The following is a 57,671-nucleotide window of genomic DNA, read 5'->3' on the forward strand; positions in this document are numbered from 1 at the left end:
ACTTACCACTTTTTCATGCCTTTTTCATATCGTTGCAACAAAGCCATTGATAATTGATAATTGGATTGTCAGCTAATTACCATGCCGCAAGTTGAACATATTATTGGGTAGATCGTTTTTTTAATAAAAACATCTACCCTTTTATTATGACTAAAAAGCCCATTTATAAAATTCGTAATACTGCGATCTATAACTTTCTTAAGTTACAGCAAGACCCTATAGCCTTTTTTGATCAACTGACTAAGGAAAGCCGTTATCAAGTCTGTACGTTTAAAGGACTGAAAGGAAACTTGTATATGGTATCAGATCCTGAGTTGATACGCAAGATTCTCTTGAAGTCAGGGAAAGAGTTTTTAAAAGAACCCGATGCCAATAAAGCGCTCGCCAGGGTAGGAGGGTACAGTATACTGAACAGCGAAGGAGAACAGTGGAAACGAAACCGAAAGATCTTACAACCTGCCTTTCATTGGAAATACCTGGAAAAGTTATTTGATAATTTGTATGCTGTAGCGGAAGAAGGGGTAGCGCATTTATTACAGCAAAAAGGAAAACGTATCAACATTGCGACAGAGATGACTGCCATTACATTCAAGGCGGTACTGAGGGTGTTGTATTCTACCGATATTCATATGTCAGCGAAAGAGCTTCAACAGGTATTTGCTACTTCTTTGGAGCAAGTGACCAAGATATTGTTTAATCCATTTTATGACCTGACAGGTTTCTTTACGGGAGATCATCAGAAGCTACAGAAAAGCAATAAAACCATACATACATTAGTCGATCAACTGATACAAGAACGGATGGCATATGAGGGAGATCCTAAGTATGATTTACTGGAGATGATGATGAACTCTCGCTATGAGGATAATGGAGAGAAGATGAGTCGTGAGCAATTGAGAAATGAAACCATTACGATGTTTTTTGCAGGCCACGATACTACTGCCAATACCCTTTCCTGGGCATTTTATTACTTGGGAAAACACCCGGATGTTTATCAACAAATTAAGGAGGAAGTGAGAAAGGTATGGGGAGAGGAGCCTCCTAGTTTTGAGAAAGTACGTCAGTTGACCTATACACAACAGGTAGTAGAAGAAACAATGCGTTTAAGTAGTGCCGTTCCGTTTATCAATCGACTGTCTCAAGGTGCAGAGGTGGAAGGGTATCACTTTCCAAAAGGAGAGCGGGTGTTATTGTCTATTTATCATATGCATCGGAATCCGGAAATATGGGAAGACCCAGAGGTATTTAACCCAGAGCGATTTTCTCCAGAAAAGGTGAAAGAACGTCCAGTATCACACTTTATGCCTTTTGGCGCAGGACCAAGGATGTGTATAGGGAATCATTTTGCAATGCTGGAGGCAGTGTTGTTGTTAGGGATGCTTGCGAGAACATTCGATTTTGAGTTGCTATCAGAGAAGGTGGGATCCGAACTGATTGTTACGCACAAGCCTAAGGGAGGTGTTTGGGTAAAATTATACTGAGTTGTTCATATTGTTTCGTTGAGCCTTGCTCGTTCATGATGTTTAGTTGTTTTCCTATCAAATCCATGAAATGGATTTCAAAACTTCAACTAAACATCATGAACGAGCAAGGCTCAATTAAACATCATGAACATTATTTGATTCTAAGGCGAGTGCCTGTCGCAATAGAGTTACTGCCTTCGGACATTCCGTTCAGAGACCTCAGTTTATCAATATTGACATTGAATTTCTTGGAGATTCCAAACAAGGAGTCTCCCTTTCTAATAATATGATATTGAGGCACCACATTAGGGTGTTTAGGATCTCTTAGTTTGATTGTTTCTCCTACGGCAATGGTTTCCTTATCCTTGATGTTATTCCATTGGATAAGATCTTGCATCGGGATATTATATTGCTTGGAGATATTCAAAAGATAATCACCCGGTTTCATGACGTGCTGTGTATTAGCCTGTAAAAGCTCCCAAGCTTTTCCCTCATCAATTTGCTCAATCTTATAAGCATCAATTTTATTCACTTCTTTAGGCTGTATAGCCATTTGATGATATTCTTCTGCGGCTTTTTCTGCTTTTGTCGTAGCAGGTTCATCCCATGTTGCTTGGGTATTGGCAACTTTTTGAGTTACCCCTCTGCTGTTAGCTTTGGTCATACTTTCTACAACTAAAGTGGGCTGCTCTTCTTTCTTTTGCTGGGCAGGTAGCTCAGCAACCTGCTGAGTATTCTCAGGAGTGGCCTTACTTCTTACCTGAATTTCCTGACCTGCTACAACACCCCATGCAGGGTCAAGATTATTTACATTAATCAATTCTGCAGATGACATTTGATACTTAAAAGCGATCGATTCTATGGAATCATCTAGCTTTACAGTATACTTCTCGTAATTCACATTTTCCTGCGATGCTGTTTGAGCTGGCATTGCCTGAGCGGTTTGATGTATGGCAGGTGTATTGAATGCTACTTCTGCTGGAGTATTGGTAGCGGGCTTTTGGTAGCCTGAATCTTCCAATAATGGAGGATCTACATAAATAGTGGTTCCAAAGTTTAGGTCACGACCTTTCTGAAAACCATTCCATTCTTTAAGTTGCTTTACGTCAATATTATATTTATTGGCAATTGCCCATAAGGACTCTCCCTTTTGTACCAAGTGAGTACGTCTCGTCAATGTAGGGCGTTTCACGACCATTTTACTTTCAGCTTTTTCAACAGGAGTACTTTCAGGTTGAACGGCTGCAGTCTGATGCATATTAGATGGAGTGGTCGATTGAGCAACGGGTTGTGCAACTTTTTCGGCCCCTGATGGAATGTATTTCAGCTCTTCGATTCCAGTGAGGTCTATAGATGAAAGGTTGTTCCATTTTTTTAGGTCCAAAACACTGACATTGAGTTTGCTTGCAATAGACACAATTTGATCCCCTTCTTGTACTGCATAGAAATCAAAGCTAGCTGCTCCACGTGTATTGGCTACATATACAGGAATAATAGGAGAAGCGTTTTCGGAGACTTGCTCTTGTACCATAGTACTGCTATCATTTCCTCTTGTAGCGACCATCATGGCAGCAGCAGAGATAGAGATTTCTTGCCCTTCCTCTACCTTAGAGGCACTAAGGTTGTTCCATGAAACGAGGTCAGCGACTTGTACATTATATTCTCTAGCGATGTCATAGATATCCTCTCCCTTTTGGACTTTATGTTTGTTGGTTCCAGGAATAAGGTGAGGATGGGGATTGCCAAGGTTATTTTGAAGCTCCAATGATTCTGGCTCTCTATTGTCAGAAGCACCACGCGTATTTTCAACGATAGCAATTTCAGGCATCTTATTTTGTTCAGCATCTCGTATCTCTTCGATGATCACGATAGGTTGATTCTTAGGCATTTTTTCTTGTAGCCATAGTTTCCTTCCTGCCTGTATTGTCACATCTTTATCTTCTATACGGTTGTATTTGGCGATGCGGTCTAGTCTAACCCCATAGCGTTGAGAGATTTCCCATAGTGTTTCTCCTCCTTTTGAAATATGAAACTCTGTGGGTGCTTTCTTTTCCTTGGACTTTAAATAATATACCTGTAGTGGTTGCAGCTCATCATAAATATCCATGTCATTATATTTAATGACTTTTTTGATACTGATGTCAAGGGCTTGCGATATACTTAGTAAGGTTTGTCGTCGGGTAGGAATAAAGGCTGGAATGCCATTAGCGTTCACTTTAGTGATCTTCATTCCATTGATGCTGACTTCTTCCTGCTCGGTGATAATTGGGTAAGGGTTTTCCAAATTAGTGATTACCTTGGCGGTATCTTGCAGGGTCTGCTGATAACTGGTAAACTCCTCTAGTGCAGCTTGTACAGAGGAGGCCATACCCATGGCACATAGGATTAGCAGAAATTGTTTCATTTTGGTATTGGTTTTAGAAATATGTTTGTAGGTCTTTGACTATTACCTATGAAGGCAATCTTAGTTTAAGACATTTCGATTACAACAAAAATACAATTTTTAAGATAAGAGGGAGTATAAAAGGGATAAGAAGTTCACCTATGCCCCCTTATCCCTCTTAACGATTGTATTAAATTCTTGTTATTTTTTCTCCGCAATTAATAAGCCATCTCTTAAAGGAAGAATAAAGTTTTCTACTCTAGGGTCCTGTTTTACCTTCTCGTTGTATTCACGGATAGCTACTGTATCCTTGTCATTCTTGGTAGGGTCAGCCACTTTTCCTTTCCACAAGACGTTGTCTGCAATGATATATCCTCCCTTTCTTACTTTATCAAAGACCAAGTCATAATAGTGAATGTAATTACGCTTGTCTGCATCAATAAAGATCATATCATAGGTATCCTCTAATGTAGGGATGATTTCCATTGCATTACCAAAACGAAGGTCTAGCTTATCCCTAAGGCCGGCCTTGGTAAAGTACTTATCAATGATTTCTTCTAGTTCGTCATTGATTTCCAGGCAAGTGATTTTCCCTCCTTCAGGAAGCCCTTTGGCCAGGCATATTCCTGAGTATCCTGTGAAAGTACCGATTTCAAGAATACGCATTGGACGAAGCATTCGAGTGAGACTCGTTAGATATAGGCCTTGTACATGGCCTGAAATCATATTAGGTAAGGCTACTTTTAAATGTGTTTCCCTATCTAATTCCTGAAGGATAGCATCTTCCTCAGATGCATTCAAATCGATATATTCGTCTACAGACGGTTCCGTTACGTGCATGGTCTTAAAATATTATTATGGATACCCATAGGGGGGTGATACAGCCCTGTAAATGATTTAAACAAGGGGCACCCCTACTTTCCTTCGGCAAAGATACTACTTTTATCTTCTTCTTTACTGCTGTCAAATACTCGTATACCAATTACTTCAGCTTCAGCTGTTTTATTTTCCCCTGACCATACCTCACATTGAATAACGGTCTTTCTACCTTTCACTTCTGTAACCCAGGCGATCAACTTAACAGGTTGGTTATTGGGAGTAGGTAGTAAATACTTGATATTCATGGTGCCTGTAGCATAGCGATAAGCAGGGAGACTGTCGAGTTCTCGTCCTTCTCTTTTGTAGGCATCAGCCATAGCAAATCCCATACAATGGCAATCTATGATAGTGGCAATGATACCACCAGCCATAAGGTTGGCCCATCCGTGATACTTTTTTTCTGATTCCCAGATACAAATGGCCCGATCTCCTTCCCAATAGCTTTTAATTTGTAATCCTTCGGGGTTCTCTGTACCACACCCGAAGCACACGTTTCCGTGCATGTAGTCCTGAAAGTATTGCATTGAATTGATTGGTTTTTTAATCATAAGGGCGCGATTCATCGCGCCCCGTGATTTATTTTTTAAGTTCTAGTTGCTGCTTAAGAAGCGCTATAATTTGATCTTTATCGGCTAGCTGCTGCTTGAGTAAGGCAATTTGCTCTTGCAAGAGTGCTAGCTCTTTCTCTGTATTTTTTTGAGGTGTTCCCTCAGCGTTATCAGACAGATCTTCAATTTCTACCTCTACTGTTTCCTCCGTTTTACCTGATTTGATGTCTTTGGCAAAGGACTCAAAGTTTCGGAATACTTGCTCGAAATTAGAAGTTTTGTTGTCCTTGACGTGTAGTAATCCTTCTTTGATGAGTTCACGAATAGCATCTCCGAAGATATCTTCGAATCCGCTTTTGTTTTTGTTATCCATGTTTGATGTTTTTGTTGTTAAATACAGGTTATCGCCAATACAATTTTCCTTACGTTCTTGTTGCTAGTACAGTCTTTTCGTAGGTCTTAAAGGTGTATAGCAATGGGAAGAAAACAAGGGAGGTCTTTATATTCGCGCAATAACAAGTATTATGTAATGAACACTAGAATTATGAAAAATGATGACTATAAAGCATAGTTTTTGCTTTGAGTCTGTTGTAATAAGGACGAAGAAAATTGTACTTTCGTTACACTTATTGAACGATTTAAATAAATAAAATTTTTTATTAACAATTAAAAAAGATGAAGAAGATTAGTTTTCTGTTGATGCTTGGATTTTTTCTTTTGTCAGGAACCCTTTATGCAGGAGAAGGTAATGGAGAGGGGAACGGAAATGGAATTTATTCAACCCAAGCGAGAAGAACAGTTGCGGGAGCAGGGTTATTAAACATTGGCGCAGGATTGGGATATTATTCAGGTATTCCGTTGAGCCTGGATTATGAGTTTGGCGTAAGCAGAGATATTACGATTGCACCAACATTAGGACTTGGATTAGGTTATGGAGGATTCTCAGTAGGAGCGAAAGGACGTTTTTACTTTGATGATATTTTTCAGATGGATAGAGCTTTTGACCTTTATGGTGGTGTTTCTTTGGGAGTAGTGCCAGGACAGGAATACTATGGAGGAGAGACAGCAAGAAGAGGGTATTTTTATACTGATTTGCATGTAGGTGCTCGTTATCATCTTACACCTCGTTTTGGAATGTTTTTAGACGTAGCCTTGAGTTCTGCATCTTTGGGTGCTAGTATTCGTTTCTAAGTTGTTTATCGCTTATTGTTATTAAGGTTGAATAAATAACCGACACAATAGTTATCTCCATCCCCGCCTAGGGTTAAACCCCAGGCTCTTTTAGAAATACAGCTTTGCGGTTATCAATTCAATCTTTTTGTGAGAGATACGTTAGAATAGATCGCCACGAAGTGGTACTTCTTGAAGAGCCTGGGGCTTTAGCCCTAGGCGGAGTTGAGGGAAGCATTTATGACGATTATTTATTCAAACTTAATTACAATAACCGATAAGCGATAAACCAGCTTTTTGTCCTAAATGGTTGCGGGATTAAACTTCAATGCGGTACTTTCCTTCATCCTTCATCCTTCATCCTTCATCCTTCATCCTTCATCCTAATTCAAGTGAACCTGCTTAATCACCTCATCTCTTTTCATGAGCTTTAGTTCAAACTGGCAATGACTCTTGGTTTTTTCTTTTTTCAGGTCATCTGCCATTTCATTGAACCAGTCTTCTGCTTTAGTCACTTTTCCATCCACAACAAATCGTTTGATTTCAATAACAGGATATTTAAAAGAAACTTCATCGGTTTTGGTGACCTCAATTTCATAGGGTTGATGGCCTAGCAGTTTTTGGAAAATGCTTTTCATAAGGGTTAGAGTTAGGGTTAGTATGAACTTATTTATAACCTAAGTTTTGAGAAGTTTTATTTCAAAAGGCATGGTTCTATCTAAACAAGCTCTTAGTTGCTATAGGTTGTGTATCCTAAGAAAAGTAAACCAAAACAATCAGATTGCCAATTCCTTGTAAGAGTCATGTAGTAAAAGAGGTACTAATTTTCTTAGGGTTTTATGGCAACGCATATACGGTCTTTTCCTTGCATATCTTTATGAATGCCAACTTCCTGAAACCCTTTTTGTTCTAGCATCTCCTTAGTTTCTTTGCCAAACTGTTCGTTGATCTCGAAAAATAGCATTCCTCCGGTACGTAATTGCTTTATGGCAAGTTCAGCGATGCGTTCATAAAACAATAAAGGGGTATGGTTAGGAACGAAGAGGGCTAAGTGAGGCTCGTGCTTTAAAACATTGTCGAGCATCTGTTCTTTTTCAGCCTCTGTAACATAAGGGGGATTGCTGACAATGATATCTAGTGGAGGTAATTCATCCAACTCTTCGGCTAAGATATCTTTATGTATAAAGGTGACTTTGGCCTGGAGTTTTGTTGCATTTTGGGAAGCAGTTGTAATCGCTGCTGTACTGATATCAATGGCAAAAGTATTTGGTTGAGGTCCCTCTAAATATAGGGTGATCGGAATGCAGCCAGAACCAGTTCCAATGTCTAGTAAATTGCTATTGGGGCGAAGGTAAGGAAGGATCTTATGGACTAACTCCTCGGTCTCAGGACGTGGGATAAGTACATTGGGATTTACGGCAAAGTCTCTTCCATAGAAGTGTGCCTGCCCTAAGGCATATTGCAAGGGAATTCCTTTCAGGATTTTCTGGAGAGGAGTCTCTAAGCTTGAAAGATCAGCTTCTACCGTTTGATTGCTAAGTACCTGAATACGGGAAATGTGCAAAAGATCTTCCATAAGAATGAAGGCCATGGGGGAGGCTTCTTCTTTTCCTACAACAGGGATGAGCTGCTCAACCAGAGAGTCAAAAATATTTTTTGCTTTTTTTAAGTCTTCCATTGGAATGATTTATTGATACGGCTACAAAATTAGAGTATATTGCGCCTTCTTTGTATTTTTCTGATCTCAAAATTAAAGAAACAAATATAAGTGATTGAATTCCTTAGAGTTGATGAGTATAGTAATATTTGTCCTTGAAATCAGAATATATTAGAAAATATCAGTTACCTTAGAGTGTAATTGGAATGTCGAAATAGAGGTTCCAAGTACATTCTTGAGAAGGGGTTCCCAAAAGTTCAATAATTTTTTAGCTAGTACTACAATGGGCAAGATTATCGCAATAGCCAACCAGAAAGGTGGAGTAGGAAAAACCACAACAGCAGTCAATCTCGCAGCCAGTTTTGCGGCCTTAGAGTTTAATACTCTTGTCGTAGATGCCGATCCACAGGCTAACTCTACTTCAGGGTTAGGTTTTGATCCCAAAGAGGCCAGAGATAATATTTATAACTGTCTTGTAGGTGATGTAGAAATTGAGGATATCATAGAGGCGTCAGAATATGATTACCTGGATATCATTCCTTCCCATATTGATTTGGTAGGGGCAGAAGTAGAAATGATAGACGTAGAGGATCGTGAGGTACGTATGCTTCGCGTGTTGGAAAAAATCAAGGATCGTTATGATTTCATCATCATTGATTGTTCTCCTTCTCTTGGGTTGATTACAGTGAACGCATTGACCGCAGCAGATTCTGTATTGGTTCCGGTACAGTGTGAGTTCTTTGCCCTGGAAGGATTAGGCAAACTATTGAGCACTATCAAGATTATTCAGTCTCGCCTGAATCCTGAGCTGGTGATTGAAGGGATTTTATTGACTATGTATGATGTGCGCCTTCGTCTATCCAATCAAGTGGTAGAAGATGTAAGAGAACATTTTGGTGATTTGGTATTTGAGGCAATCATTCCTCGTAATATTAAATTGAGTGAAGCACCAAGTTTTGGAGTTCCTGTGATTGCACATGATGCTTTGAGTAAGGGAGCAGTAAGCTACCTGAACCTGGCACAAGAGATCATCGACAAAAACCCCACACTGAAAGCGTAACCTCTGAAAAGGAAAATGGCTTTGTTGTGCGGATAAAGCATTTTATTCTTTCTTCGCATTTTGGGCAGGATGATCAGGCGTTATTCCTTGTTCTATAAGTAAGGAAAGAGGAATAAGGACAGTACTGTACAAACTGTTCATTCTCCATTATATCACCCTATTTATTTGTGAGTATATTATGTCAGACAAGAAAACACTTAAAAAACGAACTTCTTTAGGGAAAGGCTTAGGGGCTTTACTTGGGGATACACCTCCTCAAGGTGCGTCAACAGCAGGAAGTACATCCCGTAAAGAGGAAACTTTGAATGAAATTCTGGTAAGTGCAGTAGAGACAAACCCCTACCAACCTCGTTTGGAGTTTGATCAGGAGGCACTGAAGGAGTTGTCTGACTCTATTAGGGTACAAGGGATTATTCAGCCTATTACGGTGCGTAAGATGGCAGATAACCATTATCAGTTGATCTCAGGGGAACGTCGTTTGCAAGCCTCTAAGTTGGCAGGCCTGGAGCGTATTCCTGCATATATACGTACAGCTACGGATGTGCAAATGCTTGAAATGGCATTGATTGAGAACATCCAAAGGGAAGACCTAAATCCTGTAGAGGTAGCACTCAGTTATCAGCGATTGATTTCAGAATGCGAACTTAAACAAGAGGAACTAGGAGATCGTGTAGGTAAAAAGCGTTCAACGGTTACCAACTATCTTCGTTTGTTAAAACTCCCTCCTCAAATACAAGACGGATTAAAGCATAAGGAAATCTCTATGGGACATGCGAGAGCCCTGGTGAATGTAGAGAATATTGACGTGCAGTTGGCTATTTTCGAGAAGATCGTCAAGGATCAATTATCTGTTCGAAAGACAGAAGCGATGGTCAGAGATATCATTCAAGGAAAAGGAGTGGCGACGGAAAAGAAAGAGGCTTCGGAGAAGCGAAAGGCCTTGAGCTATGAGTTGAGCAAGCTGCAACATAGTCTCTCGTCTCATTTTGGAGCCCAAGTAAAAATCAATTCAGCAGATGATGATAAGGGAGAAATCAAGATTCCTTTCCACTCAGTAGAAGATTTGAACCGTATTTTGGAGCTTCTGAAATACGAATAAGCGAGTGAATTGTACAACCTACCTACTCCCAAGATACTGTAGCAATTTATGATAAAAAAAAATGGGTCATACAGTAAGTACTTATTGCTGTTTTCAGTACTCTTGCTTTCATTAGCCTTTACGTCTACACTTTATGCGCAAGAAGAAACTTATGAGTTAAAGCGCACAAAAGTCGGTAAGACTAAATTCAAGAAGAAAAAAATGGAGAAGCCCCAAAAAGAACGTTTTTTGGAGCCAACCCGTAGGGCTTTTGCCTCGGCAATATTGCCGGGATTAGGCCAAATACAGAATCGTAAATACTGGAAGGTCCCAATTATTTATGGTGGATTTTCTGTGTTTAGTTATTTGATCAGGGAGAACCATGTGCGTTATATAGAATTTCGTAACTATGCCCTTTATTCCGGTGACAATAACCCTCATAATGATGCCCTTATTCCAGAGGACTTTCAATCCGTAAGTAATAGTAATTTCAATCGATTTAAGGACAATTATCGTAGAGATCGAGATTTTATGATTATCCTAACGATTGCCTGGTATGGATTGAACTGTGTGGATGCCGCAGTAGATGCTCATATGAAGGCTTTTGATGTCTCTGAAGACCTTTCGGGAGTGATAAAACCTAAGTTATTACAAACAGATCGAATGAGAAGCCCGGTACTAGGACTATCATTAGCATTGAACTTGAAGAAATAAAGGAGACTTGTTGTATTTTAAGTATAAAGCGCTTTCTGCGTTATAATTATTGAATGGTTTGGGGATGGCTCCAAACCTTTTTTATTTTACCTTTCAAAATAAAAAGTTATACCCCAAACTGATAAAACAATGAAAGTATTATTGATAGGCTATGGCAAAATGGGAAGAACCATTGAGCAAATCTTGTTGGACAGAGGACATACGATCGCTGGTATAGTAGATCAAAGTACCAAAGATAAGATTACAGATTTTACGGCAGAACATGTGGATGTAGCCATAGAGTTTACTCAGCCTACAGCTGCTTATGAGAATATTACCACAGCATTAAAGCAAGGCCTTCGTGTCGTGAGTGGAACAACAGGTTGGTTAGATCGAAGAGCTGAAGTAGAAGCCTTGGCTTCTGAAGGTGAAGCTGCATTCTTTTATGCTTCTAACTTTAGTTTAGGGGTGAATATCTTCTTTGCGCTTAATAAAAAATTAGCGGCTATGATGAATCCGCATCCACAGTATACCGTAAGTATGGAAGAAATTCACCATACAGAAAAACTGGATGAGCCTAGTGGCACGGCGATTACGCTGGCAGAAGGAGTGATCGAAGAAATGAATAATATCAAGGGGTGGTACCTTTCCGGAGGAGAAGGTAAAAAAGGAGAGTATGTTCCCATCAAGGCCTTAAGAGAACCTGAAGTACCGGGCACGCATTCGATTACTTATGAGTCTGAAATGGATAGTATTGAGATCAAGCATACGGCACATACTCGTAAGTCTTTTGCCTTAGGAGCTGTAGTGGCGGCAGAGTGGTTGAATGGTAAGCGTGGGGTTTACGGTATGCAGGATATGCTGGAGCTTTAATTTTTAATGAAGAATGAAGAATGAAAAATTAGGAATATATGAGGTAGAACTTGAATCATGTAAATAAGACGACTAATTTCATTCTTCATTCTTCATTCTTCATTCTTCATTCTTCATTCTTCATTCTTCATTCTTCATTCTTCACTCAAACGAGCTTGTACGTATCCAACAGCTCCTGAAATCGTTCAAAGTACAATCCCACATGATAGCCATCGGCCAAGCTGTGGTGTATCTCTACAGAAAGAGGCATTTTGAGACGATCCCCTTCCTTAAAATACTTTCCAAAAACGATCTTGGGTACAGAGTCTCCTATCTTATAGGCACGGGCATGGTTAAATCCTGTAAAAGAAATCCACGGAATCGTAGAGTAGTGTAAACACGGATTGATGCCGTCTTGTGTTAGACCTTCTGTAGGGAGGAGCTCGTTGATTTGACTATATTTTTCAATAGAAGCTTTGCCTTCCCTTTCAAAATCCAAGTAGTTATCCCTCAAATAGAAGTAGGCAAAACGAAAGGTGTTGTCTTCTGCAAGAATAGTACTGCCTCCAAAAGTTTCCTCTACCTCATACACTTCATCATCTTTGATTCGGTAACGGAATTCTTTGATTTCATTGGCCGCCTTTAAGGAAAGGTATAGAGAGGCTAGAAAAAAAGAGTGTTGATGCTCTTTGGTTTGCTGAACCAGATGAGTCACATCCACATTTGCCGTAATCCCAAAAAAAGGGTTGTCACATCCTTTGAAAAACTCGTAATGCATGCGACGCTCCCATCGCTGCATGTCGATTTTTGTTGCTTTCATTTTACTATAGCTGCTTGATTAATGTCTGCCCAAAGGTAATGAAATTGTTTATGATGTTTAATAGAGCTTCGCTCGTTCATGATGTTTAGTTGTTGAATCGTTGATTCGAGTTGATAAGCTGTATGAATATGAATGTATATAATTAAGTTTGAATAAATAACCGTCATATTACTAAACAAGCGGCGTAAGTCGCCTCAACTGTTGATTGATGTATATTGATACTCATACAACACCTCAATTCGAATCAATGAGTAGCCTAAGCTGTTTCAGTAGTTCAACATCTAAACATCATGAACGAGCGAAGCTCACCTAAACATTATGAACAACTATCTTCTGACTACCTTTCTTGCTTGAACGCTTTTTTGATGATGCTTGTGTTGATATTCGGCAATCCATACAAGTCCTACCAATAAGATCATTTGTATAGGTAAGGCTGATAGGGCAGGTTGCAGGTAGATCCATGTTTGGTGTGACATGTCACTGTAATGTTGCCAGTTCCACCAGGCACCACGGAACTCGGAGCCTACAAACCATACAGGAATGTAGAGCATAGTTGATAATAGTACCCATGTTGTTTTGCCGGGTTTTACGGCTAATGGAATGAAGTTGAGTTGCATGGCTAGTAATATCGTACTTCCGGCAGCCATAAAGTTGATGATATTGTAGATCCATCGAAAATCAATGCCGTATTTAGGCCAATAGCTTTTTGTGAGTTGGTAAAACTCAGGGAAGTGCATCACTGACATCTTACTGTAGATCGTAAGGAAGAGTACAAAAAGTAATGCATAAGAAAAAGCTTGCAAGAATAGCGGTTGCTGAAACAGTCGTTTAAGAGGGGCTGTTTTTCCTGGGGTAGTGCGGAATAGCTTTCGTGTTTGCTTTTTTACCTTAAACTTCAGGGAAGTGTCTTCTTGATAAGCGGGGATGTTAGACAGTTGGTTTTGCTTTCTTTCACCGATTGCATGCGGCCATACTTCGTAGTAGGCGTTGTTGTGTCCATCGGTCGTCCATACATATTTAGCCAAGGTGGCTGAAGCATAAGAGAATCCTTGCTCAATAGCCTCCTCAAATACCTGAGCTGAGACTCCTTGTTTTTTGCATTCCACAATAATAAAAGGAGATTGACAGGCATCATCTGAGTAGACCACAATATCCGCTTCTTTACTGGCAGAGCCCATTTTAACCAGCTGGCATACTTTAATACGTTCTACAGGATAATTATAATCATAAATCAAGGACAAAAAAGTATTCAACTGTACCCTTTCCTCTGGATTGTTAAGGGATCGGGTTTTCTGAGCATCCAGATAGGTGATGCTGTTTTCCCTGCGGTTAAGGTAGATAATACGGTCTTTGATGGCCTTTTGTTGATATCCCATGATTCAAGCTTCTTTGGTAGATTGTTTATCTAATAGACATTGAAGGGTTAAAAATAATAGTTTTTGATCAAAAAAAAGACGAAAAGTCAATATAATGAAGAATGAATAATCAAGAATTATTAATAAGGAATGTATAATTATTAGTCGAGTGGTTTTTCATTATTAAAGCCAAGATGTAATTTCATTCTTCATTCTTCATTCTTCATTAAAAACTCTCAATGTTCATGCTGTCTCCCCACTTCAAAACTGACGGAGTCCATTAAAGCCTCTAAGGTGCTTGCTGGATGGATTACCAAGGGAGTGAGTGAGGGACTTCCTGCATTGACCCAACAGGTATACCAAAGACTGCTGATACATTGCACAGCACAACGTAGTCTTCGACTGACTTGCCCCTGTAGTAGCTGATGATATTGGGCCGCATACTTTTTGGAATACCCATGAGTGTTGATGCCATTTCTATTATAAAAGCCATACTTCCGATGTTCACCTATTTCTTTGGTAGCTTCTTTTTCTAATTGAAATACGGAGTCCAGGCATTGGTGTGATTCGATAATGGTATTCCAAGCAAGACTGTCAATATCATTAACGTAGTAAGCCTGTGGTAGGAACAGATCATATTCTTCAAGAAATAATTCAGGTAATCGGCTTTCCCATAAACCATGAATGCCTGTTTGCTTGGTGAGTTGACCATTATAATTGGAGGTGGTATGTAAAGGAACGTGTATGTCGGACAGATAATGGCCGAGTTCAGCAGAGTATTTAATGATGAGTTCATATTTTTTTTCACGGAACGCCCAAGTGAGCTTGTGACACATATCCGAAATGTTCCAGGGAGCAATGCCCTGAGTACTATCTTTACTTACATATAAGCAGGCAGGGTAACTCTGGGCTATTTCAGGGTATTGGTCCAAGTCTATATAATGTCTGATGTCTTCTCCTTCGATCACATATCTTCTTTGGTCTGGTAAGACCGAAAGTTTGAGGAGTGCTTCTAAGTTATGTTTATAAAAAGGGAACAACCCTTCTGGAAGTAGAAAAATTGCATGCTTATTGATCTCTTTATGGGCAAAGAACCCCCAAGTTCCTGATGAACAAAGAGGAATACACCCCAAAATAAGTCCTACGATGAGTAGTCTACAGGTCATTTGTTTAATCTTTTATTGAACTTGTTTAAACATTAAAAGGGCTTTTGTTGAACAGAAATAGAGCAATTGCCTATAAGGATATCCTATACCACTATAAGTGTTCCTTATATAGTGTTCCTATAGTGATATACTTATGGGTGGTTAATTAATTGATTATCAGTTATTTAAATGTATTTTACATGTAAATATAGTATTTGTATATTATTTAAGTGATGTATGTTTTCGTGTATTGTAATTAGCTTTTTTGTTTAATGTTTATTAGATTTGTTTAAACAAAAGATAAAAGGAGTTATTTTAAACACTTAGTAAGACACTTGGAACGATGACAGCTTTAGAATTCACTTACGCATTAGATCAGGTATCACCAACCTTAAGGCCTTTTGCCTTAAAATTGACAAAAGATCACGAAGACGCGAACGACTTGGTACAGGAAACCATGTTGAAGGCCTTCACTAATAGAGAGAAGTTCTCAGAAGGTACTAACCTGAAAGCCTGGTTGTATACCATTATGAAAAATACCTTTATTACCAACTACCAGCGTTTGGTAAGAAGAAACACATTTATTGACACGACAGACAATTACCACTTCCTGAACTCGTCTTCAGATCACGTGACCTATAATAATGCTTATACGGATTTTGCGATGGAAGACATCTATGCAGCAATTGATAAGTTGCAAGAGGTGTATAGAGAGCCATTTATGCTACATTATAAAGGCTTTAAATACCATGAAATCGCAGAGCGTTTGAAAGTACCAATTGGAACGGTGAAAAACAGAATTCACATCGCTCGTAAGGAGCTGAAGTCACTATTGAAAGTGTATGCTCCCGCTGAAGCATAGGTCTTCTGTTCCATTTAATCTTTTGAAGTGTTTTGACCTTTAAATGGTGAAACAGTCTTTGTTTCACTTATGTATAAGGTTATATATAGAGATGCAGGCAAATTTTGCCTGCATTTTTTTTGTTTATCGTGTAGATTCTGCTTTAACCATTATTTTTGCCCATAATAAATTGATACACGCTTAATATATAGCAGTAAACGACGGCCTATGGCATTTTTGATTGGCAAATGGAGTTATGCACTGGGGATCATCATGTACCGGTGGGTTTTGGGAATTATATCCCCTTTTCACAAAAAGGCAAAGTTATTTGTGAAAGGGCGTAAAGGGCAGATTACCGCACTGGAATCCTTTTTCCAAGGGAATAAACAGAGAGTGGTGTGGGTGCATTGTGCTTCCTTGGGAGAGTTTGAACAAGGGAGACCGATCATAGAAGCTTTGAAGCAACAAGCCCCTGATATAAAAATCTTACTGACTTTTTACTCCCCTAGTGGGTATGAGGTACGCAAAGATTACCCTTATGCTGATTATTGCACTTATATGCCTTTGGATACTCCGTCCAATGCCAGGGAATTTATAGAAGTGGTAAATCCCTCCTTGGCCATTTTTGTGAAGTATGAGTTTTGGTATTACCATTTAAGGGAGTTGAAAGAGAGGGAAATTCCTGTGTTTTCAGTTTCTTCTATTTTTAGGCAGGACCAAGTATACTTCAAGCCTCATGCCTTGTTTTATAGAAAGACCTTGGAACTGATATCTCATTTTTATGTACAGGACAAGACCTCAGGTGCATTACTTTCCTCTATAGGAATTGATCGATGGGATGTGGCGGGAGATTCTCGTTTTGATAGGGTTATAGAACTCGTCGAGCAACGTAAAGATATTCCGATTGTACAGAAGTTCACACAGCAGACCTTCACATTGGTGATTGGAAGCAGTTGGACGAAAGATTTGAAGCATATAGCTCCCCTTCTTAATGCCTGGGAAGAACCGTTAAAGTTAATTATTGCCCCTCATGAAATAGAAGAGCGTAGTTTGCAGGAAACAGAAGCATTTTTTCCGGATAAGCAAATTATACGTTTTTCGGCAATGAATGAAGGGGCTGACTGGAGAGGGGCTGATATTTTATTGATTGATAATATTGGAATGTTGACCTCCTTGTATCAGTATGGGTCTTTAGCGTATATAGGAGGAGCTTTTGGTAAAGGATTACATAATATACTGGAAGCAGCCACTTATGGTATTCCAGTGATCTTCGGGCCAAAGTATGATAAATTTAACGAAGCTAAGGAGATTATCGCTAGCAAGGGGGGATTTTCGATTGATGGGGAGGAAGCATTTGAGAAAATATTTGTGGCATTATATCATGACGAGATCAAACGCCTTAGGGCAGGAAAGCAAGCGGAGATGTATGTGCAGTCCAAGGTAGGAGCTACGGAAAAAGTATTGGAGGCCATCCAACTCAGAAAAATTCAATAGATTGCAGGATTGCATTAATATTTGGAACAGTAATTGTATTTGAAATAAAATAAGGATATTCATTGTTATTCCATGATTATGGAGATAATGAATTATTCTATTAAATAAGCTTATGGGGAATCAGCAATTAAAAGGCTTGATCATAAAGTCCACGGGATCTTGGTACGAGGTCCTCAATGAGGAAAGCAGGGAAGTTTTTCGTGGCCGACTAAGAGGGAAATTTAAGGTGAAAGGCCTTAAAGTTACCAACCCGATTGCCGTAGGAGATTATGTGCTTTATGAGCAGGAAGAGGTAGAGGAAGAGACCGTAGTGATCAAGGATATTCTTCCAAGAGAGAACTATATATTGCGTCGATCAACACATAAAAAATGGCATGGGCATATTATTGCCGCCAATGTGGATCAGGCAATTATGGTGGCTACTTTGGGTTTTCCAAGAACCTCTTTAGGGTTTATTGATCGTTTTTTGGTTTCTGCCGAGTCGTTTAGGATTCCTGCTGTAATCTTATTTAATAAAACAGACCTTTTGACCGAAGAGGGAATTGCTTTTCAGGAGGAGTTGATGGAGCTGTATGAATCTTTAGGCTATCGCTGTTTAAGTATTTCAGCATTAACTGAAGAAAATCTGCAAGCCGTAGAGCAGTTATTGGATGGTAAGAAATCCTTGATTGCCGGACACTCCGGAGTAGGAAAATCTACCTTGATCAATGCGCTCTTGCCTCACGTAGAACAACGTACAGCGGAAGTATCGACTTATGCCAATAAAGGCAAGCATACGACTACTTTTGCGGAAATGTTTGCCGTGGATGATCATGGTACTTTTTTGATTGACACACCGGGTATTAAGGAGCTGGGTATAATGAATGTGGAGGAAAATGAGCTAGGACATTACTTCCCTGAAATTCGGGAAGCCATGGAGTACTGCAAGTTCCACAATTGTACACATACCCACGAACCCAATTGTGAGGTCAGAAATCGCCTGGAAACAGAGGAAATTGCAGAGTCACGTTACATCAGCTACCTCAGTATTTTGGAAGATGATGATAATAGACGATAAGGGTTTCCCGTTATGTTTATAATGTAGTTTATAGGGTCAGAAGGTGTTGGGAATAGAAATCGTTTTTTCTGGTTTATTTGATATTTTGTCTTATGAAACAACACGTTATAAAAGAAAAGTTGGATCTTCCTCAATCATCATTAGTGGAATTTCTGGTCTATGATTATATGACCGAAGAACTAGGCGTCAAGTATAAGCGAGGAAAACATAAGGGGAAGTTGAGGACCTATAAACAAATCACTAATAGAGAGTATCAATGGATCTGTGGAGAGGAGTCTGTAGGCAAAGCATTGATGAAAGTACTCTCAGAACACAAACGTCATGAGTCTGGTTTGTGGGATAAGTTCAGGCATGCATTGATTGGTGCTTAATAGAGATTAACGATCTCGTACAATTATTTTCAAAGGAATCAAGGGGCCTAACCTCTTTAATGAAGGCTGAGTAAATCTCCGCTATACTGCTAAATAGCTCTGTTGAATCGTTGAATTTCACCTCCGGTGAGTTGAATTGAGCTTTGCTCGTTGATTCGAGTTGAACCGTTGATTGAATATTTCAACTAACAATTCAACTCGAATCAACGATTCAACGAGCGAAGCTTAATTCAACGATTCAACAGAGCTGTTTAGTAGTATGATGGGATTATTCAAACTTGATTAAAGAGGTTAGGCCCCTTGATTATTTATACCCTTGAATGAATTTCCTTTAATCACTGAGTTATGAGACAGCCTCTTTTTTTGTACTTTTGTTCTCGTATAGCAATAAACACATTTAAACGGCAAGGCGAATGTCGCTTTGCATTTATCTTAAGTATTACTTTGTCATTATGTTATCAATACTAATTAAGAATGCGAATCTTGTCAACGAGGACAAAATCACAAAAACTGACGTTTTAATCCGCGATGGGTTTATCTATCAGGTAGCGGCAGGGATTTCCGAAGAAGGCGTTGACCGTATCATTGAGGCAGAGGGGAAATACCTTTTGCCAGGTGTCATTGATGATCAGGTACACTTCCGTGAGCCAGGACTAACACATAAAGGTGAAATTTATACAGAAGCAAAAGCAGCAGTAGCCGGTGGGATCACTTCTTATATGGAAATGCCCAATACCAACCCTCCTGCGGTAACGTATGATAAGCTAGAGGAAAAGTACAAGAGAGCATCTGATGTATCGTTGGCGAACTACTCTTTCTTTATGGGTACGACTAACGAGAATATTGACGAAGTAAAAAAGGTTGATCCTAAGAAAGTTTGTGGTGTAAAGATCTTTATGGGATCTTCTACGGGTAATATGTTGGTAGACGATAAGGCTACCTTGGAAGGAATTTTCTCTCAAGTGGATATGCTGATCGCAACACACTGTGAGGATGATAATATGATTGCTGAGAACCTTGAAAAATATAAGGAGCAATATGGAGATGATATCCCGGTAAAATACCATCCTGAAATTCGTAGTAGAGAAGCTTGTTATGCCTCTTCTTCCAAAGCAGTGGAATTAGCAAAGAAGCATAATGCCCGTCTGCATATCCTGCATATTTCTACTAAGGAAGAGTTGGACTTGTTCGATAATAGCATTCCTTTGAAAGAAAAGCGTATCACTGCCGAGGCATGTGTGCATCATATGTGGTTCGGAAAAGAAGACTATGATACCAAAGGAACACATATCAAATGGAACCCAGCAGTAAAAGAAAAATCCGATGGAGAGGCCATCCTGCAAGCCGTAATTGATGATCGTATCGATGTGATTGCAACGGACCACGCACCTCATACCCTGGAGGAAAAAGATAATGTCTATACCAAGGCACCATCCGGAGGACCATTGGCACAGCACAGTTTACAGGTGATGCTGGATTTCTACAAGCAAGGGAAGATTAGTCTGGAGAAAATTGTAGAGAAAATGTCGCACAACCCGGCAATCCTTTTCGAAATCGAGAAGAGAGGTTATGTAAGAGAAGGCTACTGGGCTGATTTGGTGCTGGTGGATATGGAAAAACCACAAACAGTTACCAAGGAGAACTTGCTATATAAGTGTGGATGGTCCCCATTTGAAGGACATACCTTCCCAGCAACAGTGACACATACTATTGTTTCCGGACATATTGCTTATGAAGATGGTAAGTTTGATGAGTCAGTGAAAGGAAAGAGACTAACTTTCGAAAGATAGATACTGTTTGTTGAACCGTTGAATCGTTGAATTGAGCTTCGCTCGTTGATTCGAGTTGAATTGTTTATTGAAATATTTAGTAGTATTCAATCAACACATCAACTCGAATCAACGAGCGAAGCTCAATTCAACTCAGCAGCTTGCTGCTGAAATTCAACGATTCAACAACCCCTATACTTTTTACCTATTACTTATTATCTATTACCTTTAATTTCCTATCTTGCGCAATTATTGGAAAAATATTACTAATACCGTATAAAATGCAAATACTTAGCGAACAGGAAATTCTCCGAAGAGAGAAAAGACAGCAGTTAATGGATCTTGGCATTGATCCTTATCCGGCGGCAGAATATGAGGTAAACGCCTATGCCAAGGAAGTGATGGAGAACTTCGATAAGGATGAGGAGAAATACCAGAAGGTATCTATGGCGGGCCGTCTGATGAGTGTTCGTCTGATGGGTAAGGCAGCTTTTGCAGAGCTTCAGGACAGTACTGGTAGAGTACAGATTTACATCAACCGTGATGAGCTTTGCCCTGGTGAAGACAAGACGATGTACAATACTGTATTCAAGAAGTTATTGGACTTTGGAGACTTTATTGGTATTACAGGAAATGTGTTTAAAACACAAGTAGGGGAGACGAGTGTGAACGTAACTGGATTGACGGTACTTTCTAAGTCGTTGAAACCACTACCCGTAGTAAAGACACAAACAGATGAGGACGGAAATGTAAAAACGTATGATGCATTCTCTGATCCTGAACTAAGATATAGACAGCGTTACGTAGACATGGTCGTGAACGAAGGCGTAAAGGAAGTATTCCTGAAGCGTACGAAAATCATGAACACCATGCGTAACATCTTCAATGAGCATGGATACCTGGAAGTAGAAACGCCGGTATTGCAACCTATCCCAGGTGGAGCAGCAGCCCGTCCGTTTATCACGCACCACAACTCATTGGACATGCCATTGTACTTGCGTATTGCCAATGAACTATACCTAAAAAGATTGATCGTAGGTGGGTTTGATGGCGTATACGAGTTCTCTAAGAACTTCCGTAACGAAGGAATGGACCGTACGCACAACCCAGAGTTTACGGCAATGGAGATCTACGTGGCGTATAAGGATTATATCTGGATGATGGAGTTCACCGAGAACCTATTGGAGCGTATCGCACTAGAGGTATTGGGAACAACAGACGTACAGGTAGGTGATAAGGTGATTAGCTTCAAAGCGCCGTTCAAGCGTTTGACGATGCGTGATGCTATCTTGGAGCACACTGGATTCGATATCAATGGAAAGTCGGAAGAGGAGTTGCGTGCCGCTTGTAAAGAGATGGGCATCGAGGTAGACGAGTCCATGGGTAAAGGTAAACTGATTGACGAAATGTTTGGTGAGAAAGGGGAGGAGCACTGTATCCAACCAACCTTCATCACAGACTATCCAGTAGAGATGTCACCATTGACAAAGCGTCATAGAGAGGACTCTTCATTGACAGAGCGTTTCGAGTTGATCGTAAACGGTAAGGAGTTGGCCAACTCTTACTCAGAGTTGAACGACCCGATCGACCAGCGTCAGCGTTTCGAGGATCAGCTGGCATTGATGGAGCGTGGAGATGATGAGGCGATGTATATCGATCAGGATTTCCTAAGATCATTGGAGTATGGTATGCCTCCAACAGGTGGTTTGGGTATTGGTATCGACCGTTTGGTGATGATGCTAACGAACAATCCATCGATTCAGGAAGTATTGTTCTTCCCTCAGATGAAGCCAGAGAAATGGCCGACAGCCTCTTCGACAGAGCAGTGGGCTGCCATTGGCGTTGAGGAAGGATTAGTACCTGTAATGCACAAGCTAGGATGCTATCAAGTAGAAGACTTGAAAGAGAAGCAGGCAGGGAAATTCATGAATGATTTTATTGGAATGAAGAAAAAGCTGAAGCTGAAAGAGATTAAAAACCCTTCAAGAGAAACATTTGAAGAGTGGATCGAGAAAGCAGAGCAGCTATAGGTTTTGTTTGCCGCTTATTGGTGATCGTTTATTGTTTAATAGAGGATAACTTATAAGATTGCGTTGCAAAATATAGATGAGTCCTGTAGAGAATCACAGGATTTAACATTGTGTAAGAAGGGATGTCCGTTGGGGTGTCCCTTTTTTTATTGCCCATTTTGTAGAGGTACCTTATCAGGAGGTCTAATCATTTGATAAGTGATAAGTGCCGTAATACAAAAAAACGATTGCATAAATAATGTAGGCCCTCGCCTTAGGCGCAATGCCGTCAACTTAAGTTAAATAATAGCACTGTTCACTCGTAGACGATGGGTTGAAAACCCACCGCTAAAAGATTCTCAATCCCATAAATGGGAATTAGGTGCTACGTTCATTCCCATTTATGGGATTAATAATATCAGCGGTAGGCTTATTAACGTTGAATAAATAATCGTCATAAATTGTTCCCCCAACTCTGCCTAGGGCTAAAGCCCCAGGCTCTTCAAGAAGTGCCACTTCGTGGCGATCTATTCTAACGTATCTTTTACAAAAAGATTGAATTGATAACCGCAAAGCGGTATCTCTAAAAGAGCCTGGGGTTTATTAAGTTTGAATAAATAATCGTCATAAATTCTTCCCCCAACTCCGCCTAGGGCTAAAGCCCCAGGCTCTTCAAGAAGTACCACTTCGTGGCGATCTATTCTAACGTATCTCTCACAAAAAGATTGAATTGATAACCGCAAAGCGGTATTTCTAAAAGAGCCTGGGGTTTCAACCCTAGGCGGAGATGGAGATAACTATTGTGTCGGTTATTTATTCAACCTTAATTAACCCTAGGCGAGGGTGGAGATAACTACTGTGTCGGTTAATTATTCAACCTTAATTAGCCTATCGTCTACGGGTGAATAGAAATCCTTAAGTTGACGGTATTGCGCTTCAGGCGAGGGTTCACGAACCAATAACGTTTGCAATACCATATACAAAGATGTAACCGATAAACGAGACGTTCTATAAGTTGTAAATGACCATCCTCTTGATTATGACAATGTTAAGTTTTTTGTTTTGAAATGCGATTTATGACAAAATTTTAACATCTAATGAGGGGTAATGCCCAATTAATATTTTGGTGATTTTTTCAATTCCCTGAAATCTGTGATAAAGTACCTTCCAATAAGCCTCATATTGTTCTTATGTATTAACGTGCATCTATGTGTATAACTTCAATCGGTTTGTAGATAGCTCTGAATAGAGAGAATTACACAATAGGTGAATGTTTTTTTCAAACTTCAAAAACTTAATCATGCGTAAATTATTACTTTTTACATTGCTGATTCTAGCGCAATTCTCCTTTGCGCAGGAAAAGGCGATCACAGGTATAGTGCAGGATGCGTCGGGCACTCCTCTACCTGGTGTAGTGTTGGTAGTACCAAATACGACGAAGGGTACGACTACAGGAATTGACGGTAAATTTAACCTGACTTTGGCTCCTGAGGATAAGCAAATCGTTGCTCGTTTAGTGGGATACCAACAGCAGGTGATTGGGGTAGCAAACCTCTCTAATATTACAATTACTCTTCAGGAAGATGTAGAGACATTGGAGGAAGTAGTTGTAACCGCTTTGGGAGTAAGCCGTGACAAAAAAGCACTAGGTTACTCTGTTCAGCAGGTATCTTCTGAGTCAATGAACACTGTTGATCCTCTTTCTTTGGGTAACTCTATCCAAGGTAAAGTAGCAGGTGTTCAGATCAAAGGTGGTTCTGGTAACGTAGGTGCTTCTACAAGTGTGGTGATTCGTGGTAATGCTTCTTTGGGAGGTAGCAACCAACCACTTTGGGTAGTTGATGGTACGCCAATCAGCAACTATAACATCTCAAACTCTACAGATGGATATGACTTCGGTAACGGTGCGCAGGATATCAACCCTGATGACGTAGAGAGCGTTTCTGTACTAAAAGGTGCGGCAGCAACAGCACTTTACGGTTCAAGAGCTGCTAACGGTGTGATCTTGGTAACAACGAAAAAAGGTAAGAAAAAATCAGGTATCGGTATTGAGGTAAACTCAATGGTGACGTTTGATAACGTATATATTCTTCCTGAGTTCCAGAACGAATACGGTGGAGGTTACGAGCTAGAGTTCCCTACATTTGATTATGCTGCTTCAGGTTTAGGTCCTGAGTGGGAGAAGTTTGACGGTACGCCAGTAGTAGAAGCTGGTGCAGATGAGAGCTGGGGTCCTAGAATGGATGGGCAGCAAGTGTTGGCATGGCATTCGTTTGTGCCAGAGAGTGACACGTACAACCAAACAGTACCATTCTCTCCACAGCCTAACAACTACAGAGATCTTTTCAACACAGGGGTAACAACTTCGAATAGTGTTGCATTAAGCGGCGGTGATGAAACGTCTACTTTCCGTTTGGGATGGACTAACGTTACACAAAAAGGTGTTGTTCCTAACTCAAACATGCAGAAGAACACGATTACTTTCAGAGGAACAAAAGATCTGAATGATCGTTTGAAAGGATTCTTCTCAGGTAGCTATGTTTCTCAGCAGACGACAGGTCGTACAAGATTTGGTTACTCTGGATCAGGTGATAACGTAGTAGCAGGTTTTAGACAGTGGTCTCAAAGACAATTGGATGTCGATAAGCTAAGAGAACTTCAGTACTCTGATGCAATGGGACAGCAAGTAGGTTGGAATATGAGAAGCTTGACTGATGGTAGAACATACCTAAGATGGGCAAATAACCCATTCTGGACTTTGAATAATATCTTCGCAAAAGATAGTAAGAACAGATTTTTTGGTAACGCAGGCTTGAGCTACAACATTGCAAAAGGACTGGATATTAAAGCAACTGCTCGTACAGACTACTATGGACTGCTTACAAAAACACAGAAAGGTACAGCTAACGTAGATGGTATTGCTAATGCTTATGCTGGAGAGTCTACACGTAACTCTTTTGAGAATAACTTTGAGTTGATCGCTACTTATAACGAGCGTTTTGGAGATGTTTCTCTTAACGTTGTAGGTGGTGGTAATATCCTTTACATCGAGTCTAGTGCGAGTTCAGCTTCAACAGCTGATGGTTTGATCTTGGAGGATTTCTATCATATTTCTAACTCAGTGTCTCCTGCAAATGTATTCAGTTCAGTTTACAAAAAGCAGATGAACTCTCTATTCGGTTCAGCTTCCGTAGGATATAAGGACATGGTATTTGTGGATGCTTCTATCAGAAATGACTGGTCATCAACACTTCCAGTAGATAATAATAGCTACTTCTACCCAGCGGTAAGTACTTCATTCATCTTCTCTGAGTTACTAGGTGATCAAGATATCCTTTCATTTGGTAAGCTGAGAGCAGGTTATGCAAAAGTAGGTTTGGATGCTGCTGCATACGGACTATACAAGACTTACGATGCAACTTCTTTCGGAACACTACAAACTTTCTCGGCAAACTCAGTATTGCCTAGTGGTTCTCAGCTAGTGAATGAATCAACGACTGAATATGAAGTAGGTTTGGAAACAAGCTTCTTCAATGGTAGACTAAGTGCTGAGGGAACATACTTCCACAGAACTTCTTCTGATCAGATCTTGAACGTAACGCTTCCTTCTTCGACAGGTTATACAAGTAAAACAGTAAACTCTGGTGAGCTAGTGAACAAAGGTTACGAATTGTTGGTAAATATAGTACCTGTTCAAACAGACGATTTCCGTTGGGATCTTGGGTTTAACTATACGGCTCTAACTTCTGAAGTAACCAAGCTATTCGGAGACTTGGAGGAGTACAGAACGGCTTACTATTCTAGCTCAGGATGGGCTAATGCGGTAGTAGGAGAAGAGTATGGACAAGTAACGATGAGAAGAGGTCACGTATTCCATGAGAATGGTGAGCGTCTAGTAGGTGATAATGGTCGTTATGTATATGAGAATGTTCCTTACAGAATGGGTAGCTTTATGCCAGATGCAAATGGTGGTGTAACAACAAAACTTTCTTACAAAGGACTTACACTAAGTGCACAGATTGACTTCCAGGTAGGTGGTTTGATCTACTCTACTGCCAACAGATGGGCGTATAAGTCAGGTCTTGCCGCAGGTACTGTTGGCTTGAACGACAAAGGTAACCCTATCCGTGATGCAGTAGCTGACGGTGGTGGTATCAAAGTAGAAGGTGTAAACGAGGATGGACAACCAAACGAAACTTACATCGAGGCTTGGAGATACTTTGCTGATCAGGCTTACTACTTCACGCAAGAGTTTGTAGATGACGCAAGCTACGTGAAATTGAGAGACATGAAACTAGGCTATACACTTCCTTCTTCATTGACGAAGAAAATTGGTATTCCTTCAGCTTCAGTAGCGGTATTCGGTAGAAACCTTGCATTGCTGTATGACAATGCAGATGGATATGATCCTGAGCAGGTGATGTCTATCTCGAACACACAAGGTGTAGAGTCTGGTTCTATCCCAAGTACACGTTCGATCGGTTTCAACGTAAATCTAAAGTTCTAAAAAACTTAAGTCAGAGAGAAAATGAGATTTTTAAAATATAGCATTAGAACAGCTGCGCTTGCAGCAGCTGTTTCTATCTCTTCATGTGATCATTTTGAAGAGTTGAACGTCAACCCTAACAAGGCTTCAGAGGTTTCTACAGCAGGTTTGTTGGCACAATCACAAGCAAATATTGTTTATAACGTATTTGGTGAACTAGGTCAACTAGGGGCACAGTATACGCAGCAACTATCTCAGATTGAGTATCCTGAGAAGTCACACTATGATGATGCAGGATCTTCAGGGTACTCAAGCATCTATACAGGTGGCTTGGCAGATGCACAGGAGATCATCAATATCGTAGATGCAGAGAGAACAATGGATGCAGCAAGAAAGTATGGTGATATCGAGAACCAGAAAGCTGTAGCTATGATCTTGAAAGCATGGGCTTTCCATAATGCAACAGACGTGTGGGGTGATCTTCCTTACTCTGAGGCATTGAAAGGTGACGAGGGAATCTTGCTTCCTAAGTTTGATACGCAGGAGGAGATCTATGCAGGACTTCAGGCGGATCTTGATGAGGCGATTGCATTGATCAACGAAACGCCTAACGTTGCTATCCCTGCAGACTATGACTTGATCATGGGTGGTGATATGACGATGTGGAAAAAGTTTGCCAAGTCATTGAAACTACGTATCGCAATGCGTCTTTCTGATGTAGACGAGGCAGCAGCTAAAGCTGTAATCAACGATGCTGCTTTCAGTGGTGTATTGGAAGCTGGTGATGTAATTAGCTTTGAGCACTTGTCAACTAACAATGAGGCAAACCCATTGTATATTGACAATGTAGTAAACACAGGTGCTGATAACTTTGCAATCTCTGATGTGATTGTAGACAAAATGCTAATGATGAACGATCCTAGATTGGCTGTTTATGCTGCTCCAACGGTAAACGACGCATCAGTTTATGCAGGTTTCCCTTATGGAAAAGACAGAACATTTATCACAGGCTTGAGCAGTGATGATTACTCTATGGTATCTGAAGCATTTGGTGGACAAACAGCTCCTTCTATTATCATGACAGGTGCTGAGGTATTGTTTATCAAAGCGGAAGCGGCACAAAGAGGTTATATCAGTGGTTCTGCTGCGGCATACTATGAGGAGGCTGTATCGGCTTCTCTTTCAGAGAATGGAGTAGATAAGGCAGATGCTGATGCATACCTTGCAACAGTACCTTACGATGCTTCTGACTGGAAGATGGTTTTGGGTACGCAAAAGTGGTTGGCATTGTTCAACCAAGGTATTCAAGCTTGGTCTGAGTTTAGAAGATTGGATGCTCCTATGCTGTCACCAGCTGAGGCTTCTTCTATCTCGCAGATTCCAACAAGAAGAGCATATTCTTCAGGTCCTTATTCTTCTAATGCAGAGAATGTAGAGGCTGCAGCAGCAAGACTTCAAGGAGGTGATGACTTCACTTCAAGAGTATGGTGGGACGTGAAACTTCCATAATTGAAGGTTGATAAATACATTGGAAGGGATTGGCTATCATGGTCAATCCCTTTTTTCATGCGTTTACTAATGGACTGATTGCTCCAATAGCACAATAGCACAGGGCATCGCCCTGTGAGTACAAAGAATAACACCATAGCTCTTTAAAAGGGAGACTCCACTAAAATCAATTATATTATGAAGAAAATACTTATTGCAACGACCTTGGCAGCAGCATCTTTGTCTGCTTGTACAACGGGAACCAATACAAAATCTGAACTGAAATCAGAAATTAACAAGGATATGAGCCTGAACGAGAAGCTTTCTGAGATCCAAAAGAAATACGATATCCTGGGCATGAGCGTAGTCGCTCAGGAGAAAGGAAAAACAGTATTTGAACGTTATGCCGGACTAAAAGATCACGAACGTGAACTAGCCGTAGACGCGAATACGAAATACAGAGTAGCCTCTATCTCCAAGTATGTGGTGACGACAGGCTTGATGAAACTTTATGAGCAAGGGAAATTTGATCTAGAGGAAGACGTAAGTACTTACCTTGGGTACCCATTGAGAAACCCTCATCATCCAGATAAGAAGATTACTATTAAGCATATCCTGACGCATTCTTCGGGTCTTTCGGATAGCGATTATTATTTCAACTTCTTGATGGACACTTACCGTCAAAAATCACCGAAACTACAAGAGGTATTTACAGAAGGAAACCAGTACTACAATGATAGTACATGGAATACTTTTGAGCCAGGGGTACATTTCGAATACTCTAACCTTGGTTTTGGGGTGATTGGCAATCTAATTGAGAAGTTCTCCGGAAAGCGTTTTGACGTGTATATGAAGGAAGAGTTATTGACTCCATTGGGGATTCAGGGAAGCTTCAATCCGGAAGATCTAGCGAATATCGATGACCTTTCAACACTCTACAGACGTAAGGAGCTAAGTCCTGACAGTGTATGGGTACCACAGACCGATCACTATCAAGGAGAGCGTCCTGAGCCGAGAAAGGATTTGGAAACCTATCAGGTAGGAGACAATGGCGTAGCCTTTGGTCCACAAGGAAGCTTCAGAGGAAGTGCAGAGGATTTGGCTAAAATCATGCAGTTGCACCTTAATAAAGGGACATACAATGGGGTACAGCTGTTGAAGCCAGAAACGGTTGCCTTGATGGATAGTGCACACTTTGTAACAGATGGTGACAAGCTGTTTAAGGAAGTGGGACTATGTACACACATTACAGAGGATATGATCCCTGGAACGCGTTTGTATGGACATACAGGAGATGCCTACGGTTTGCATAGTGTGATGTTCTTTGATCCAAAAACGGAGAAGGGAGTGGTAATCATTATGAACAGCTCTATGGTAGAGGAGAGTGAGTTAGGGTTCTATACGGTAGAGTTGGAACTGATGCGTGCCATTTGGGGCGAGCTTTTTAATGAAGAAGAATTATCAATGAATAATTAATTATCAATTAGGGTTGCTTTATTAGAGTATGTTTTCATCCTAATGATAAATGTATACCTCGCCCTAGGCGAGGGGCTATATAGGGCGTACTTATATCTTATATGAGTACGCCCTATAATTATTAATAACAGATCGTTAAAAATCCCCAATTGAAAATTAATCATTGAAAATTGATAATTAAAAATTGATAATTAAAAAAAATATTAGTTTTGTGCATCGAATTTCATCCCCTAATTCAACACACAAATGAAGGCTATAAAAAATACCGGTTTTAGTTTTGAGAACGCAACCAATGTTTATCACGGAAAGGTAAGAGACGTTTACAGTTTCGATGATAAGTTGGCCATGATAGCAACAGATCGTATCTCTGCTTTTGATGTGATTTTGGAGCGTGCGATCCCTTATAAAGGACAAGTATTAAACCAGATTGCTTCCAAGTTCTTGGACTTGACTTCTGATATTGTTCCTAACTGGGTAGAAAAAGTAGTGCATCCTAACGTAACCATTGGTAGAAGATGTGAGGCTTTCCCAGTAGAAATGGTAATCCGTGGCTACTTGGCAGGACACGCATGGAGAGAGTACAAAGCAGGAAGACGTACCCTTTGTGGTGTGGCGTTGCCGGAAGGACTGAAAGAAAATGATAAGCTTCCAACACCTATTATTACGCCAACAACCAAAGCACACGAAGGGCACGATGAGGATATTTCCAGAGAAGAGATCCTGGCACAAGGTTTGGTGACAGAAGCGGACTATGTTCAGCTAGAAGAATACACGAGAGCGTTGTACCAAAAAGGAAGTGAATATGCTGCAGGCAGAGGACTAATCTTGGTAGATACCAAGTACGAGTTCGGAAAGCAAGGTGATACGATTTACCTGATTGATGAGGTACATACGCCAGATTCTTCTCGTTACTTCTATGCAGAAGGTTATGAGGATCGTCAGGAAAAAGGAGAGGCACAGAAACAATTGTCAAAAGAATTCGTTAGACAATGGTTAATAGAAAACGGGTTCCAAGGTAAAGAGGGGCAGTTGCAACCGGAGATGAGCGATGAGTTTGTAACTTCTGTAACCAACCGCTATATCGAATTGTATGAGCAAATTGTGGGAGAACCATTCCAAAAGGCTTCATACGATAGTATTATGAATGAAATGGAAAGTGCTATTGCAGGATATTTTAATTAAGTTGGAATATTGATTTGTCATACTACCAACTCGCTTTGTTGAATCGTTGAATTCCACCTTCGGTGAGTTGAATCGTTGATTCGAGTTGATTTGTTTATTGAGTTCAATCAACAGTTCAACTCGAATCAACGAGCGAAGCTCAATTCAACAAGCAGCGTAAGCTGCCTCAACGATTCAACAAAGTATGATGGCTATTTATTCAACTTTGATAATAGCACCCCTACTTAATAGCATTTTTTACACATTTTCTTTTACCTTTAAGGAAACACATTACCCATAAAACATAAGTTATTAATTATTTCATACTATGAGGTATTCGATTGATAGAGCAGAAAAATATACGGTATTAACGCCGGAGGAAGAGAAACTGGATTCGTTGAAAGCGCCAATGTTGAAATCTGAGCTGGTAACTCTTTTTCAGTCAGGAACAGAGAACTTGATCTTGGATATGCAGCACGTAAAATATGTAGACTCTTCAGGGTTGAGTGCTATTCTTGTCGCAAAACGTTTAGCTGATGAGACGAATGGTGAGTTGGTGATTGCAAGCTTGTCGGAACACGTAGAAAAGCTATTGAAGATTTCTAAGCTAGATAGCGTACTTAAAATTGTCGCAGACAAAGAGGCTGCAGCAGAAGTGATCTTCTTGAACGAGATCGAGAAAGAGAACGGAGCAGAATAACATAGCTTCTTGTCTCAGGTAGTGACAAGTATATAGAGGTTGTTTCATAACTGTTAAGTGAAATTATATTCAATTGGATAAAGGAGAAAGGATGAAGGAGTAATACCTGTTTATGAGGTACATATTCCTTCATCCTTCATCCTTCTTCCTTCAATGCAAGAAGCGTATATCCTTGAATGATTTTCATTTGACCATTGTGTTATGAAGGAGCCTCTTTTTGTATTTGCATAATTTTATGGTAGACAACCAAACTTTCCTTACCTTTGCCCCGAATTGATGATAGGAATTAGGAATTTAATAATTCTGTCTATTCTTTTTCAAGGAATTATCGAAGGGACTTTTGCAGATGATGGTATCTGCATTCAGATCAGCATATAGTCTTTTTAGGGCTATCAGCATCTTTTTTATTAACAACATAAATCATTATTGCGTTGAGTTTTGAAGTAACCATATTAGGGTCAAGTGCGGCCATTCCTATACAGGAAAGGCACATGACCTCCCAGTACGTGAAGGTGGAGAAGGAAGCGTTTTTGATCGATTGCGGAGAGGCGACCCAGTTTCAGTTATTACGCAATAATATTAGCCTGCATAAGATTTCTCGTATCTTTATTAGCCATTTGCATGGAGATCATTTTTATGGTTTGCCGGGATTACTTTCGACTATGCAAATGAACAAGCGTACAGACGACTTGCATATTCATGCGCCCAGAGGTTTAGATGAAGTACTTCTAGCTAATTTCAAGAATAGTCAGACAGTACTAAACTACAGGGTGTTTATTTATGAGACTTCTCCCAATTTTCCTGAGATTATATATGAAAATGACACCTTGTATGTGGAGACTATACCGCTGAAACATCGAGTGCCATGCACAGGTTTTTTGATAAAGGAAAAGCCTAAAATGAGAAGGATAGAACCAGATAAGTTACCAGCTGGGATTCCTTTTGAGATGTTTAAGCAGTTAAAGGCAGGAGAGGATATTGTATTTGAAGGTGAACTACTTAAAAACGAGGAGGTAACGTTGCCTCCTAAGCATAGCCGTTCCTATGCTTTCTGTTCAGATACCGCTTACTTTGAGGATATTATCCCTCAGATAGAAGGATGTGACTTGTTATATCACGAATCTACTTTCACAGAAGCACATAAAGAACGGGCTAAGGAGACGTATCATTCTACCGCTAAGCAAGCGGCAACCATCGCACAGAAAGCAGCCGTAGACCGCTTGTTGATTGGTCATTTCTCTGCGCGCTATAAAAGCTTGGACCCTGTATTGGAAGAAGCAAAGGAAGTATTTCCTAATACATATTTAGCTACTGAGAACGTCAAGTTCTGTATAGATTGCTAGTGGTTGAGGCGGCTTGCGCCGCTGGTTGAGCCCATTACATGGCGTAGACTTCGCTCCGTTGAGTAGCGCTTTGCGCTGTTGAGATTAAGCAGTACTGTAAAACTCAACGAAGCGAAGCCCACGCCATGTAATGGGCTCAACGGCACGCAGTGCCACTCAACCAGCGGCGTAAGCCGCCTCAACAATACTGCTAATTTTTAATAAGAAAACTATTGACCAATGAACAAACGACTAGAGTACATCAAAGCACATATTGGAAAAGATAAGTTTGAAGGCCCCTCACAACTAGGGAACTGGCTGCATGGCCGTATCGTCAAGGCTGAAGAAGGAAGTTTAACAGTTTCTTATCAAGTAAGAAAAGAAATGACAAATCCCGTAGGAATGCTGCACGGGGGAACGATTTGTGCCATGCTGGATGAAGTGATTGGGATTACGACTTATACTTTGGATATCACTCATTTCTATCCTTCAGTTAATTTGAACGTAGATTATCTTTCTACCGCTAGGGAAGGAGACGAAGTACTGGTGACTACAGAGCTTATCCGTAAAGGACGTAATGTGATCCATATGGAAGGCAAAGTCCACAATGCAGAAGGAAAATTGCTGGCTAAGGCAACAAGTAATTTGATCAAAAGTACCATCGAAATATAGGCTTCTTTGTTGAGGCGGCTTGCGCCGCTAGTTGAGTGGCACTACGTGCCGTTGAGTAGCGCTTTGCGCTGTTGAGATTGAGCAGTACTGTAAAACTCAACGGAGCGAAGCTCCTCTCAACGGCACGTAGTGCCACTCAACTAGCGGCGCAAGCCGCCTCAACAGAAGTTATCCCTCATAAAGTACCTTCGTTTTGAAGTCGTAATACGAACGATCTTTAAAGTGCAACCCCGCTTTCAAGAATAAATCCTCTCCCTGCATATACGCCGTATAATACCCATATACGCCATAGGTTTCTTTACAGAAGTCTGTGATCTCTTTAGGAATATCGATACCAAAGAAAAAAATCACTTTAGAAGACCCATTCTCTTGCTCGTATAGCTGCTGAAGATTAGAAATACTTGTATCCTCAGGAGTAATATAAGTTACCGCTTCTCCTTGGTATGCCCCTTTAATGAGCTCTCCCTCTAATGTTGATCCCGTGGCAGCCGTCAAGGCTGTTAGTATACTTGTTCTATCCATGATGGTTTTTATCAGTGAACAGTGTGCAGTGAACAGTGTACACTGAACAGTGAATAATTATATCAATTTTCAATTGCCAATGATTAACGAATAGTGGACAATGAATAGTAAATAATTGAAAATTGAAAATTAATCATTGAAAATTAATACCACTACATTAGCAATAATAGACAAAACCGCAATTTGCTCACTGCTCACCGTTAATTGCTCATTCACATTACCCTGTCGGGATTCATAAAGTGTTAAACCCTTGCTAATCATCATGATAATTATAGTGTCGATCTTAGCGGTATGAATAAAAGAATGCCAAACATACTCCTTAAATACTATGAATAAACCTTTGTTATACCTGACGGTATTATTAGCCACTAAAATTGTCGTATTGATGCTTTTAGCAATGATATGAACTGTTGAGGCGGCTTGCGCCGCTAGTTGAGTAGCGCTTTGCGCTGTTGAGTTGTGCTTCGCACGTTGAGTTTTGCAGTAGTGCTATTTCTCAACAGCCCGAAGGGCTACTCAACGGCACGCAGTGCTACTCAACTAGCGGCGCAAGCCGCCTCAACATTTAAGTTTATTAGCACCAAGTTCATATAGTTATCTTCAGAGTTTTGAGATTCGCATATCTCAACGTTTAACCCTTATTGATTGATAACTATGCACAAAATGATTTATTGCCTTCTGAGTTTAATGCTGCTCCTTGGGTTCTTCTCTTGTGAAAACAAAGATGAACTTAGCCCTTTAGAAGAACAGTTGCCTGTAGATTCACCTCCATCCCCTGCTTGGAAAACTTCCTTGACTCCTGTCATGAAAAAAGCAGTGTACAAAGATACGCTTAGTATGCCGGCGAGAATACCGGAGTATGTCAGTGAAGAGTGAAGGATTTTCAATTTTCAATGATTAATTTTCAATTATTCCAAAAGGTGTGCTTCCAAATAAGCTCTCAATAGATAACAGGTACAAGCAGTGAATAATTAAAAATTGAAAATTAATCATTGAAAATTAATACCACTGCCCTAGCAATAATAGACAAAGCCGCAATTTTGCTCACTGCTCACTGCTCACTGCTCACTGCTCACTGCTCACTGCTCACTGTTCAGTTTGACTCGTATCCCTACCTGATAACCAATCCATTGCATAAACACATTGCCATTGGCAGATTCCGTGCGCACATAAGGAGTGAGGTACATAGAGATAGGGGTAGGAGAGGAGATACTTTCATCAATGGCAGAGGTTTGTAGAATATTCCAGTTGCCTCCTCCAAATATAGTCAGGCGTTTTCCGGTTTTTAGAGAAAGGGCTATGGACGCATTGGCTAACCAATGGTTATCTCGTGTCAATCGCTGGTAATGTTGTAAGCTGTAGAGCATGAGGTCGCCATTGACTCCTAGTCTTTTATAGATCTGATGATGACTTCCTACTCCATAACCTAGGGCGAGAAATTCAGGGCTTTCTGTCATGCCACCGATCGATAGAATATTGTAGAACTGTGGAAGGCCTGTTTTCAAGGAAACAGTATATAAACTATTTAATTGATAGCCTGCTTCTAGTTCCTGATAGCCATTTTTTACAAAACTTAAGAGTCCAATAGGAACTCCTTCAGTGACTTCCTTGCTGAAGTTCAAAAGACCGAGCTGAACGCCTTTTAAAGTATCAGCTTGATTGAGTAAACCGACTTGTGTTCCTTCTATGGTTTTACTTTGGTTGCGTAGCAGTGTCCATTGTGTCCCTTCTAAGTTCTGCGTACTTATATTCTGTAACAGACTAAATTGATGCCCCTTGAAAGGTCCTTTCACGCTGTTGTACAGGGAGGCGATTTGTACGCCTTTCCCTCCTTTTTGATTATGGTTGCTTATTCCGGCCAGTTGTATTCCTCTCATACTTCCTCTTATATAGTTGGAAATACCAGCGATTTGCACTCCATTGAGGTGATAGCCTGCTTGATTGTAAACGCCAGCGAACTGTACTCCTGAAGTGATAAAGCGATTGATATTGGTAACTCCAGCAAGTTGTACTCCTCGAAGTACTCCACCTACAATATTGTTGACACCGGCAATCTGTACTCCGTGTACGTTATACCGAATAATATTGGTGATTCCTGCCAGTTCGTATCCTCTAACCCCTGCAGCATATCCGGCCAATCCATTAATGGCAACATGGTTGATCGTATACTTGTCACGAATAAGGTTACTGCTTAATACGGGAAGTAACCCTATTTTTAGCCATTTTCGGGAGAGTGTATCCCTTTGTACTTCATGCTTTTCAATGGAGGGGACAAACCACTGGTACATTTGTAGCTCTTCTATGGAGGTGTTATTCAGGGTAAAAGCCTGTGGAATACTTTCTAACGCTCTTTTTTCTTCAGGAACTAAGCTATCCAGTAAGGCCACGATATCCGTAGAGGCTTGTGGTATTTGCAATGAAGTATTGTCCACAGGGATATTTGCCTGTAAGCCTATTTTGATTTGTAGGTTACGATTGAGGTGTAATGGAATGTATTTCGTTTGATACCCTTTTTGCTGTACTGTAAGCTGTAGTTTAATACTAGGGTTGTGGAATCGGAAGGTAAAGATTCCTTGGGTATTAGTGGTTGCAATATGTCCTAGTCCCTTGTCGTAGAGTTTTGCCTCTGTCAAAGGTTGTCCGGTACGGTGGTCTACCACTATACCACTCAGCGTATTGGTGATCTGTATCTTGGGTGGGATGATTGTCTTTTGTCTAAAAATCACGACCTGTGTTCCCATACATTTATAGTCGAGCTTTTGAGAGTATAACAACGTATCCAAGACTTGTTGTAAAGGTGCCTCTTCCAAGTGAAGCTGAATTGTTGAAGTATTTTTTAATACCTCGGCATTATAGGCCAGATCAAATTGAGCCGAACGACTTAAGGTAAGTAATACGGCAGGGAGTGTTTGTTGCTCTGCATGGATTGTTACTTTTTGATCAAGAAGTGCTTTTTCTTGTGCCTGTAAACCCATAGGGTAGAGGAATAAAACACTATAAAAAAGAATTGAAGATACGAAGTGTTTGCTCACGGTACTTTTTCTTTACTATCGATAGACTTTCAGGTTAATCCTGTCGCTGTCTACAGAATAATATACTACTTATCAGTTATCGTTTATAAACAATAAGCGATAACCGATAAACATCTATAATACAACTGATGGGCCTTTTCCCCCACTTTAGTTGCAGGTGCCCAATACCTTGAAGTGGGAACTGTCCTGTTGATGGATTTCAATCCCAAGGGAGAGTTCTAAGAACTCAATCATTTCCTCCAGGGCATAGGCACGTTGGTTAAACATGCTTAGCCTGCAGTTTAACAGATCTTGTTCCCCGATTTCAAAGTGGACATCATAAGCCATCTCCAATTGTTCCAAAACAACAGGAAGAGGAGTATCTGTAAAGTTAAATTGCTTGCTTTTCCAGGACCATTGATTCCCAACAGTCTGTGTTGTGGTAAAGGTTTCTTCCTTTATGGTATAGGTAGCAATATCTCCTTTAGTCAGTGTGACAGGAGACGTAACTTGTTCTTTGTGCTTAAAGATAACCTTTCCTTCCCGAACAGCGACTTCTGTCCCAAGGCTATCTATTTTGATATTAAAGGCTGTACCGACCACCTGAATCTGGGTGTTGGGGAGGTTGACGATAAAGGGACGGTCAGGGTCGTGACTGATCTCAAAAAAGGCTTGCCCTTTTTGCAGTGTAACCGTTCTTTGATGCTTGGCAAATTCCTCTGGGTATTGGAATGTAGCCCCTTTATCTAAGGTGATTAAGGATTTATCTCCCAGTTCAATAGCCTGTGTCTCACTTGCAGTCAGCTGCTGTAAAGGTGCATTTGTTTCCTCTTGTACTAGTTGGAATAGCCAAATACTTCCCAAGAGAAGGGTAACTGCTGCGGCAACTTGCCAAACAATGGGTTGCCAACGAACGGTTTTCTTTGTATCGCTTGGAAGTTGTGTACGGTCAGTTATTTTTTGCCAGGCACTATTACGATCAAATTGTACTTCTGTCTGCTGCTGTTGCAACAAACTCCATTCCCACGTACGCTGATACTGCTGGAAGTAGCGTTCGTTCTCTTCAGCTTCCTGTCTCCAGGAGTGCAAGAACTCTTCTTCCACAGCATTCGTCTCCTTGGTTAAATATCGTATGATCAGTTGATCTATTTCCATATCGTCTTATAATGTCTTCTTATTACTAAGATGCGCTGTAATCCATTTACCCCTATTGGGCAGTGAACAGTGAGCAATTAGGAATTATCAATGATTAATTTTCAATTATCGCATCTTAATAAATGGCAGAGGTGAGTAGTGAATTATCGAAAATTAATACTTCTACACTAGCAATTATATACACATAGCATTAAGTTCACTGTTCACTGTTCACTGTTCACTGATTAAGCACCATGCTAGCCAGCAAACGGGTAGGTATTCGGCTAAATCCACTCGTAAGGTGCTTAGTGCTTTTCCCATTTGTGCTTCCACTGTTTTGATGGAAAGGCCTAGTTCCTCGGCAATTTCCTTGTATTTCTTTCCCTCGAACCGACTCATTCTAAAGATCTTTTGTCGTTGCTCCGGAAGATTATTCAGGCATTGTTGGATTTTCTCACTGAGCTCTAGTTCCACTAAAATATCCTGAGGGAAATAGGTATCGGTTTGTACCTTGAGAACCTCCTGTTGGTAATTACTCCTTACCTTTAGCTTTCGTAATTGATGTAAACAGTTGTTGCGTACAGAACCATATAGGTAGGCTTTAATGGAGGTGCTGATCTGAAGTTGCTCCCTTTTCTCCCATAATTGACAGAAAAGCTCTTGAGCGATCTCTTCGGCGTTTTCTGTATCTCCCATATAGGAAAAAGCATACTGGCACAATCCTTCATAGTAGTCTTGAAAGAGTTGCTCCAGTGCCTTGGGATCACTGTCAGATAGGCGTTGAAATATGTTGTGGTCTTCTGTGTTCACATTGATTATATTTTTAGGTCGATCACAAGGGTCATCTTTTATTATCCTTTTTATTGAATCGATGGAAGTCGGGGTGACTACAAGGGGCGCCCCAGAAACTGGTCTTAGGGTCCTCCCTAAGACCTGAAGCGGGTTTGTACCACGCTCTCTACATGCACGATTTCCTTAAATTGACAGCATTGTATTATGGCCTATAACAGGCTTCTGCTACCTTCTATATTTTGGGCCGGGTCTCCCTTACTTTTTACCTCTATAAGTAACATTAAGGAATACCCCCAATAGCACTAATCCCATGCCGACATAGACTTCCCATTGGAATAATTCTCCAAATAAGAAAAAGCCATAGAGTAATCCATAGATAATTCCTGTGTAGTTGGCACTGGCTACTTTATTGGCCTGGTCTGTTTGATAGGCTTTGGTCAACAAGATTTGTCCAATTTGTGTCAAAATTCCGATACCCAATAAGAAAAGCCAGTCGGTTCCTTGAGGAGTTACCCAATTGAAATAAGAGTATAGTCCTGTGATAGGCATGGCCACAAAAGGGAAGTAGAAGACAATTACCACAGGGTTTTCTTTTCCCTTGAGTTTGCCAATCATCGTATAAGCTGCAGCAGCGAGTAATGCACCTACAATACCCAATACGAAATAAAGTGTTTCTACTCTACTGTCAAAACCCTTGATCATGCCGATACCCGCAAAACAAAGTAGGAAGAAAAACCATTGGATGGGGCGAATACGCTCTTTGAGAAAGATGGCCGCCAGTAAAGCGGTAAAGATCGGAGCCAGGTAATGTAACAGTAAAGCAGAGGCTAAAGGCATATTTTGGAAGGTCGCAAAAACCATCACCAAAGCTAATGTACCGAAGATTCCTCTCATCCAAAGGGTTGGACGGTTTTCTGGCTTTCCCCATATATTTACGTTCTGACGATAGAGCATTGCATAGCTCATGACGAGTGAAATGGCGGCACGGAAAAAAACGACCTCAGTGGCGGGGATATGCGAGACGAATTTGACAAAAGTCTGCATGGTTGTCATCACCAAGGTGGACAGTAACATAAGTTTGACTCCTTTGGATAGCATTTCTATTTGTTAGCTGGTTTACTGTAATGATTTTCAATCGACAAAGATACAGAAATATCAGCACCTCCTAAGTTGGGGATTGGATATTTATCAGTATGAAATGTTGACATTGCTCATCATTTACGACCTCCTATCCTTCCTACATTTGGGTAGTAAACAGATTTTTAGAACAAACAAGCGCTACCAGAAGCCAGGGGCGATTACTAACAACTACAATAAACGATGAAACAAGTCGAGGAATGCTATCATTGCGGAGAACCCTGTGAGGATGAGATCATTCAAGAAGAAGAGAAATCTTTTTGTTGTAACGGATGTCATATGGTGTATCAGGTATTGGACCAGAATGACCTGAATCAATATTACCAACTGAATAACAAGCCTGGTGTACAGCAAAAAGTCAGAACATCCCGAGAGAAGCTTGCTTATTTGGACGATGAAAGTATTCGTAATAAGCTGATTGACTTTTCGGATGGAGGAACTACTCGTATTAGTTTTCATCTACCTCAGATTCATTGTTCTTCTTGTATATGGTTACTGGAAAAACTGCCGGTTTTACAGGAAGGTATATTCAATGCAAGGGTAGATTATATGAAAAAAGAAATCTACGTAAATTTTGATGAGTCGGTAATCTCTATACGCAAGCTGGTAGAAGTGTTGATCAATCTGGGGTACGAACCGTTGATCAACCTGGAGCGAATGGATAAAAAGGAGAAAAAGAACAGTACCCAAACTACCGCTTTTTATATCAAGCTGGGGGTCGTGGGTTTTTGCTTTGGGAATATCATGCTATTGAGTTTTCCGGAGTACTTGGGCATTACTTCTTTTGATCAGCAACTCGTAGAGGTATTTGGTTATCTGAATATCCTATTGTCCATTCCTGTATTTTTCTATGGAGCAAATGATTATTTGAGGTCAGCCTGGTCGGCGATCAAACATAAGGGAGTGAATATTGATGTGCCTATTTCCTTAGGGATATTGGCGCTATTTGCTCGAAGTCTATATGAAATCATTAGTGATACAGGGGCAGGGTATCTGGACTCTCTGTCTGCTTTGATCTTCTTATTATTAATAGGAAAGTGGTTTCAGCAGAAAACCTTCGATAATATCAACTTTGAACGAGATTATAAATCTTATTTTCCGATTGCCGTTACCCGTATGGTAAATGGAGAGGAGCAAAGTATTCCCCTTTCCAAGGTCGAAAAAGGGGATATCCTTCGCATTCACCACGGAGAACTTATTCCTGCTGATGCCCATCTATTGAAAGGAAGGGGTAAGATTGATTATAGTTTCGTTACGGGAGAATCCCGACCGATTACGAAACAGGAAGGGGAATTGATTTATGCCGGAGGAAGACAGCAAGGAAGTGCCATTGATATCACAATAGTGAAAGACGTCTCCCAAAGCTACCTGACGAGTCTTTGGAGTGAGCAGGAGTTTCAGCAAGAACAAGCACATGATTTCAATAACTGGACTAATCGAGTAGGGAAATACTTTACGATGATTGTCTTGTTGATCTCTACAATTGCAGCTACTTACTGGTGGCAAGAACGAGGAGCCGAGTTTGCCCTTTATGTATTTGCTGCTGTATTGATTGTCGCTTGTCCTTGCGCCTTAGCGTTGAATGTTCCTTTTACATTGGGAAATACACTCCGAATATTGGCCCGTGCAGGCTTCTACATTAAAGACACCAATGCGGTAGAACGTATGGCATCTCTTACGGATGTAGTTTTTGATAAGACAGGTACTATTACTGCTTCGGATCAGACGCAAGTACAATGGGAAGGAGAGACACTGACGCCCAAATTGCGAAAAAATATTGCAGCCTTGATGAAGCAATCCTTGCACCCTGTTAGTGTACAGGTGAGTACTTATTTGAATGAGAATGTAAAAGGTATAACAATAGAAGGGTATCAAGAAGTAGAAGGAAAAGGAATTCAGGGGCAGATCGAGGGGCAAGCCGTACAGGTAGGAAGTGCTTCTTTTGTTGGAGTTGATGCTGGGAGTCAACCTAAGGAACTGCAAACCGTGACTTATGTATCAGTCAATGGAAAGGTATTGGGTAAGTTTATTTTGCAGCAAACCCTCCGAGAGGGAATGCGTCCTTTGATTGAGCAAATGGGAACATCTTATCAACTATCCCTATTATCTGGAGATAATGAAGGTGAAAAAGAACGTTTGCAAGAGGTTTTCGGTCAGGAAACTCCTCTGTACTTTCAACAATCTCCTCAGGATAAGATGAACTATATCAGAAGCCTGCAACAGCAAGGTCAGAAGGTAATGATGCTGGGAGACGGTCTTAACGATGCAGGAGCTTTGAAAACGGCTGATGTAGGCGTTGCAGTGGCGGTGGATGTACATCATTTCTCTCCTGCTTGCGATGCTATATTGAGTGCAGAACAGCTTAAACGACTGTTTTCAATGGTCAACTTTACTAAGAACAGTATCAAGGTGGTGAAGTTGGGATTTGTAATTTCCTTAATGTATAATACCGTGGGATTACTGTTTGCCGTGAGTGGTAATTTATCCCCAATCATTGCTGCTATCCTGATGCCATTGAGCTCTATTTCTGTGGTAGGAGTAGGGGTGTTGTTGACGAGCTGGCTGGGAAGGAGAATGAAGAGTTTTTAATGAAGAATGAAGGATGAGGAATGAAGAATATACTATACTACTGGTCGTAGGCTCCAGCCTACGACCCAAAAGCAATTTGGAGGCTCCAGCCTCCAGTAATAAAACGAGAATAGATGAGACCTCTTGAAAAGCTGTATGACCTTTTCCACAAACGAATTTCTTGATTTGAATCAATGAATTACAGCTTTTGCTTGTTCTACTTTTGTTAGAATACATCAAACTGTGATTCATATGAAAATTCATCATTTTAGAAATGCCACGATGGTGGTAGAAACCTCGACACAGGTTATTCTAGTTGATCCTATGTTAGGTCCAAAGGGAAGTATGCCTACCTTTACCTTGTTTCGTTATAAAGCCCGAAAAAATCCTATTGTGCCTATGCCGGCAGGGTGTGAGCCTATTCTGGAGAAAGTAACGCATTGCGTGATCACACACCAGCATCCAGACCATATTGACAAAGCAGGAGAGCAGTTTCTAAAAGAAAGAAATATCCCCGTTACTTGTAGTGCCAAGGATGAAAAGCACTTTCGTAAGAGAGGGTTGAATGTCGTACAGACTTTGGAGTATTGGAAGGAAGAGACTTTTTTGGGAGGAACGATTATGGGAATTCCTGCCCGTCATGGTTATGGTTTTATAGCAGGCCCAATGGGTAATGTGATGGGATTCTGTATTGCATTGCCAGATACGCCATCTTTGTATATTAGTGCAGATACGGTATATACAGAAGATGTAGATAAAGCACTAAAAACCTTTAAACCAGAAGTAGCAGTAGTAGCAGCAGGCACTGCTCGATTGGACTTCGGAAAACCGTTATTGATGACGGTGGATGATGTGGTCCGTTTTGTAAAGCAGGCCCCGGGAAAAGTATTGGCTAATCATCTAGAAGCCGTAAACCATTGCCCTACTACCCGAAAAGGTTTGAGAGAACGATTGACTTCGGAAGGGATAAGTGAGAAGGTATCTATTCCGGAAGATGGAGAAGTTGTGGAGTTTAGTCATTAAAAAAATAACCTCCTCCATCAAGTAATGATAGAGGAGGTATATTTTATATCTTGGAAGGACCAAACTATCGTGTAGAGTAGTTAGGAGCTTCTCTTGTAATAGTCACATCGTGTGGGTGAGATTCTCTAACTCCAGCACCAGTGATTTTTACAAATTTTGCATCTTGTAGTTTTTCAATGCTGTTGGCACCGCAGTAGCCCATACCAGCTTTCAAGCCTCCTACCATTTGGTAGATCACCTCTTCTACACGTCCTTTGTAAGGAACACGTCCAGAGATTCCTTCTGGTACCAGCTTTTTAAGGTCGTCCTCTGCATCCTGGAAGTAACGATCTTTAGATCCTTTGTCCATAGCCTCAACAGAGCCCATACCACGGTAAGACTTAAACTTACGTCCTTCGTAGATGATCATTTCTCCTGGAGCTTCTTCAGTACCTGCAAGCAATGATCCGATCATCACTACACCAGCACCACCAGCGATCGCTTTTACAAAGTCACCTGAGAAACGGATACCACCGTCAGCAATAAATGGAACGCCTGTTCCTTCTAGTCCTTTTGCCGCTTCAAATACTGCAGCAAGCTGAGGGACACCAACCCCTGCAACGACACGAGTTGTACAGATAGAACCTGGTCCTACTCCTACCTTAACACAGTCAGCACCTGCATCAGCCAAAGCTCTAGCTCCTTCAGCTGTAGCTACGTTACCAACAACAACATCTAGCTCAGGGTATTCTTTCTTTACACGCTTAAGAGCATCAATAACTCCTTTAGAGTGACCGTGTGCAGTGTCTAGTCCAATGATGTCAACACCAGCTGCTACTAGTTCAGTAACACGCTCCATCATATCACCAGTAACTCCAACAGCAGCCCCTACACGCAGACGACCGTATTGATCTTTACAGGCGTTAGGTCTGTTCTTGTTCTTAAGAATGTCTTTATAAGTGATTAGCCCGATTAGCTTGTTTGCTTTGCTAACAATTGGAAGTTTTTCAATCTTGAACTCCTGAAGAATCTCCTCAGCTTGTTCCAATGTCACTCCATCGTTTGCCGTAATAAGGTTCTCTCTGGTCATGATTTCCTTCACCTGTCTTTTCAGGTTCTTTTGGAAACGAAGATCTCTGTTGGTAAGGATACCAACTAGAATGCCCTCTTTATCGATTACAGGGATACCTCCAATTTTGAATTCTTTCATCAAGGCATTAGCATCTGCTAATGTCTTTTCCGGTGTTAGGGTTACCGGATCCAGAATCATACCGCTTTGTGAGCGTTTTACCTTTCTTACTTGAGCAGCCTGCTCTGCGATCGTCATGTTTTTGTGAATAAAACCAAGACCACCCTCATTGGCAATAGCAATTGCCAATTCCGATTCGGTAACAGTATCCATTGCAGCAGATACCAAAGGAATGTTTAGCTTGATTTTTTTAGTAAGGTAGGTAGACGTATCTGTCTCTCTCGGAAGAACCTCTGAGTATGCTGGGCGTAATAATACGTCGTCGTATGTTAACGCCTCATAAAGGACTTTAGATGGATCTATTGACATCGATAGCAAATATTTAAGTGTTAATATTTGCCGGACAAATTTAGAGAGAATAAATATCAGTGCAAACAAAAATTCTTTATTTCTTTTTCAGATTCCTTTGCAGGTAACAAAGTAAGACCTTGTGGTGATGTTGTTTAATTTGAGGGTATTGAGGTATTGTTCTGTGTTACTTTGTTTATTGTGCTCTCGTGAGAGGATTTGTTTTGAAGTCGCAGAATAATATTTTTTTTGCAAGGGGGCTCTTTTTTAATAGTACGAAGGAGACTAAGAGAGGAACAATTCTTTTGATTACTCGTTGTAAACGTTATGCATTCCTTATATTTGACCGTATACTTTTATAGGGTATACAGTCAATCACTTTTTAGAAGCCAATAAAAACTACTGAAAAAGATTATATCCATGAAAAAAATAGAGTTTGTTCTGACCTCCCAGCATGGAGGAAAACGTTTTTTGGCGGATGCCATTTGGAAGAAGCATGAGGCGAAAAAGCCTGTTATTATCTTGATTCACGGTTTTAAAGGGTTTAAGGACTGGGGATGCTTTAACTTGATGGCAGAACAATGGGCTGAAGAAGGTTTTTTGGTTGTGAAACCTAATTTTTCTATGGATGGAACAACAATGGATATGCCTTGGGAAGTAACCGATATGGAGGCGTTCTCAGAAAATACATTTACAACAGAGCTAGACGATATAGGCACTGCAGTGGATTGGATTTTTGATGATGATTGCCCTGTTCCAAATGTAGATCTTAACAATGTACATCTTGTTGGACATAGTCGTGGGGGAGGAATGGCTTTATTAAAAACAGCGGAAGATCCTCGCATCAAAAAAGTGGTAACTTGGGCAAGTATTCCTGCGATTACTAAGCTGTTTTCGGATGATTTTATAGAGAAGTGGAAAAAGAATGGGATTGCGCATGTCATTAATGGACGAACAGGGGAGAGTTTGCCTTTGAAGTATAAAATCGTGGAAGATTATTACACCAATCAAGATCGATTGGATATTGGTAAGGCGATAGCAACATTGGATGTTCCTATTTTAATAATTCATGGTAGTGAAGATGAAACGGTGCCGGTTAAAGCAGCGCATTATTTACATGTGAAGCAACCGGGCAGTAAAATGCTGATCGTAGAAGGAGCCGGACATACTTTTGGAGGAGAGCACCCTTATACTAAGGAGAGTTTGCCAACGCATTCTCAAGAAATCATGAGAGCAACTACTCAGTTTTTAAGGTAAAAGGTAAAAGGTAAAAGGTAAAAGGTAGGGGCGACCCCACGTGGTTGCCCACATAAACTAACAATTCAACGGAGCGAAGTCCACGCCATGTAATGGACTCAATAGTGCTTGTCGCTACTCAACCAGTGGTGTAAGCCGCCTCAATAATTCAACAATAATATGGAAGATGCTTACTTAACTATAGAAGGAATATCTGAAGGACTATACAAGGAGAAAGGAAGTAAGTTTTTAGGATTTGCTCATCGCGTAAGAACAGAAGAAGAAGCAAAAGAAATTGTACAGCAGTATCGTAAGCAGTATTATGATGCTCGACATTGGTGTTATGCCTATATTTTAGGGGCAGACAAAAAACGTTTTCGTGCCAATGATGATGGGGAACCAGGGAACTCTGCAGGGACACCTATCCTCAATCAGATACGTTCCAAGGACCTGACTGACGTAGTCGTGATTGTGGTACGGTACTTTGGAGGAACTAAACTGGGAGTCTCAGGATTAGTGAATGCCTATAAAACCGCTGCCGCTGAGGCTTTGGAAGAGGCGACAATTATCGAGGAGTTTTTACAGAAACACGTTCGTATCGGCTTTGAATACCCTCAAATGAATGAGGTGATGAAGGTGGCCAAAAACTACGACTTGGATTTTAGTCAACAGGAGTTTGATATGAATTGTCGTATAACCTTTTGGATAAGAGAATCACTATTTCCAGAAGTGCAGGCCAAGCTGGAGGATATCGATGGGCTGACGTTGACAGTTTTTAATGAAGAATGAAGAATGATCAATTATCAATGTTGGTTTTTTCACAGGTATGAATAAGTCATTAATTGAAAATTAATCATTGAAAATTGATAATTTTTCACTGCAAAGGGTCTTTTAATCGTAGCTTCACCTTCAATAAGCCTCCATTTGCTTTTTGTACCACTACGGTCATTTTGCCTCTTTGTTGATGTAATAGTTCGATTACTTTCTCATAAGAGCAGGTTAATGTGCTTACTCCGTTGATGCTTAGTAATTGATCACCTGCAAGTATGCCAGCTTTTTCGGCGGGAGAACCTTTTCTGACCATGGCGATTTCATAAAAATAGAGACCGGGGATAGGAGTTTTGACTTCTAACCCACTTAGGTTGTAAAGCCATTGGTCTGAAAAGTCGGCTCCTTTTTTAAGGTAAATGGTTTCATTTTGGTAGTCAAGTGTGATTTTAAACCTTCTTAAAAGCTCTCCGCCTACACTTCCTTTTCGATCTGTTTGCTCACCGATTCCTCTAAATGCTAAGGTGTCAGGGAAATTGATGACAGGGTTTTTAAAGGTATAATCCCCTATTTGAAAAGCTTTTCGACGATCGAGCTTCCCATAAAGACTACCGTTGAGTCCTACTCCCAGGTAGGTTCGGAGTGCTTTGGTACTAGCGAGTAGGTTTTCGTTTTCATCTTCAAACAATGTAATGCCGTTACTGGCTCCGGTATCAATCATCAATTCAAGACTGTCTAGTGGTTGCGGTTGCCCGCTGAGGTTTGCAGTGATAAATGCTCTGCGGTTTCTGACATCCATGGGAATGGTCTGATACCTTTTTTTTCGTCTTTTGACCTTTTTCTGAAAATAGTCGTGTTGGTATAGGGTGATCGTTTTTCGGTTATAATTTAGGTCAATCACAAAGTCTTTGAAGATATTGTAACCTATTAATCCATGAATTTCCATACCCAGATTCTCAGAGAGATGATAGATGTCTCGTTCAGGGAATAATACATCCTGATTGTTACCAATAACTCCCCCCTTGATGTGAATATGATTGCCCCAGGAATGGTAGGCATCTAAGGATTCTGTCTGATCTGTTCCTACTCCCTTGATCGTTATCTTACGCATACGTTGTGTGTTGAGCTTTGCATTCTTGGCGGCTTCCTTATGCACCATAATGGGATAGCCTACTCCCGTATCCAGAACAAAATTTAAGGGTTCTTTTTGTCGGTTAACGTATACGGGTATGATGATCAGGTTGTTGATCAATTGAAATTTGATGCGTAGCTTTTTCTGCTTTTCCCTTTCAAAAGTGAAATCTTTTAATGCACTGCTGTTGTTGGATTGAGACCAACTGGCGGTGGCATAAGAACAAATAAGTAACAGAAGTAAGATTAATCGATAAAGCATGCGTTGAGGGCGTTTTAGCAACAGTATATGACAATTGTTACAGATACAATAGGGTGATGAAACAGTTTGCATTGAATAGGGTAATCCTCAATAATTTATGAAAAATATAACTATTATTCAAGGAGGAGCGATGAGTGTAATAGAACAGAAATCTTAGTATTTTACAACCTCCTTGTTCAGGGATCTACATTATTTTTGCGATATTGCCGAATTCTAATGTTGGGGAAGCGGATAGAAATCTCGTATTCCTTGCAAACCACAGAAGTTTCTTAAGAAATCAATCATGCGAATCGATATAATTACTTGTGTGCCTAAATTGTTGGAAGGGCCTTTTTCTCATTCCATTCTTAAAAGAGCACAGGATAATGGACTGGTGGAGATTGCCGTTCATGATTTGAGAAAGTATGCCATTAATAAGCACGGGCAAATTGATGACTATGCTTATGGGTATGGTGCGGGAATGGTTTTAATGATAGAGCCTATAGAGCGTTGTATCAATGACCTGAAAGCAGAAAGAACTTATGATGAGATCATTTATATGACACCGGATGGAGAGGTGTTTAATCAACAAACGGCTAATCAGTTATCTCTTGGTGGTAACCTGATTATTTTATGTGGTCATTATAAGGGAGTAGATGAGCGAATTAGAGAGAAATTTATTACCAAGGAAATTAGTGTAGGAGATTACGTATTGACGGGAGGAGAACTGGGAGCAGCAATCGTCGCTGATGCGGTAGTACGCTTAATCCCTGGTGTGATGAATGATGAAACCTCTGCACTATCCGATTCTTTTCAGGATGATTTATTGGCACCACCTGTATATACCAGACCTGCAGAATATGACGGAATGAAGGTGCCAGATGTTTTGCTTTCAGGACATGAAGCGAAGATTGCAGAGTGGCGCTTTGAGAAATCTATAGAGCGTACAAAGGAGCGTCGTCCCGACTTGTATGAGAAGTTTAAGAAGAAATATTAGTAATCACAGTAGCTAAAGATATATAAGAATAAATCCGATTTTTATGCAAAATAATTCAACGATGCATCGATAATGTAATGATATCCTTATTAGGTGGTATTTATTGTTTTTTGTATCATATTCAGAATAAATTTGCATATTTATGGATCTAAAGCCAATGAAAAGTGTTTTCTGGTGATTTTTTTGGTAATCAACTGAGTGGACTAAAGTAAAGAACTGGCTTATCATAACTAAACGAATTATAAATTACAATAATCTAACATTCAAATGGCTAATAGCAGAGGAGGGTTCTCCAATCGACTAGGCTTTATTTTGGCAGCAGCAGGTTCTGCCGTAGGGTTGGGGAATATTTGGAAATTCCCGTTTGAGGTACGTGACGGTGGTGGAGCAGCATTTGTCGTGATGTATCTGGGGTTTTGTTTTATTTTGTGTACTCCAGTGATGGCAACAGAGATTGCAATTGGACGACATACATCTAAGGACCCGGTAGGTGCATTTAGAAAACTAGGACACAAGAAATGGTCTTTTATCGGAATCATGGGAGTGATTGCTGGTATGTTGATCTTGTCATTTTATAATGTAGTGGCAGGATGGACATTGGGTTTTGCGATAGAGATGTTCCAAGGGAACTTTGAAGTAGGAAGTAATTTTGGATCTTTTGTGGCAGATTGGAAAACTACTGGTGCCTATGCGACGGCCTTTATGTTAGCGACAGCATTTATCGTTTCTAATGGAGTATCGGCAGGTATTGAGAAAGCATCAAAGATCTTGATGCCTACTTTGTTAGTCATGGTATTGGGGTTGATGCTTTATGCGTTGTCTCTACCGGGTTCTGCAGAAGGCTTGTATTATTATTTGGTACCTAATTTCAGTGCGATTACGATGGAAACAGTGTACGGCGCATTGGGTCAGGCATTTTTCTCTTTATCCTTGGGTATGGGTACTTTATTGACGTATGGTAGCTATATCAGCAAGAAAGAAAATATCATTACTTCTTCTGCTTTCATTACCATCGCGGATGTAGGGATTGCCTTTATTGGTGGTTTGATGATGTTCTCCTTTTTGGGCTTTGTAGCTCATGAGCAAAACAGTAGTATTATGGACTTTAAGGGAGGTGCAGGAATGATCTTTATGTTGCTTCCAGGGTCTTTTAGCTCCTTAGGTCCTGTGTTGGGCTCTATTATAGGAGGGGTATTCTTTGTTTTATTGTCATTTGCAGCACTGACGTCTACAGTTTCTCTTTTGGAGGTTCCCGTAGCTTTTGTGGTTGATGAGATGAAAGTGGAGCGTAAGAAAGCCGTTTGGGGAGTAGCAGCAATAATTTTTGCTATTGGTATGCCTTCCTTAATGTCAGCAGGTGGTGTGGAGTTCTTTACTGAGATTCACTTTATGGATTGGGTAGAGAATATTGCTAGTAACACTATGCTTCCGTTAGGAGGATTCCTGATCAGTATTTATGGTGCTTATGTTTGGAAGAAGAAAAACCTATACGCAGAGATTGCAGAAGGTAATCCAAACTTTAAATATACCTTGTTGGCAAAGTATATGGAATTTGCTTTGAAATATCTTTGTCCAGTGATTTTAGGGTCTATTACTATTGTAACGATCTTTGATAAGTTCTTGGGAATTGATCTTCTTGGCTTAGTCATCGGACAATAACATATTAAAAAAAAATCGTACGGCCGCGCCATTGGTGCGGCCGTACGATTTTATCGTTCTTCCTCATCGCCTTCCACAATCAATTCATTATCTACGGCAATTCGCATTTCTACTTTCAATAGGTTCTCTAATTGCTTGAATCTACTGAAGTATTCCTCAGATAATAAGAGCATATTGTACATTGTGTTCTTGATATCTTTTCGTTCTCCGACAATATAGGCTCCAGTTTTAGATTCAGTCATAGAATATAGTAGGAGTTCCTTAAATCCATGTTCATCAAAATGTTTTAGACGAAGGGATTCTTCTTTGGGCATAAATTGATAGAACAGACCTTCTTCTTCAAAAGAGGCAATATTTTTTCTTTTTAAAGCATCCTTTCTCAATAAACACTCCCCTAGCGCATAGAGATACGCTTGTACCATAAGCCCATCTTTTTTATAAAATACAGCCCCTTCTTGATGAATCTGCTCTTCGAAGGCAAAAGGACTCAGCCACTGTAGTTCCTTGCGTTCAAAGAATGCGTTGGGGTTATCTTTCATTAGTTTCAGCAATTGATTGTAATACCTTAAAACAAGCTTTCGAGGAGTATTGAGAGTAAGATACTCTAAGGGGTCTTGTACCTCTTCATTCCATGCGATTTCGGCTTGGCTGATATCAATCATGATATTATCTGAAAGGTCTTCAACCGTTAGTGTACTATCGGGATGATTTTTAAGAATATCTTGCAGTAAAAATTCCTTAGCCTCTTTTAATCGAGCTCCAATTTCCTGTATGCCTTCTTCAATGGTGATCTTGTTCTCTACGGCCGGGTCTTTGGAATTTCGGTAGTGTACCTGTCGTAGATCAAAGGTGTTCTGATAAGGTACGTCGGTAAATATTTGCATGGAATCATCTTGTTCGATTAAGTCGAATAGTGCCTTTTCTGGAATGGGCATGGAGGAACTAAGTCGAAGATAAATTCGGGCATTAGGCTCTACGGTTAGGATCTTGATGATGGGTTGTGTAATAGTTCGGCTTAGACGCTGACTTTTCACAAGTGTTGTTTTTCTATGGTGGATTTGGCCATAAAGGAAGTAATTATCTTTATTGAATTTCAGCATTTTTACTGCTTCTGATCGATTGGCTACTTTATGGTTACTAGCAACCACAGAGTAATAAGGGATCGCATCAATAAATACAGGAATCACTTTTTGGCGAATAATAATTTCTTTCAGGACATAAGAGAAAATGTTGTCTATACGGACACAGCCACCTGAGAATGCTCCCCCCAGTTGCTCCTCCCTATTAGTTCCATGGATGTAAAGTTGTCTTTCAAGGGAGTTTGTGTTATCAAGGTAATGAACACTACTATCATTGATAAAATAGTACTCAGGAGCCGATAGAGGAACGTATTCTTTTCCATCATTTTGTCCTTCCAATGCCAACTGATTGGATAGCATATAGGCCTTTTCCTTACGGGTATTGACCAATCGCAACCATTTAGTGATGCCAATTTTTTGTTGCTCGTAGATCTTCATAAAGATCTCGTTTATGGGGGTGAGGATGGTTTGGGCATCCCAGTCCTCACGGCGCTCATTTCGCAATAAGAAATAGCCCATAGGGGTTTTTCCAGAGTCCCCTTTGAATCCTATACCTTTCCATGATGAGGATATTTTGAATTCCAACATGCTATCGGATTTCAGGAAGTATAGATAGCCTCTTTGTCCGCCCCTGTTTTTAGGAGCGGCATTAATGAGAATGACAAAGCGGTTGCCATCCCATTGTTTATTGTTTTTCAGATAATCAAGTTGACTGCTGAATAGCTTTTTGATCAGGTAGAACTTTTTGGAATAGCGGATATCACTAATCATCTTACCCGTAAAATGGGCATCTTTTTGTAGCATGTTACGTTGGTGCTCAGAAAGCTCCGGGTAGGCTTCGATTAAGTGACGTATTACTGTATCAGAGACCATTCTTAGAGGAAATGGCATATGTGACCGCTCTTCCTGGAGTGATTTTACTGCGGGGAGTTGAGCTACCCACGCTTCTGCGACTTCTTTTAAGGAATCTTCTTCTGTGGATTGGGCTATTGTATTATGATTCCAGAGTATAAGAAGATGAAAGTAAATGAATATTTGGGTAATTGTTTTGATCATAAGTCAAGCAATTTTAAACGTGTGATCAAAAAATAGCGCAATAAGTACGCCTGATATTGAATGTGTTTTATAATTTTCAGCCTTTTATCTGTTTTTAAGCATATTAAGGAGGATACATGATAGGGTTGGTAAGTTGTTGAGCTATAAGTAGGTATCTTTTTTCTCGGCGCTATTTAATAATATTGCTAAATATAAATTAAGCATAAACATGATACATCTCACGTAATACAGTAGAAAAAATATCAGGGAGGTAAGTAGTAGGGATTTTTTTATGTGTACTTTTTCTTTTGTAAAGAAATTTCGTAGATTTGCAGTCCGTAAAAAATTTAAATTTTAAAGGAGGGAATTATAATGCTAGTAATCAACGTAAAAGACAACGAGTCTATTGATAGAGCTCTAAAGAGATTTAAGAAGAAGTTCGAAAGAACTAAAGTTTTGAGAACAGTTAGAGCACGTGCTTACTATGAGAAGCCGTCAGTAACTAAAAGAAATGCTAAAATTAAAGCTGCTTACAAGCAAAAGCTTTATGCTGAGCAAAACTTCTAGGACTCGTTCGATTTGCCGAACGGATTACGTTAAAGAAAAGTCTGGAGCTATCTAGACTTTTTTTTATGCCCTAATTTTAGTGTAGACATGAGTCATCTCATATTAACATTTAAGAGATGATTCATGTTTTTTTGTTTAAAAAGTACCTTTATATATTTAAAAACGGCCTTGAAGAATTGCCGTTAAAATTTTTAATCGCAAAAGCGTTAAGAAAATTCCATTGTTTGAGCGTAGCGAGTTTGGAATTTTTAGCTTTTGCGATTAGAAATTAGGCAAATTCTTCAAAGCCTTGATTTTTTTGCTTCGTTTTTTCATCAAGGAAAAAATGAAGAAGCTTATAAAGGGCTTGTGAGATAGCTATAAAGTGATGAGTTCTTAGAAAGCTAAGTCATTTGTTAATATGGGATGATTCATGTTTACACTTTACACCTCTACACTAACAATTAGTGGTCTAAACATTAAGTTTTCTGATAGAAATAAAGTTACTACTTCCAAGCGGATAAAGGATAAAGGATAAAGGATAAAGGAATAAGAACCTATGGATAGTAATCCTTTATCCTTCTTCCTTAAACCCCTTAAAAGTAGCACTTAACTATAAGTTTACTTGGCGTTCAGTCCACTAGTGTAACCCTTCCATTATATAATTGATGACCGCATTGCTTTCTACGGGGCTTTTAAAAGACTGAGTGATGTATTTTGGAGGGATACAAATCTTACGTTCAATCATCTCATTGATAATATTCTGGTAACGAAGCGTTGTTTTCCCGATAAGTAAGGAGTTAAGATCATTTCCAGCCTTGTATTCCTTTAAGATATCACGAAAACCTCTTAAGTAAAGGTAGTCTTTCGTAAAGCCTCCTCCACGGAAAATACGAGCAGTCAAGTAGAAGGCCTGTTCTTCTCCTAGCTTTCCGGCATCCATTAGATAATGGAAGACTGCGCTGAAGTCATTCCCTTTCATAAATAAATCAATAGCCTTTACTCTCAGGGCTAGCATTTTGAGTCGAGACATCGTCATATTGTCTGACAAGAGCTCACTAAGAATGGCTAAGCCTTCCTGCGTATGTGTATTGTGTGGCAGTCCCAATCGGAAAATTCCCAGAGGTTGTAAACGCGCATTGACAGTAGTGACCATATGTACGCCGATCTCATGCTCGGCTAAGGCATAAAGCGACTTTTCAGAGAAACGTGCATTCTTACGGATCTTGACCATCTTCTGCTTATTAAGAATCAATACTTTGGAGACAATCTGCTTTGAGATTTCCACCTTAGCATTAAAACCATAGTTAGCCATGACCTCCTTGAAGAACTGTTGTACTTCTTGTGGTGTGAGGTTTTCTTCCTCATTGCCATCAATGCTTGGAGAGCAATGCAGTAAGTAGTCAGCATTTAGTACATCCTTATAATCGGGCTCCCCAAAGTAACGTAAGGAATTATACAAGAATTTATCTGTACCAATGGTGGAGATAAGGTCAATTTTATCCGCAAAAGAATCAATAATCTCTTGATAAAGTAACCTTAGAGATATATCACTGATGTCTTCTACCGGAATAGAGTATAATTTTCGCTTTACCTCAAAAGGATTGACGGTAAGTTGCTTATACTTGAATTCAGGGACTTTGGTATACTTGGACTTAAAGAATTCCTTTTTAGCTTGCTCTATATTAATAGGGTTGACCATGCCTAAGATCTCAAACCCTTTGGCAGTTTCACTAAGCATTTTATCTACTTTTAGTAGATTCTTGTCGACCTCAAAAGAAAGCAAATGGTTTTTCTTCACCACTTTGAGGTTGGTACGGTGACGAGCAAAAAAGGCTGCAGTACTGATGATGGCCTTCTTTAACTTGTTCGTAAGTTGATCTACTACAACAGGGTATACTTCTCCAGTCTCTTCATTACAGTATATTTTTTTGATATCGGTAGAAAAAACCAACGTCTTATCAAAGCTCGTGGAGAGATGGTCCAGTAAGTAGCCATTACCATAGAATACCTCATTTTCTGCAGCAGCGACATCAATATTCGGCAACTTGATACGTGTCAGTTCTTTTAGAAAGTGATTGATATCCTTACGATAATGTACATCATCCATTTTATTGGTGCCTATATTAAAGGTAGGTGATGTGTTATCTAACTGTCGATAATTGAATGCATGAATATCGAAAACAGAAACGGCAGAGTATTTGGTTTCTAAAGTATTTACTAAAGCCTCCAGAACGGTGTAAAAGTTTCTGTGGTATTGTAAAAGTTGGTCTTTCTCTTCGGAAGAAAGAGGCGCTTTCCATAAGGTATCTTCTCCCATCTGTTCTGAAAGACAAGCCTCCTCTTTTTTATTTAAGTCATAAGCCAATCGAGAGTGTTCTCCGGCCATCACAATAGGCAAAGAAGAAATCATATCTAGCGTTTGTGGTGCTTCATGATACCAGCGTTCTTCTTCTGTTAATGCAGACTTTTCTTCCAAAGTGTTAGGTAAAGTATGTCCATTGTGGATGGCTACACCTATAAAGGGAGTGTAATCTTCTACTTTGATATAGAAGGAGTGATCAGCAGCGTAACCTTCAAAGTATTTTTTACGCTGGATGTTTTCAATGATCTGTTCAATGCTAAAGACTTGCATGGCTTTTAGTTCTATTGGGAATCTCCTCAATAGTGTCTCAGGTTAATCCTGTCGCATTACTTTTGGGCATTCCCTTACATGGATAAATCACTCCATTTGGAGTTTTGGCAAGATAGAAAATGAAGCGAAAATGGAGATAACTTTTGAACATATTATAACGAATGCTTTGAATAAAAATGATGTTATCTATGGACAGAGTGAGAGTGATAAAGGCCTTCTTCTAAGGTTGCTGTTACTAAACCCAAAAACATTATAGATCATGAAAACGAAAATTTTATTCTCAGGAATCCTCATATGGTTGATGGCGATAGGAGCTGCCTATGCGCAGAGTGAGAAGGATGGATGGGAGAAAATTGCTACTAAAACAGTTAATTTTAAGTCCGAAACTGACGAAGTAAAACCCTCAAAAGGAGAGGCTGATGTCTCCAAGATCAAAATTAAATGCGTGCAAGGCACTGTAAAAATCAAGGAGATCAAAGTAGAGATGGACGATGGGAAGAAAAGTGAGCCTGCTGTAATTGGTGTATTAACCGATGGACAAAGCTCCAGAACAATTGACTTACCGGGTAAGGATAATAAACTGAAGAAAGTACGCTTTAAGTACGATACTGTCGGAATGATTGGTGTAACGAAAAGAGCCAAAGTAGAAATCTGGGGCAAGAAAAAATAAAAGGTAAAAAGTAAAAGGTAGA

At 40.1% G+C, this 57,671-nt stretch carries 47 protein-coding genes; 28 read left to right on the forward strand and 19 right to left on the reverse strand.

The features are described from left to right. Window positions 1–146: 146 nt before the first annotated feature. The gene (locus tag ABD985_RS01005) at window positions 147–1,481 is read left to right on the forward strand and encodes a cytochrome P450 (RefSeq protein WP_345368550.1); all 1,335 of its coding nucleotides are present in this window, start codon (window positions 147–149) and stop codon (window positions 1,479–1,481) included. A gap of 133 nt (window positions 1,482–1,614) precedes the next feature. Here ABD985_RS01005 and ABD985_RS01010 read toward each other — a convergent pair whose 3' ends face one another. The 4 genes from ABD985_RS01010 to ABD985_RS01025 form a co-directional block, all read right to left on the reverse strand. After that, window positions 1,615–3,867, reverse strand: a complete 2,253-nt coding sequence (locus ABD985_RS01010) for a LysM peptidoglycan-binding domain-containing protein (RefSeq protein ID WP_345368551.1) — start codon at window positions 3,865–3,867, stop codon at window positions 1,615–1,617. 180 nt (window positions 3,868–4,047) lie between these two features. Continuing rightward, window positions 4,048–4,686 carry an O-methyltransferase gene (locus ABD985_RS01015; protein ID WP_345368552.1) on the reverse strand — a complete coding sequence of 213 codons (639 nt, stop codon included), beginning with the start codon at window positions 4,684–4,686 and terminating at the stop codon, window positions 4,048–4,050. Between the two features lie 74 nt (window positions 4,687–4,760). After that, entirely contained in the window at window positions 4,761–5,249 is a 489-nt protein-coding gene (locus ABD985_RS01020; RefSeq protein ID WP_345368553.1) for a PaaI family thioesterase, read from the reverse strand. Window positions 5,250–5,301: 52 nt separating this feature from the next. Continuing rightward, window positions 5,302–5,646 carry a hypothetical protein gene (locus tag ABD985_RS01025; protein WP_345368554.1) on the reverse strand — a complete coding sequence of 115 codons (345 nt, stop codon included), beginning with the start codon at window positions 5,644–5,646 and terminating at the stop codon, window positions 5,302–5,304. Between the two features lie 302 nt (window positions 5,647–5,948). On the opposite strand from ABD985_RS01025, the gene ABD985_RS01030 reads away from it, so the two are divergent. Beyond that, window positions 5,949–6,464: a hypothetical protein gene (locus tag ABD985_RS01030; RefSeq protein WP_345368555.1), complete on the forward strand. Its 516-nt coding sequence runs from the start codon at window positions 5,949–5,951 to the stop codon at window positions 6,462–6,464. A 362-nt stretch (window positions 6,465–6,826) separates the two neighbouring features. On the opposite strand, the gene ABD985_RS01035 is transcribed toward ABD985_RS01030, so the two are convergent. Both ABD985_RS01035 and prmC read right to left on the reverse strand, forming a co-directional pair. After that, window positions 6,827–7,081: a hypothetical protein gene (locus ABD985_RS01035; RefSeq protein ID WP_345368556.1), complete on the reverse strand. Its 255-nt coding sequence runs from the start codon at window positions 7,079–7,081 to the stop codon at window positions 6,827–6,829. Between the two features lie 191 nt (window positions 7,082–7,272). Continuing rightward, window positions 7,273–8,121, reverse strand: a complete 849-nt coding sequence (gene prmC, locus ABD985_RS01040) for a peptide chain release factor N(5)-glutamine methyltransferase (RefSeq protein ID WP_345368557.1) — start codon at window positions 8,119–8,121, stop codon at window positions 7,273–7,275. A gap of 262 nt (window positions 8,122–8,383) precedes the next feature. Here prmC and ABD985_RS01045 point away from each other — a divergent pair, with 262 nt between their 5' ends. The 4 genes from ABD985_RS01045 to dapB all read left to right on the forward strand — a co-directional run bounded on the left by ABD985_RS01045 (window position 8,384) and on the right by dapB (window position 11,804). Continuing rightward, window positions 8,384–9,160 carry a ParA family protein gene (locus ABD985_RS01045; RefSeq protein ID WP_345368558.1) on the forward strand — a complete coding sequence of 259 codons (777 nt, stop codon included), beginning with the start codon at window positions 8,384–8,386 and terminating at the stop codon, window positions 9,158–9,160. Window positions 9,161–9,338: 178 nt separating this feature from the next. Next, complete coding sequence (locus ABD985_RS01050) at window positions 9,339–10,259, forward strand: ParB/RepB/Spo0J family partition protein (RefSeq protein WP_345368559.1); 921 nt, start codon at window positions 9,339–9,341, stop codon at window positions 10,257–10,259. Window positions 10,260–10,307: 48 nt separating this feature from the next. Then, window positions 10,308–10,952, forward strand: a complete 645-nt coding sequence (locus ABD985_RS01055; protein ID WP_345368560.1) for a DUF5683 domain-containing protein — start codon at window positions 10,308–10,310, stop codon at window positions 10,950–10,952. 129 nt (window positions 10,953–11,081) lie between these two features. Then, window positions 11,082–11,804: a 4-hydroxy-tetrahydrodipicolinate reductase gene (dapB, locus tag ABD985_RS01060; RefSeq protein ID WP_345368561.1), complete on the forward strand. Its 723-nt coding sequence runs from the start codon at window positions 11,082–11,084 to the stop codon at window positions 11,802–11,804. A 145-nt stretch (window positions 11,805–11,949) separates the two neighbouring features. On the opposite strand, the gene ABD985_RS01065 is transcribed toward dapB, so the two are convergent. The 3 genes from ABD985_RS01065 to ABD985_RS01075 form a co-directional block, all read right to left on the reverse strand. Further along, window positions 11,950–12,603, reverse strand: coding sequence for a CatA-like O-acetyltransferase (locus ABD985_RS01065; RefSeq protein ID WP_345368562.1), 654 nt, complete (start codon window positions 12,601–12,603; stop codon window positions 11,950–11,952). 326 nt (window positions 12,604–12,929) lie between these two features. Further along, window positions 12,930–13,979, reverse strand: coding sequence for a type I restriction enzyme HsdR N-terminal domain-containing protein (locus tag ABD985_RS01070; RefSeq protein ID WP_345368563.1), 1,050 nt, complete (start codon window positions 13,977–13,979; stop codon window positions 12,930–12,932). A 215-nt stretch (window positions 13,980–14,194) separates the two neighbouring features. Then, entirely contained in the window at window positions 14,195–15,124 is a 930-nt protein-coding gene (locus tag ABD985_RS01075; RefSeq protein ID WP_345368564.1) for a zinc dependent phospholipase C family protein, read from the reverse strand. A gap of 322 nt (window positions 15,125–15,446) precedes the next feature. Here ABD985_RS01075 and ABD985_RS01080 point away from each other — a divergent pair, with 322 nt between their 5' ends. The 13 genes from ABD985_RS01080 to ABD985_RS01140 all read left to right on the forward strand — a co-directional run bounded on the left by ABD985_RS01080 (window position 15,447) and on the right by ABD985_RS01140 (window position 33,949). Beyond that, entirely contained in the window at window positions 15,447–15,965 is a 519-nt protein-coding gene (locus ABD985_RS01080; RefSeq protein ID WP_345368565.1) for an RNA polymerase sigma factor, read from the forward strand. A gap of 207 nt (window positions 15,966–16,172) precedes the next feature. Beyond that, window positions 16,173–17,438: a 3-deoxy-D-manno-octulosonic acid transferase gene (locus ABD985_RS01085; protein WP_345368566.1), complete on the forward strand. Its 1,266-nt coding sequence runs from the start codon at window positions 16,173–16,175 to the stop codon at window positions 17,436–17,438. A 112-nt stretch (window positions 17,439–17,550) separates the two neighbouring features. Next, window positions 17,551–18,495, forward strand: a complete 945-nt coding sequence (gene rsgA, locus ABD985_RS01090; RefSeq protein ID WP_345368567.1) for a ribosome small subunit-dependent GTPase A — start codon at window positions 17,551–17,553, stop codon at window positions 18,493–18,495. A gap of 92 nt (window positions 18,496–18,587) precedes the next feature. Next, complete coding sequence (locus ABD985_RS01095; protein ID WP_345368568.1) at window positions 18,588–18,866, forward strand: hypothetical protein; 279 nt, start codon at window positions 18,588–18,590, stop codon at window positions 18,864–18,866. A gap of 452 nt (window positions 18,867–19,318) precedes the next feature. After that, complete coding sequence (locus tag ABD985_RS01100) at window positions 19,319–20,656, forward strand: dihydroorotase (RefSeq protein ID WP_345368569.1); 1,338 nt, start codon at window positions 19,319–19,321, stop codon at window positions 20,654–20,656. A 260-nt stretch (window positions 20,657–20,916) separates the two neighbouring features. After that, the gene (lysS, locus tag ABD985_RS01105) at window positions 20,917–22,665 is read left to right on the forward strand and encodes a lysine--tRNA ligase (protein ID WP_345368570.1); all 1,749 of its coding nucleotides are present in this window, start codon (window positions 20,917–20,919) and stop codon (window positions 22,663–22,665) included. A 1,279-nt stretch (window positions 22,666–23,944) separates the two neighbouring features. Next, a complete protein-coding gene (locus tag ABD985_RS01110; protein WP_345368571.1) occupies window positions 23,945–27,151 on the forward strand; it encodes a SusC/RagA family TonB-linked outer membrane protein in 3,207 nt (1,068 codons plus the stop codon). A gap of 21 nt (window positions 27,152–27,172) precedes the next feature. Continuing rightward, on the forward strand, window positions 27,173–28,639 hold the full coding sequence (locus tag ABD985_RS01115) for a SusD/RagB family nutrient-binding outer membrane lipoprotein (protein ID WP_345368572.1): 1,467 nt from the start codon (window positions 27,173–27,175) through the stop codon (window positions 28,637–28,639). Window positions 28,640–28,816: 177 nt separating this feature from the next. Then, window positions 28,817–30,094 (forward strand): serine hydrolase domain-containing protein, encoded by a 1,278-nt coding sequence (locus ABD985_RS01120; protein WP_345368573.1) that lies wholly within the window; start codon window positions 28,817–28,819, stop codon window positions 30,092–30,094. A 246-nt stretch (window positions 30,095–30,340) separates the two neighbouring features. Then, window positions 30,341–31,276 carry a phosphoribosylaminoimidazolesuccinocarboxamide synthase gene (locus ABD985_RS01125; protein ID WP_345368574.1) on the forward strand — a complete coding sequence of 312 codons (936 nt, stop codon included), beginning with the start codon at window positions 30,341–30,343 and terminating at the stop codon, window positions 31,274–31,276. Window positions 31,277–31,583: 307 nt separating this feature from the next. Next, window positions 31,584–31,955, forward strand: a complete 372-nt coding sequence (locus ABD985_RS01130; RefSeq protein ID WP_345368575.1) for an STAS domain-containing protein — start codon at window positions 31,584–31,586, stop codon at window positions 31,953–31,955. A gap of 431 nt (window positions 31,956–32,386) precedes the next feature. Further along, window positions 32,387–33,298 (forward strand): ribonuclease Z, encoded by a 912-nt coding sequence (locus tag ABD985_RS01135; RefSeq protein WP_345368576.1) that lies wholly within the window; start codon window positions 32,387–32,389, stop codon window positions 33,296–33,298. Window positions 33,299–33,517: 219 nt separating this feature from the next. Then, complete coding sequence (locus ABD985_RS01140; RefSeq protein ID WP_345368577.1) at window positions 33,518–33,949, forward strand: PaaI family thioesterase; 432 nt, start codon at window positions 33,518–33,520, stop codon at window positions 33,947–33,949. Window positions 33,950–34,117: 168 nt separating this feature from the next. On the opposite strand, the gene ABD985_RS01145 is transcribed toward ABD985_RS01140, so the two are convergent. Both ABD985_RS01145 and ABD985_RS01150 read right to left on the reverse strand, forming a co-directional pair. Further along, window positions 34,118–34,471 carry a hypothetical protein gene (locus ABD985_RS01145; RefSeq protein WP_345368578.1) on the reverse strand — a complete coding sequence of 118 codons (354 nt, stop codon included), beginning with the start codon at window positions 34,469–34,471 and terminating at the stop codon, window positions 34,118–34,120. A gap of 129 nt (window positions 34,472–34,600) precedes the next feature. Beyond that, window positions 34,601–34,735, reverse strand: a complete 135-nt coding sequence (locus ABD985_RS01150; protein WP_345368579.1) for a hypothetical protein — start codon at window positions 34,733–34,735, stop codon at window positions 34,601–34,603. 390 nt (window positions 34,736–35,125) lie between these two features. Here ABD985_RS01150 and ABD985_RS01155 point away from each other — a divergent pair, with 390 nt between their 5' ends. Continuing rightward, entirely contained in the window at window positions 35,126–35,347 is a 222-nt protein-coding gene (locus ABD985_RS01155) for a hypothetical protein (RefSeq protein ID WP_345368580.1), read from the forward strand. Between the two features lie 203 nt (window positions 35,348–35,550). On the opposite strand, the gene ABD985_RS01160 is transcribed toward ABD985_RS01155, so the two are convergent. The 4 genes from ABD985_RS01160 to ABD985_RS01175 all read right to left on the reverse strand — a co-directional run bounded on the left by ABD985_RS01160 (window position 35,551) and on the right by ABD985_RS01175 (window position 40,506). Further along, window positions 35,551–37,503 (reverse strand): carboxypeptidase-like regulatory domain-containing protein, encoded by a 1,953-nt coding sequence (locus ABD985_RS01160; RefSeq protein WP_345368581.1) that lies wholly within the window; start codon window positions 37,501–37,503, stop codon window positions 35,551–35,553. Between the two features lie 147 nt (window positions 37,504–37,650). Further along, entirely contained in the window at window positions 37,651–38,637 is a 987-nt protein-coding gene (locus ABD985_RS01165) for a FecR family protein (RefSeq protein WP_345368582.1), read from the reverse strand. A 210-nt stretch (window positions 38,638–38,847) separates the two neighbouring features. Then, entirely contained in the window at window positions 38,848–39,426 is a 579-nt protein-coding gene (locus ABD985_RS01170) for an RNA polymerase sigma-70 factor (RefSeq protein ID WP_345368583.1), read from the reverse strand. 237 nt (window positions 39,427–39,663) lie between these two features. Then, a complete protein-coding gene (locus tag ABD985_RS01175; RefSeq protein ID WP_345368584.1) occupies window positions 39,664–40,506 on the reverse strand; it encodes a DMT family transporter in 843 nt (280 codons plus the stop codon). Between the two features lie 222 nt (window positions 40,507–40,728). Here ABD985_RS01175 and ABD985_RS01180 point away from each other — a divergent pair, with 222 nt between their 5' ends. Both ABD985_RS01180 and ABD985_RS01185 read left to right on the forward strand, forming a co-directional pair. Further along, window positions 40,729–43,134: a heavy metal translocating P-type ATPase gene (locus ABD985_RS01180; RefSeq protein ID WP_345368585.1), complete on the forward strand. Its 2,406-nt coding sequence runs from the start codon at window positions 40,729–40,731 to the stop codon at window positions 43,132–43,134. Window positions 43,135–43,365: 231 nt separating this feature from the next. Beyond that, window positions 43,366–44,136, forward strand: coding sequence for an MBL fold metallo-hydrolase (locus ABD985_RS01185; protein WP_345368586.1), 771 nt, complete (start codon window positions 43,366–43,368; stop codon window positions 44,134–44,136). 64 nt (window positions 44,137–44,200) lie between these two features. Here ABD985_RS01185 and guaB read toward each other — a convergent pair whose 3' ends face one another. After that, window positions 44,201–45,673: an IMP dehydrogenase gene (gene guaB, locus ABD985_RS01190; RefSeq protein WP_345368587.1), complete on the reverse strand. Its 1,473-nt coding sequence runs from the start codon at window positions 45,671–45,673 to the stop codon at window positions 44,201–44,203. 399 nt (window positions 45,674–46,072) lie between these two features. Here guaB and ABD985_RS01195 point away from each other — a divergent pair, with 399 nt between their 5' ends. Together ABD985_RS01195 and ABD985_RS01200 are read left to right on the forward strand one after the other, a co-directional pair. Continuing rightward, window positions 46,073–46,909 carry an alpha/beta hydrolase family protein gene (locus ABD985_RS01195; protein WP_345368588.1) on the forward strand — a complete coding sequence of 279 codons (837 nt, stop codon included), beginning with the start codon at window positions 46,073–46,075 and terminating at the stop codon, window positions 46,907–46,909. A gap of 159 nt (window positions 46,910–47,068) precedes the next feature. After that, complete coding sequence (locus tag ABD985_RS01200) at window positions 47,069–47,677, forward strand: IMPACT family protein (RefSeq protein ID WP_345368589.1); 609 nt, start codon at window positions 47,069–47,071, stop codon at window positions 47,675–47,677. Window positions 47,678–47,762: 85 nt separating this feature from the next. On the opposite strand, the gene ABD985_RS01205 is transcribed toward ABD985_RS01200, so the two are convergent. Next, the gene (locus ABD985_RS01205; RefSeq protein WP_345368590.1) at window positions 47,763–49,049 is read right to left on the reverse strand and encodes a PDZ domain-containing protein; all 1,287 of its coding nucleotides are present in this window, start codon (window positions 49,047–49,049) and stop codon (window positions 47,763–47,765) included. 283 nt (window positions 49,050–49,332) lie between these two features. Between ABD985_RS01205 and trmD the strand changes: the two genes are divergently transcribed. Together trmD and ABD985_RS01215 are read left to right on the forward strand one after the other, a co-directional pair. Then, the gene (gene trmD / locus ABD985_RS01210) at window positions 49,333–50,025 is read left to right on the forward strand and encodes a tRNA (guanosine(37)-N1)-methyltransferase TrmD (RefSeq protein ID WP_345368591.1); all 693 of its coding nucleotides are present in this window, start codon (window positions 49,333–49,335) and stop codon (window positions 50,023–50,025) included. A gap of 267 nt (window positions 50,026–50,292) precedes the next feature. Next, window positions 50,293–51,684, forward strand: coding sequence for a sodium-dependent transporter (locus ABD985_RS01215; protein ID WP_345368592.1), 1,392 nt, complete (start codon window positions 50,293–50,295; stop codon window positions 51,682–51,684). 50 nt (window positions 51,685–51,734) lie between these two features. Here the strand turns inward: ABD985_RS01215 and ABD985_RS01220 are convergent, their stop codons facing one another. Continuing rightward, the gene (locus ABD985_RS01220) at window positions 51,735–53,819 is read right to left on the reverse strand and encodes a L,D-transpeptidase (protein WP_345368593.1); all 2,085 of its coding nucleotides are present in this window, start codon (window positions 53,817–53,819) and stop codon (window positions 51,735–51,737) included. A 351-nt stretch (window positions 53,820–54,170) separates the two neighbouring features. Between ABD985_RS01220 and rpsU the strand changes: the two genes are divergently transcribed. Next, entirely contained in the window at window positions 54,171–54,365 is a 195-nt protein-coding gene (gene rpsU / locus ABD985_RS01225) for a 30S ribosomal protein S21 (RefSeq protein WP_345368594.1), read from the forward strand. 619 nt (window positions 54,366–54,984) lie between these two features. On the opposite strand, the gene ABD985_RS01230 is transcribed toward rpsU, so the two are convergent. After that, window positions 54,985–56,979 carry a flavohemoglobin expression-modulating QEGLA motif protein gene (locus tag ABD985_RS01230; RefSeq protein ID WP_345368595.1) on the reverse strand — a complete coding sequence of 665 codons (1,995 nt, stop codon included), beginning with the start codon at window positions 56,977–56,979 and terminating at the stop codon, window positions 54,985–54,987. Between the two features lie 259 nt (window positions 56,980–57,238). Here ABD985_RS01230 and ABD985_RS01235 point away from each other — a divergent pair, with 259 nt between their 5' ends. Next, window positions 57,239–57,649 carry a DUF2541 domain-containing protein gene (locus ABD985_RS01235; protein WP_345368596.1) on the forward strand — a complete coding sequence of 137 codons (411 nt, stop codon included), beginning with the start codon at window positions 57,239–57,241 and terminating at the stop codon, window positions 57,647–57,649. Window positions 57,650–57,671 lie beyond the last annotated feature (22 nt).

Origin of the sequence: Algivirga pacifica, assembly GCF_039543525.1 — a bacterium.
Classification (GTDB): Bacteria; Bacteroidota; Bacteroidia; order Cytophagales; family Flammeovirgaceae; genus Algivirga; species Algivirga pacifica.

Excerpts from the sequence above, each read along its gene's own strand:
- ABD985_RS01005 (WP_345368550.1), top strand. The coding sequence starts at position 147 with ATGACTAAAAAGCCCATTTATAAAATTCGTAATACTGCGATCTATAAC.
- ABD985_RS01010 (WP_345368551.1), bottom strand. The coding sequence starts at position 3,867 with ATGAAACAATTTCTGCTAATCCTATGTGCCATGGGTATGGCCTCCTCT.
- ABD985_RS01015 (WP_345368552.1), bottom strand. The coding sequence starts at position 4,686 with ATGCACGTAACGGAACCGTCTGTAGACGAATATATCGATTTGAATGCA.
- ABD985_RS01020 (WP_345368553.1), bottom strand. The coding sequence starts at position 5,249 with ATGCAATACTTTCAGGACTACATGCACGGAAACGTGTGCTTCGGGTGT.
- ABD985_RS01025 (WP_345368554.1), bottom strand. The coding sequence starts at position 5,646 with ATGGATAACAAAAACAAAAGCGGATTCGAAGATATCTTCGGAGATGCT.
- ABD985_RS01030 (WP_345368555.1), top strand. The coding sequence starts at position 5,949 with ATGAAGAAGATTAGTTTTCTGTTGATGCTTGGATTTTTTCTTTTGTCA.
- ABD985_RS01035 (WP_345368556.1), bottom strand. The coding sequence starts at position 7,081 with ATGAAAAGCATTTTCCAAAAACTGCTAGGCCATCAACCCTATGAAATT.
- prmC (WP_345368557.1), bottom strand. The coding sequence starts at position 8,121 with ATGGAAGACTTAAAAAAAGCAAAAAATATTTTTGACTCTCTGGTTGAG.
- ABD985_RS01045 (WP_345368558.1), top strand. The coding sequence starts at position 8,384 with ATGGGCAAGATTATCGCAATAGCCAACCAGAAAGGTGGAGTAGGAAAA.
- ABD985_RS01050 (WP_345368559.1), top strand. The coding sequence starts at position 9,339 with ATGTCAGACAAGAAAACACTTAAAAAACGAACTTCTTTAGGGAAAGGC.
- ABD985_RS01055 (WP_345368560.1), top strand. The coding sequence starts at position 10,308 with ATGATAAAAAAAAATGGGTCATACAGTAAGTACTTATTGCTGTTTTCA.
- dapB (WP_345368561.1), top strand. The coding sequence starts at position 11,082 with ATGAAAGTATTATTGATAGGCTATGGCAAAATGGGAAGAACCATTGAG.
- ABD985_RS01065 (WP_345368562.1), bottom strand. The coding sequence starts at position 12,603 with ATGAAAGCAACAAAAATCGACATGCAGCGATGGGAGCGTCGCATGCAT.
- ABD985_RS01070 (WP_345368563.1), bottom strand. The coding sequence starts at position 13,979 with ATGGGATATCAACAAAAGGCCATCAAAGACCGTATTATCTACCTTAAC.
- ABD985_RS01075 (WP_345368564.1), bottom strand. The coding sequence starts at position 15,124 with ATGACCTGTAGACTACTCATCGTAGGACTTATTTTGGGGTGTATTCCT.
- ABD985_RS01080 (WP_345368565.1), top strand. The coding sequence starts at position 15,447 with ATGACAGCTTTAGAATTCACTTACGCATTAGATCAGGTATCACCAACC.
- ABD985_RS01085 (WP_345368566.1), top strand. The coding sequence starts at position 16,173 with ATGGCATTTTTGATTGGCAAATGGAGTTATGCACTGGGGATCATCATG.
- rsgA (WP_345368567.1), top strand. The coding sequence starts at position 17,551 with ATGGGGAATCAGCAATTAAAAGGCTTGATCATAAAGTCCACGGGATCT.
- ABD985_RS01095 (WP_345368568.1), top strand. The coding sequence starts at position 18,588 with ATGAAACAACACGTTATAAAAGAAAAGTTGGATCTTCCTCAATCATCA.
- ABD985_RS01100 (WP_345368569.1), top strand. The coding sequence starts at position 19,319 with ATGTTATCAATACTAATTAAGAATGCGAATCTTGTCAACGAGGACAAA.
- lysS (WP_345368570.1), top strand. The coding sequence starts at position 20,917 with ATGCAAATACTTAGCGAACAGGAAATTCTCCGAAGAGAGAAAAGACAG.
- ABD985_RS01110 (WP_345368571.1), top strand. The coding sequence starts at position 23,945 with ATGCGTAAATTATTACTTTTTACATTGCTGATTCTAGCGCAATTCTCC.
- ABD985_RS01115 (WP_345368572.1), top strand. The coding sequence starts at position 27,173 with ATGAGATTTTTAAAATATAGCATTAGAACAGCTGCGCTTGCAGCAGCT.
- ABD985_RS01120 (WP_345368573.1), top strand. The coding sequence starts at position 28,817 with ATGAAGAAAATACTTATTGCAACGACCTTGGCAGCAGCATCTTTGTCT.
- ABD985_RS01125 (WP_345368574.1), top strand. The coding sequence starts at position 30,341 with ATGAAGGCTATAAAAAATACCGGTTTTAGTTTTGAGAACGCAACCAAT.
- ABD985_RS01130 (WP_345368575.1), top strand. The coding sequence starts at position 31,584 with ATGAGGTATTCGATTGATAGAGCAGAAAAATATACGGTATTAACGCCG.
- ABD985_RS01140 (WP_345368577.1), top strand. The coding sequence starts at position 33,518 with ATGAACAAACGACTAGAGTACATCAAAGCACATATTGGAAAAGATAAG.
- ABD985_RS01145 (WP_345368578.1), bottom strand. The coding sequence starts at position 34,471 with ATGGATAGAACAAGTATACTAACAGCCTTGACGGCTGCCACGGGATCA.
- ABD985_RS01150 (WP_345368579.1), bottom strand. The coding sequence starts at position 34,735 with ATGATGATTAGCAAGGGTTTAACACTTTATGAATCCCGACAGGGTAAT.
- ABD985_RS01155 (WP_345368580.1), top strand. The coding sequence starts at position 35,126 with ATGCACAAAATGATTTATTGCCTTCTGAGTTTAATGCTGCTCCTTGGG.
- ABD985_RS01165 (WP_345368582.1), bottom strand. The coding sequence starts at position 38,637 with ATGGAAATAGATCAACTGATCATACGATATTTAACCAAGGAGACGAAT.
- ABD985_RS01175 (WP_345368584.1), bottom strand. The coding sequence starts at position 40,506 with ATGCTATCCAAAGGAGTCAAACTTATGTTACTGTCCACCTTGGTGATG.
- ABD985_RS01180 (WP_345368585.1), top strand. The coding sequence starts at position 40,729 with ATGAAACAAGTCGAGGAATGCTATCATTGCGGAGAACCCTGTGAGGAT.
- ABD985_RS01185 (WP_345368586.1), top strand. The coding sequence starts at position 43,366 with ATGAAAATTCATCATTTTAGAAATGCCACGATGGTGGTAGAAACCTCG.
- guaB (WP_345368587.1), bottom strand. The coding sequence starts at position 45,673 with ATGTCAATAGATCCATCTAAAGTCCTTTATGAGGCGTTAACATACGAC.
- ABD985_RS01195 (WP_345368588.1), top strand. The coding sequence starts at position 46,073 with ATGAAAAAAATAGAGTTTGTTCTGACCTCCCAGCATGGAGGAAAACGT.
- ABD985_RS01200 (WP_345368589.1), top strand. The coding sequence starts at position 47,069 with ATGGAAGATGCTTACTTAACTATAGAAGGAATATCTGAAGGACTATAC.
- ABD985_RS01205 (WP_345368590.1), bottom strand. The coding sequence starts at position 49,049 with ATGCTTTATCGATTAATCTTACTTCTGTTACTTATTTGTTCTTATGCC.
- trmD (WP_345368591.1), top strand. The coding sequence starts at position 49,333 with ATGCGAATCGATATAATTACTTGTGTGCCTAAATTGTTGGAAGGGCCT.
- ABD985_RS01215 (WP_345368592.1), top strand. The coding sequence starts at position 50,293 with ATGGCTAATAGCAGAGGAGGGTTCTCCAATCGACTAGGCTTTATTTTG.
- ABD985_RS01220 (WP_345368593.1), bottom strand. The coding sequence starts at position 53,819 with ATGATCAAAACAATTACCCAAATATTCATTTACTTTCATCTTCTTATA.
- rpsU (WP_345368594.1), top strand. The coding sequence starts at position 54,171 with ATGCTAGTAATCAACGTAAAAGACAACGAGTCTATTGATAGAGCTCTA.
- ABD985_RS01230 (WP_345368595.1), bottom strand. The coding sequence starts at position 56,979 with ATGCAAGTCTTTAGCATTGAACAGATCATTGAAAACATCCAGCGTAAA.
- ABD985_RS01235 (WP_345368596.1), top strand. The coding sequence starts at position 57,239 with ATGAAAACGAAAATTTTATTCTCAGGAATCCTCATATGGTTGATGGCG.